This window comes from Kribbella sancticallisti (assembly GCF_039530625.1).
GTDB classification, from domain to species: domain Bacteria; phylum Actinomycetota; class Actinomycetes; order Propionibacteriales; family Kribbellaceae; genus Kribbella; species Kribbella sancticallisti.
The window spans coordinates 1-51056 of sequence record NZ_BAAAOS010000027.1 but is presented as its reverse complement, the minus strand read 5'-3'; the positions used below and the strand labels follow the sequence as shown (position 1 = coordinate 51056).

47 protein-coding genes and 2 pseudogenes are annotated in these 51056 nt (G+C 68.8%); 23 read left to right on the top strand and 26 right to left on the bottom strand.

From position 1 onward, the window contains the following. Positions 1–149: 149 nt before the first annotated feature. The 4 genes from ABD255_RS20875 to ABD255_RS20860 all read left to right on the top strand — a co-directional run bounded on the left by ABD255_RS20875 (position 150) and on the right by ABD255_RS20860 (position 5249). Positions 150–809, top strand: coding sequence for a nucleotidyltransferase family protein (locus ABD255_RS20875; protein WP_344216420.1), 660 nt, complete (start codon positions 150–152; stop codon positions 807–809). Between the two features lie 190 nt (positions 810–999). Further along, the gene (locus ABD255_RS20870) at positions 1000–1776 is read left to right on the top strand and encodes a beta-phosphoglucomutase family hydrolase (protein WP_344216418.1); all 777 of its coding nucleotides are present in this window, start codon (positions 1000–1002) and stop codon (positions 1774–1776) included. Then, the gene (locus tag ABD255_RS20865; RefSeq protein ID WP_344216416.1) at positions 1776–4145 is read left to right on the top strand and encodes a glycoside hydrolase family 65 protein; all 2370 of its coding nucleotides are present in this window, start codon (positions 1776–1778) and stop codon (positions 4143–4145) included. The genes ABD255_RS20870 and ABD255_RS20865 overlap by 1 nt, the downstream gene beginning before the upstream one ends. A gap of 81 nt (positions 4146–4226) precedes the next feature. Further along, positions 4227–5249, top strand: coding sequence for a DMT family transporter (locus ABD255_RS20860; protein WP_344216414.1), 1023 nt, complete (start codon positions 4227–4229; stop codon positions 5247–5249). Here ABD255_RS20860 and ABD255_RS20855 read toward each other — a convergent pair. Both ABD255_RS20855 and ABD255_RS20850 read right to left on the bottom strand, forming a co-directional pair. Further along, positions 5187–5405, bottom strand: a pseudogene (locus ABD255_RS20855) (DMT family transporter); the annotation flags it as partial. The gene ABD255_RS20860 and the pseudogene ABD255_RS20855 overlap by 63 nt on opposite strands. Then, on the bottom strand, positions 5405–6055 hold the full coding sequence (locus ABD255_RS20850; protein WP_344216412.1) for a flavodoxin family protein: 651 nt from the start codon (positions 6053–6055) through the stop codon (positions 5405–5407). The pseudogene ABD255_RS20855 and the gene ABD255_RS20850, both read right to left, overlap by 1 nt. A gap of 42 nt (positions 6056–6097) precedes the next feature. Between ABD255_RS20850 and ABD255_RS20845 the strand changes: the two genes are divergently transcribed. From ABD255_RS20845 to ABD255_RS20825, 5 genes are all read left to right on the top strand, one after another. Next, positions 6098–6733: a TetR/AcrR family transcriptional regulator gene (locus tag ABD255_RS20845; protein ID WP_344216410.1), complete on the top strand. Its 636-nt coding sequence runs from the start codon at positions 6098–6100 to the stop codon at positions 6731–6733. 63 nt (positions 6734–6796) lie between these two features. Then, positions 6797–8197 (top strand): ABC transporter substrate-binding protein, encoded by a 1401-nt coding sequence (locus ABD255_RS20840; protein ID WP_344216408.1) that lies wholly within the window; start codon positions 6797–6799, stop codon positions 8195–8197. A gap of 42 nt (positions 8198–8239) precedes the next feature. Beyond that, positions 8240–9280, top strand: coding sequence for an ABC transporter ATP-binding protein (locus ABD255_RS20835; protein ID WP_425554483.1), 1041 nt, complete (start codon positions 8240–8242; stop codon positions 9278–9280). After that, positions 9277–10251: a carbohydrate ABC transporter permease gene (locus tag ABD255_RS20830; RefSeq protein WP_344216404.1), complete on the top strand. Its 975-nt coding sequence runs from the start codon at positions 9277–9279 to the stop codon at positions 10249–10251. The genes ABD255_RS20835 and ABD255_RS20830 overlap by 4 nt, the downstream gene beginning before the upstream one ends. Further along, positions 10248–11126 (top strand): carbohydrate ABC transporter permease, encoded by an 879-nt coding sequence (locus ABD255_RS20825; RefSeq protein WP_344216402.1) that lies wholly within the window; start codon positions 10248–10250, stop codon positions 11124–11126. The genes ABD255_RS20830 and ABD255_RS20825 overlap by 4 nt, the downstream gene beginning before the upstream one ends. A gap of 19 nt (positions 11127–11145) precedes the next feature. Here the strand turns inward: ABD255_RS20825 and ABD255_RS20820 are convergent, their stop codons facing one another. The 3 genes from ABD255_RS20820 to ABD255_RS20810 all read right to left on the bottom strand — a co-directional run bounded on the left by ABD255_RS20820 (position 11146) and on the right by ABD255_RS20810 (position 15863). After that, positions 11146–11376, bottom strand: a complete 231-nt coding sequence (locus ABD255_RS20820) for an exodeoxyribonuclease VII small subunit (protein WP_344216400.1) — start codon at positions 11374–11376, stop codon at positions 11146–11148. Further along, positions 11373–12602, bottom strand: a complete 1230-nt coding sequence (gene xseA, locus ABD255_RS20815) for an exodeoxyribonuclease VII large subunit (RefSeq protein ID WP_344216398.1) — start codon at positions 12600–12602, stop codon at positions 11373–11375. Before xseA ends, ABD255_RS20820 begins: the two co-directional genes overlap by 4 nt. A gap of 177 nt (positions 12603–12779) precedes the next feature. Beyond that, complete coding sequence (locus tag ABD255_RS20810) at positions 12780–15863, bottom strand: M14 family metallopeptidase (protein ID WP_344216396.1); 3084 nt, start codon at positions 15861–15863, stop codon at positions 12780–12782. Positions 15864–15972: 109 nt separating this feature from the next. Between ABD255_RS20810 and ABD255_RS20805 the strand changes: the two genes are divergently transcribed. Continuing rightward, positions 15973–17004, top strand: a complete 1032-nt coding sequence (locus ABD255_RS20805) for a 4-hydroxy-3-methylbut-2-enyl diphosphate reductase (protein ID WP_344216394.1) — start codon at positions 15973–15975, stop codon at positions 17002–17004. A 192-nt stretch (positions 17005–17196) separates the two neighbouring features. On the opposite strand, the gene ABD255_RS20800 is transcribed toward ABD255_RS20805, so the two are convergent. From ABD255_RS20800 to ABD255_RS20775, 6 genes are all read right to left on the bottom strand, one after another. Further along, positions 17197–17640: an SRPBCC domain-containing protein gene (locus ABD255_RS20800; protein ID WP_344216392.1), complete on the bottom strand. Its 444-nt coding sequence runs from the start codon at positions 17638–17640 to the stop codon at positions 17197–17199. Beyond that, the gene (locus tag ABD255_RS20795) at positions 17637–17963 is read right to left on the bottom strand and encodes an ArsR/SmtB family transcription factor (protein ID WP_344216390.1); all 327 of its coding nucleotides are present in this window, start codon (positions 17961–17963) and stop codon (positions 17637–17639) included. The genes ABD255_RS20800 and ABD255_RS20795 overlap by 4 nt, the downstream gene beginning before the upstream one ends. A 104-nt stretch (positions 17964–18067) precedes the next feature. Continuing rightward, complete coding sequence (locus tag ABD255_RS20790; RefSeq protein ID WP_344216388.1) at positions 18068–19258, bottom strand: glycoside hydrolase family 64 protein; 1191 nt, start codon at positions 19256–19258, stop codon at positions 18068–18070. Between the two features lie 359 nt (positions 19259–19617). Beyond that, a complete protein-coding gene (locus tag ABD255_RS20785) occupies positions 19618–20847 on the bottom strand; it encodes a DNA recombination protein RmuC (RefSeq protein ID WP_344216386.1) in 1230 nt (409 codons plus the stop codon). Between the two features lie 62 nt (positions 20848–20909). Then, complete coding sequence (locus tag ABD255_RS20780; RefSeq protein ID WP_344216384.1) at positions 20910–21119, bottom strand: hypothetical protein; 210 nt, start codon at positions 21117–21119, stop codon at positions 20910–20912. Between the two features lie 103 nt (positions 21120–21222). Next, the gene (locus tag ABD255_RS20775) at positions 21223–21384 is read right to left on the bottom strand and encodes a hypothetical protein (RefSeq protein WP_344216382.1); all 162 of its coding nucleotides are present in this window, start codon (positions 21382–21384) and stop codon (positions 21223–21225) included. Positions 21385–21658: 274 nt separating this feature from the next. On the opposite strand from ABD255_RS20775, the gene ABD255_RS20770 reads away from it, so the two are divergent. Beyond that, complete coding sequence (locus ABD255_RS20770; RefSeq protein WP_344216380.1) at positions 21659–22351, top strand: GAF and ANTAR domain-containing protein; 693 nt, start codon at positions 21659–21661, stop codon at positions 22349–22351. Beyond that, a complete protein-coding gene (locus ABD255_RS20765; RefSeq protein WP_344216378.1) occupies positions 22348–23082 on the top strand; it encodes an ANTAR domain-containing protein in 735 nt (244 codons plus the stop codon). The genes ABD255_RS20770 and ABD255_RS20765 overlap by 4 nt, the downstream gene beginning before the upstream one ends. 21 nt (positions 23083–23103) lie before the next feature. On the opposite strand, the gene ABD255_RS20760 is transcribed toward ABD255_RS20765, so the two are convergent. Together ABD255_RS20760 and ABD255_RS20755 are read right to left on the bottom strand one after the other, a co-directional pair. Beyond that, positions 23104–23871 carry a polysaccharide deacetylase family protein gene (locus ABD255_RS20760; protein WP_344216376.1) on the bottom strand — a complete coding sequence of 256 codons (768 nt, stop codon included), beginning with the start codon at positions 23869–23871 and terminating at the stop codon, positions 23104–23106. A gap of 60 nt (positions 23872–23931) precedes the next feature. Beyond that, the gene (locus ABD255_RS20755; protein ID WP_344216374.1) at positions 23932–24810 is read right to left on the bottom strand and encodes a DUF817 domain-containing protein; all 879 of its coding nucleotides are present in this window, start codon (positions 24808–24810) and stop codon (positions 23932–23934) included. A gap of 310 nt (positions 24811–25120) precedes the next feature. Between ABD255_RS20755 and ABD255_RS20750 the strand changes: the two genes are divergently transcribed. Next, complete coding sequence (locus ABD255_RS20750) at positions 25121–25444, top strand: GNAT family N-acetyltransferase (protein ID WP_344216422.1); 324 nt, start codon at positions 25121–25123, stop codon at positions 25442–25444. A 158-nt stretch (positions 25445–25602) separates the two neighbouring features. Continuing rightward, the gene (gene ychF / locus ABD255_RS20745) at positions 25603–26679 is read left to right on the top strand and encodes a redox-regulated ATPase YchF (RefSeq protein ID WP_344216372.1); all 1077 of its coding nucleotides are present in this window, start codon (positions 25603–25605) and stop codon (positions 26677–26679) included. Positions 26680–26743: 64 nt separating this feature from the next. Here the strand turns inward: ychF and ABD255_RS20740 are convergent, their stop codons facing one another. Then, on the bottom strand, positions 26744–27031 hold the full coding sequence (locus ABD255_RS20740; RefSeq protein ID WP_344216371.1) for a DUF1905 domain-containing protein: 288 nt from the start codon (positions 27029–27031) through the stop codon (positions 26744–26746). A 108-nt stretch (positions 27032–27139) separates the two neighbouring features. Here ABD255_RS20740 and ABD255_RS20735 point away from each other — a divergent pair, with 108 nt between their 5' ends. From ABD255_RS20735 to ABD255_RS20725, 3 genes are read left to right on the top strand one after another with little or no spacing between them, the layout of a single operon-like run. After that, on the top strand, positions 27140–27940 hold the full coding sequence (locus tag ABD255_RS20735; RefSeq protein ID WP_344216370.1) for an oxidoreductase: 801 nt from the start codon (positions 27140–27142) through the stop codon (positions 27938–27940). After that, entirely contained in the window at positions 27937–28938 is a 1002-nt protein-coding gene (locus ABD255_RS20730; protein ID WP_344216369.1) for an AraC family transcriptional regulator, read from the top strand. Before ABD255_RS20735 ends, ABD255_RS20730 begins: the two co-directional genes overlap by 4 nt. A 50-nt stretch (positions 28939–28988) precedes the next feature. Then, positions 28989–29714 (top strand): class I SAM-dependent DNA methyltransferase, encoded by a 726-nt coding sequence (locus ABD255_RS20725; RefSeq protein WP_344216367.1) that lies wholly within the window; start codon positions 28989–28991, stop codon positions 29712–29714. Between the two features lie 372 nt (positions 29715–30086). Here the strand turns inward: ABD255_RS20725 and ABD255_RS20720 are convergent, their stop codons facing one another. Next, positions 30087–30737, bottom strand: coding sequence for a LysE family translocator (locus ABD255_RS20720; RefSeq protein WP_344216365.1), 651 nt, complete (start codon positions 30735–30737; stop codon positions 30087–30089). Between the two features lie 186 nt (positions 30738–30923). Between ABD255_RS20720 and ABD255_RS20715 the strand changes: the two genes are divergently transcribed. Further along, a complete protein-coding gene (locus ABD255_RS20715; RefSeq protein WP_344216363.1) occupies positions 30924–31103 on the top strand; it encodes a DUF5302 domain-containing protein in 180 nt (59 codons plus the stop codon). A 143-nt stretch (positions 31104–31246) separates the two neighbouring features. On the opposite strand, the gene ABD255_RS20710 is transcribed toward ABD255_RS20715, so the two are convergent. From ABD255_RS20710 to ABD255_RS20700, 3 genes are read right to left on the bottom strand one after another with little or no spacing between them, the layout of a single operon-like run. Further along, positions 31247–31654, bottom strand: a complete 408-nt coding sequence (locus ABD255_RS20710; protein WP_344216361.1) for an SRPBCC family protein — start codon at positions 31652–31654, stop codon at positions 31247–31249. Positions 31655–31707: 53 nt separating this feature from the next. After that, complete coding sequence (locus ABD255_RS20705; RefSeq protein WP_344216359.1) at positions 31708–33834, bottom strand: alpha/beta fold hydrolase; 2127 nt, start codon at positions 33832–33834, stop codon at positions 31708–31710. A 37-nt stretch (positions 33835–33871) separates the two neighbouring features. Then, on the bottom strand, positions 33872–34933 hold the full coding sequence (locus ABD255_RS20700) for a class I SAM-dependent methyltransferase (RefSeq protein ID WP_344216357.1): 1062 nt from the start codon (positions 34931–34933) through the stop codon (positions 33872–33874). Positions 34934–35042: 109 nt separating this feature from the next. On the opposite strand from ABD255_RS20700, the gene ABD255_RS20695 reads away from it, so the two are divergent. The 3 genes from ABD255_RS20695 (at position 35043) to ABD255_RS20685 (ending at position 39484) form a co-directional block, all read left to right on the top strand. Then, positions 35043–37739: an AAA family ATPase gene (locus tag ABD255_RS20695; RefSeq protein ID WP_344216355.1), complete on the top strand. Its 2697-nt coding sequence runs from the start codon at positions 35043–35045 to the stop codon at positions 37737–37739. 80 nt (positions 37740–37819) lie between these two features. Further along, on the top strand, positions 37820–38791 hold the full coding sequence (locus ABD255_RS20690; protein ID WP_344216353.1) for a phosphotransferase: 972 nt from the start codon (positions 37820–37822) through the stop codon (positions 38789–38791). Between the two features lie 63 nt (positions 38792–38854). After that, on the top strand, positions 38855–39484 hold the full coding sequence (locus tag ABD255_RS20685; protein WP_344216351.1) for a DedA family protein: 630 nt from the start codon (positions 38855–38857) through the stop codon (positions 39482–39484). A 44-nt stretch (positions 39485–39528) separates the two neighbouring features. Here the strand turns inward: ABD255_RS20685 and ABD255_RS20680 are convergent, their stop codons facing one another. Both ABD255_RS20680 and ABD255_RS20675 read right to left on the bottom strand, forming a co-directional pair. Next, entirely contained in the window at positions 39529–40353 is an 825-nt protein-coding gene (locus ABD255_RS20680; RefSeq protein ID WP_344216349.1) for an acyltransferase domain-containing protein, read from the bottom strand. 44 nt (positions 40354–40397) lie between these two features. Further along, entirely contained in the window at positions 40398–41474 is a 1077-nt protein-coding gene (locus ABD255_RS20675) for a sialidase family protein (RefSeq protein WP_344216347.1), read from the bottom strand. 91 nt (positions 41475–41565) lie between these two features. Here ABD255_RS20675 and ABD255_RS20670 point away from each other — a divergent pair, with 91 nt between their 5' ends. Continuing rightward, on the top strand, positions 41566–42408 hold the full coding sequence (locus tag ABD255_RS20670) for a helix-turn-helix domain-containing protein (RefSeq protein ID WP_344216345.1): 843 nt from the start codon (positions 41566–41568) through the stop codon (positions 42406–42408). 29 nt (positions 42409–42437) lie between these two features. After that, the gene (locus ABD255_RS20665; protein ID WP_344216343.1) at positions 42438–42782 is read left to right on the top strand and encodes a VOC family protein; all 345 of its coding nucleotides are present in this window, start codon (positions 42438–42440) and stop codon (positions 42780–42782) included. 29 nt (positions 42783–42811) lie between these two features. On the opposite strand, the gene ABD255_RS20660 is transcribed toward ABD255_RS20665, so the two are convergent. The 6 genes and pseudogenes from ABD255_RS20660 to ABD255_RS20635 all read right to left on the bottom strand — a co-directional run bounded on the left by ABD255_RS20660 (position 42812) and on the right by ABD255_RS20635 (position 50803). Next, positions 42812–43099 carry a 4a-hydroxytetrahydrobiopterin dehydratase gene (locus tag ABD255_RS20660; RefSeq protein ID WP_344216341.1) on the bottom strand — a complete coding sequence of 96 codons (288 nt, stop codon included), beginning with the start codon at positions 43097–43099 and terminating at the stop codon, positions 42812–42814. A gap of 187 nt (positions 43100–43286) precedes the next feature. Continuing rightward, positions 43287–44072, bottom strand: coding sequence for an SDR family oxidoreductase (locus ABD255_RS20655; RefSeq protein ID WP_344216339.1), 786 nt, complete (start codon positions 44070–44072; stop codon positions 43287–43289). 286 nt (positions 44073–44358) lie between these two features. Continuing rightward, positions 44359–44658, bottom strand: a pseudogene (locus tag ABD255_RS43805) (hypothetical protein); the annotation flags it as partial. Between the two features lie 86 nt (positions 44659–44744). Next, on the bottom strand, positions 44745–46142 hold the full coding sequence (locus tag ABD255_RS20645) for an MFS transporter (RefSeq protein ID WP_344216336.1): 1398 nt from the start codon (positions 46140–46142) through the stop codon (positions 44745–44747). Positions 46143–46176: 34 nt separating this feature from the next. Beyond that, positions 46177–48168, bottom strand: a complete 1992-nt coding sequence (locus ABD255_RS20640; protein ID WP_344216334.1) for an ABC1 kinase family protein — start codon at positions 48166–48168, stop codon at positions 46177–46179. Between the two features lie 1024 nt (positions 48169–49192). Then, positions 49193–50803 (bottom strand): HNH endonuclease signature motif containing protein, encoded by a 1611-nt coding sequence (locus ABD255_RS20635; RefSeq protein WP_344216332.1) that lies wholly within the window; start codon positions 50801–50803, stop codon positions 49193–49195. Positions 50804–51056 lie beyond the last annotated feature (253 nt).

Below are 51056 nucleotides of genomic sequence, written 5' to 3'. Positions count from 1 at the left end.
CGACAACCGACGCCCACTGGCGCTGCTCACGTCATGAAGCGCGACTTTGCCGAGGCCCTGCTGAGCCACCTCGGGGTTCCATCGTCGGATCGGCATCGACGAAGGAGCCTGGAATGGTTCGCGATTACCAGGTCGGGGGTTGATGCGGCGTGTTCGTCACCGGTCTGGTGCTGGCCGCCGAGGGGTCGCCGCGGCTGGGTGTGCCCCGGCAACTGCTCGCCTACCAGGGCGGCACGCTGCTCGGCGCGTCCTTGGAGACGGCCCGGGACTGCGGGTTCGACCAGTTGATCGTGACCCTGGGATCCGCCTCGGAGCAGGTCCGCGAACGGGTCGACCTGGACGGTGCCCGGGTGGTCGAGTCACCCCACGCCGACACCGGCAGTTCGTCGATCGTGCCCGCGCTCGACGTGGTCGACCGGCGTACGGACGGGATCGTGGTGATGCTCGGCGACCAGCCGGGCGTGACTTCGGCCACTGTCTGGTCGCTGGTCGCGGAGGTGGCCGGGCCGTCCACGCCGATCGGCGTCAGCCGGTACGACAACGGCCGGGGCAATCCCTGCTGGTTCGGCCGCGAACTGTTCGGCGAGTTGCGGCAGTTGCGCAGCGACCACGACGTCTGGGCCGTGATCCGGTCCGGCCGCCACCTGGTGACCGAGGTCGATGCCATCGGCAACGTTCCGCTCCGGGTCGAGAGCTGGGACGAGTACCAGTCCCTGGTCGCCCAGCCGGGCCGGCCCGATGCCGAGGCCCCGGTCGTCCCGCCGGCCGCGATCCCCACCCGCGCCCGCCGCTCCCGCCGCCGCGTCTAGACCACCCCCGCCGCCAAAACGTTCCACCGCGTGCAGAACGCCCCGCCGCGGACAGAACGCTCAGTCCCGGCCAGGACGTTCAACCGCGCATTCGAGCCTCCGGAAGACCCGTCTCGACGGGTGTCACTGTGGGTACCAGCTACTCTCGGCAACATCCGACCGGCGGACCTGGACCGATGGAAGGTGAACGATGCTCGGATTACCCGGACAGATACGGGCGTGTCTGTTCGACCTGGACGGCGTCCTGACCGACACCGCGGCGGTTCACGCCGCGGCGTGGAAAGAGATGTTCGACGCGTTCCTGCGCGACTGGGCCGAGCAGACCGGCGTTCCCTTCGTACCGTTCGACGACCACGCCGAGTACGCCGCCTACGTGGACGGCAAGCCGCGCGTCGACGGCGTCCGGGACTTCCTCGCCTCGCGGGGCATCAAGCTGCCGGAGGGCAGCCCGGACGACGAGCCCGCCGCCCTGACCGTGAACGGGCTCGGCAACCACAAGAACGTGGCGGTCCTGCGCCGCATCCGCACCGACGGAGTGCGGGTCTTCGAAGGCTCCCGCCGGTATCTGCAAGCCGCTGAGCAGGCGGGACTGCGGCGGGCGGTGGTGTCCTCGAGCGCGAACACCCGCGAGGTCCTGGACGTCACCGGTCTGGCGCAGTACATCGAGCTGCGGGTGGACGGGCTGACAGTCCGAAGCGAGGGCCTGCGCGGCAAGCCGGCGCCGGACACCTTCCTGGCCGCGGCGAAGCTGCTCGGCGTCTCCCCGGCCGAGGCTGTGGTGTTCGAGGACGCGCTGGCAGGAGTCGAGGCCGGCCGGGCCGGAGGATTCGGGTTCGTGGTCGGCGTCGATCGCCTCGGTCAGGCGGACCAGCTCCGGGTGCACGGGGCCGACGTCGTGGTGACGGAGTTGGACCAGTTGCTGGCAGCTGCCGGGCCTGGCGCCCGCAGTACGGGAGGAGAGAGCTGATGCCGGACCGCAAGCAGCACCCGATCGAGCCGTGGCGGCTGCGTGAGACCGAGCTGGACCTGGACAACCTCGCCCAGGCGGAGTCGCTGTTCGCCCTCTCGAACGGCCACATCGGCCTGCGCGGCAACCTCGACGAGGGCGAGCCGTACGCGATCCCCGGCACCTACCTGAACTCGTTCTACGAGAAGCGCCCCCTGCCGTACGCCGAAGCCGGGTACGGCTATCCCGAGTCCGGCCAGACGCTGGTCGACGTCACCAACGGCAAGCTGATCCGGCTGCTGGTGGACGACTCGCCCTTCGACATCCGGTACGGCGAACTGCACTCGCACGAACGGTCGCTCGACTTCCGCTCCGGCATCCTGCAGCGCGACGCCGACTGGACCTCGCCCGGCGGCAAGCGGATCCGGGTCCGGTCGCGCCGGCTGGTGTCGCTGACCCAGCGGGCGGTGGCCGCGATCGAGTACGTCGTCGAGGCGGTCGACCGGCCGGCCCGGTTCGTCGTCCAGTCCGAGCTGGTGGCCAACGAGACCCAGCCGCCGTTGTCCGACGATCCCCGGGTGGCGAGCGTGCTCGAGCAGCCACTGGAGCCGGTCTCGCACGACGCCAGCCCGAAGAGCTGCATCCTGATCCACCGCACCAAGCGCAGCGAGCAGTTGATGGCCGCCGGCATGACCCACCAGGTGGAGGCGCCGGACCGGGCCAGAGTGGACATCGACATCCGTGAGGACTGGGCGCGCACCACGGTCATCTGCGACCTGCAGCCCGGTGAGAGCCTGCGGGTGGTGAAGCTGCTCGCGTACGGGTGGTCGAGCCTGCGTTCTGAGACCGCCATCGGCGACCAGGTGGCCGCGGCACTGGCCAGCGCGGAGTTCTGCGGCTGGGAGGGACTCGTCGAGCTCCAGCAGGAGTACCTCGACGACTTCTGGGACGCCGCTGACGTCGAGGTGCAGGGCCATGCCGAGTTGCAGCAGGCTGTTCGATTCGCCCTGTTCCACGTCTTGCAGGCGGGTGCCAGGGCCGAGCGGCGAGCGATCCCGTCCAAGGGGCTGACTGGGGCCGGTTATGACGGCCACACCTTCTGGGACACCGAGGGGTTCGTCCTGCCGGTGCTGATCCACACGGTGCCCGACGCCGCGGCGGACGCGCTGAAATGGCGCCACTCGATCCTGGAACTGGCCAAGGACCGCGCCGCGGTGCTGGGCCTGCGCGGCGCGGCCTTTCCGTGGCGGACGATCCGCGGCCAGGAGTGTTCGGGGTACTGGCCGGCCGGTACGGCGGCGTTCCACATCAACGCCGACATCGCCGAAGCGGTCAGCCGGTACCACGCCGCGACCGGCGACGAGCAGTTCCTGGTCGACTACGGCCTCGAACTGCTGGTCGAGACCGCGCGACTGTGGATGTCGCTGGGGCACCACGACCGGCACGGCCGCTGGCATCTGCCGGGCGTCACCGGGCCGGACGAGTACAGCGCCGTCGCCGACGACAACGTCTTCACCAACCTGATGGCGGCCAAGAACCTCAAGGCGGCGGCCGAGGTCGCCGTCCGCCATCCGGCCAAGGCCCGGTCGCTCGGCGTCGACGCGGAGGAGGAAGCCGCCTGGCGCGATGCCGCGGCCGCGGTCCACATCCCGTACGACGAGGAACTGAAGGTGCATCCCCAGTCGGACGGGTTCACCGGGTACGCAGAGTGGGACTTCGAGGCGGCGCGCGGGAAGTACCCGCTGATGCTGCACGCGCCGTACTTCGAGCTGTACCGCAAGCAGGTCGTCAAGCAGGCCGACCTCACGTTGGCCATGTACTGGTGCGGGGACGCGTTCACTCCGGAACAGAAGGCCCGCAACTTCGACTACTACGAACGACTCACGGTGCGGGACTCGTCCCTGTCGGCGTGTGTCCAGGCCGTCATGGCGGCCGAGGTCGGCCACCTCGATCTGGCCTACGACTACGCCTACGAAGCGGCTCTGATCGACCTGCACAACCTGCATCACAACACCAGGGACGGCCTGCACATGGCCTCGCTGGCGGGAGCCTGGACCGCGTTGGTCGCCGGCTTCGGCGGGCTGCGCGATCGCGAGGGCTGCATTTGCTTCAACCCCGCGCTCCCGGCAGGGCTGACGGGACTGGCCTTCTCGATCCGCTGGCACGGAGTGCGGCTGCGCGTCGATATCCAGCCCGACGAGGTCACCTACGCGGTGCACGACGGCCCCGACGCTAGCCTCACCCTCAACCACGCGGGCGAGGAGATCACGGTGAAGGCCGGCGAGCCGGTGACTCGCGCCCTGACCAAGCGCGAGCCCCTGTTGCCCCGGCCGACCCAGCCACCCGGCCGCGAACCCATGTCAGCACTCGGGAACAACCGCACGGAGTGAGCTGACCAGCCTGTTTGGACCTGTCAGATCACTCGGTTTTGGACCTCTGCTCTAGACCGAAACCGCTCTAGCGTGAGCCGCATGCGAAAAGTTGTGGCAGCCGGGTACAGCGGCGCTGGAGCGGCCATGTTCCTCGTCGGCACGCTGGCGGCGGTGTCCGGCGTAGTGAACACCTATCCGCTGTTCGGCGGACAGGCCATCCGGTACGTGCTGTCCGCGGTGGTGCTGCTCGGGGTGGCGAGGATCTACGGCCTCGGTTTCCTGCGGCCCTCGGCGACCGAAGTGGTCCTGTTCTCCGCGCTGGCGGCGACAGGTCTGGTGCTGTTCAACGTGTTCGTTATCCATGCCACCCGGCATGCCGGCCCGGCCACCGTCGGCACGGTCATCGGCGCCGTGCCGATCGTGCTGGCGATCGCCGGCCCGGCGCTGAACAGGAGGCGCCTTTCGAGGCGGGTGCTGTTCGCGGCGATGATCGTGGTCGCCGGCACCGCACTGACCTCCGGGCTCGGCACCGCTGACGCCGCGGGCGTTCTCCTGTCCATCGGCGCGCTCGTCTGCGAAGCGTGCTTCACCCTGCTGGCCCTTCCGCTGCTGATCCGGTACGGCCCGATCCGGGTCTCCGCCTACACCGCGGCGCTGGCCGCACCGATGCTGCTGGCGCTCGGCGCCGTCACCGACCGCGGTGGCCTGCTGCGTACGCCGAGCGCAGCCGAGGCGGGCGGCTTCGTATATCTGGCCGTCGTCGTCGGCGCCGGCGCCTTCCTGCTCTGGTACGGCGCCCTGCCGCGACTGGGCGCGGACCGGGCCGGACTGTTCGCCGGGATGGTCCCGATCGGCGCGATCGTCACCGGTACTGCGCTCGGCCTGGGCGCCCCGAGCGGCGGCGAACTGCTGGGCGTACTAGTCGTCGTCGCCGGCCTCTTGATCGGTCTGGCGCCCTCACTCACTCCCCGCCAGGCGCAGACCCACGACACCGGCCACGATCAGGGCGATGCAGGCGAGGCGGGGGAGCGTGACGGGTTCGTCGAACAGGAGCACGCCGAGCGTGACGACACCGATCGAGCCCAGGCCGGTCCATACCGCGTATGCCGTGCCGACGGGTAGCCGGTCCAGGGTCTTCGCCAGCAGCACCACCGAGATGACGCCGAACACGAGCACCCCGGCGGTCGGCCAGAACCGGCTGAACCCGTCGCTCGGTTTCAGGCTGAGCGCGAACGCGATCTCGAAGGCCGCGGCGGCGAGCAGCACCAACCACGCCATCAGGCCGCCAGCGAGCCGCGCTGGTGCCGGAGGGTGACGGCTGCGACGCGGGCTCCGAGGGCGGCGGCGGTGCGCAGATCGGTCTCCGGCGGCGCCTTCTCCGCGGACAGGTCGGCGTCGGACTGCGCCATCGCGCCGAGCCAACTGCCGAGCCGGTTGAGGTCCTCGATGCTCGCCGTCGACTTGGCCCACCCCGGGAAGATGTCCAGGCCGACCCAGATCATCCCGTGCTGGGCGGCGAGCACGGCGAAGTCGACGAGGCTGTTCAGCTTGTCGCCGGACATCGCCTTGGAGTTGGTGAAGCCGGCCGCGATCTTGTCTCGCCAGCCGAGGTCGGCGGCCCAGACCTCGGCGCTGGCCTCGGCGAACGCCTTGAAGACGGCGCTCGGGCTGCCCATGTAGGTCGGCGCGCCGAAGATGATCGCGTCCGCGCCGGCGAGCCGGTCCCACAGCTCGTCGGTCAGCTCGTCGACCGGAACCAGTTCGGCGACCGCCCCCGGTACTGCGGCCGCACCGGCGGCGACCGCGTCGGCCTGCTTCGCGGTGTGGCCGTAGCCGGAGTGGTACGCGACGGCGATCCGGGCCTGACCGCCCGCTACGGCCGGCTGGGCGCCGCGCGGGGCCCCGAACTGCTCGGGTGGGTTGCTCATGGTGCTTCCTCTCGAGGTCTTGAGCGGACTACAGTCCGTCTTATGAACGACCTTAGCGGACCGCAGTCCGTTTCACAACGACAGCTTCCCGTGCTCGGGGAACCGCGCCCGGAACGCGCCGACGCACGCCGGAACCGGCTGAAGGTGCTGGAGGCCGCGGAGCGGCTGTTCGCCGAGCAGGGCGTGAAGAACGTGTCGCTGGACGCGATCGCGGCGGCCGCGGGGGTCGGCAAGGGCACGGTCTTCCGGCGCTTCGGCGATCGGGCCGGTCTGGCGGTGGCGCTGCTCGACGAGCGCGAGGTGGAACTGCAGGCCAAGATCCTGTCCGGCCCGCCGCCGCTGGGCCCCGGTGCTCCGGCGGCCGACCGGGTCGCCGCGTTCCTCGATGCCTACCTGGAACTCCTGGACCGCCATGTCGAACTCTTCGTCGACAGCGAGAACGCCTCCGACGGCGCCCGCTACCGCATCGGCTCGTACCGCCTGTGGCACCGCCACCTCGCGATGCTGGTGGAGCAGGCGCGGCCAGAACTGGATGCCGAGCACACCGCCCACGTGATCCTGGCGCCACTCGCCGCCGACCTGCACCTCGCTCTGCGTGACGAAGGTTTCGCTCTGGATCGCCTCAAAGCCGGTCTCCGCCGGCTCGCCGAAGCGATCCTGGCGCCGGTGAGGCACTGACTGGTCCACATTCGGCGAAACGGTCCTACTGTGGGTAGGAGAGTCTCGCTGTGGAGGTTGGCGATGAACGAGCCGACTCGCATATCGCGTCGTGACCTGTTGGTGTTGACTGCCGTGGCCGGAGCCGCCGCGGCCTGCGGTGACGGTGGGGACGATGCCGGGCCCCCCGAGGCGACGGTCCCGGCCCCGAGCCCGACCGTCAGAGATCCCGCCTCGGCGCTGTCCGGCGGTCTGAGCATCCTGTTGTGGAGCCACTTCGTGCCCAGTCACGACGTGTGGTTCGACCAGTTCGCCAAGGACTGGGGCCGTCAGGTCGGCGTCGAGGTCAGCATCGACCACATCAACAACACCGAGATCGTGGCCAGGACGGCGGCCGAGATCCAGGCCAGGCAGGGCCACGACCTGATCCAGTACATCGCGCCGCTGTCGCAGTTCGAGCCCAGCGTCGTCGACCTGAAGGACGTCGCCCAGGAGGCCCAGAAGCGGCACGGTGATCAACTGCCTCTTTGCGTGAAGTCGAGCCAGAACTCGACCACGGACAAGCACTACGCGTTCGCGCCGGCCTGGGCGCCCGACCCCGGCGACTACCGCAAGAGCCTGTGGGAGGGTGCCGGGCTCCCCAACGGCCCGGCCAGTTGGGACGACCTGCTCCGCGGCGGTGCCGAGATCAAGAAGGGCAAGCGCATCCAGATGGGCCTCGGCATGTCCCAGGAGATCGACTCCAACATGGTCGGCCGGGCGTTGCTGTGGTCCTACGGCGGGTCGATCCAGGACGAGAACGAGCAGGTCGTGATCAACTCGCCCGAAACGGTCGCCGCGGTGGAGTTCATGCAGCGGCTGTTCAAGGAGACGATGACGAACGAGGTGTTCTCCTGGAACCCGGCGTCGAACAACCAGGGTCTGATCGCCGGCCAGATGTCGTTCATCGTCAACTCGATCTCGGCCTGGCGCACCGCGCAGGAGGCCAACCCGGAGGTTGCCGACGACATCTACTTCGTGCCGGCGCTGAAGGGCCCGAAGGCCGCGCTGGCCGCACAGCACGTGATGTACAACTGGATCGTCCCGAACCACGCCAAGAACGTCGACGCGGCGAAGGAGTTCCTGCTCCATTACACCGACAACCTGGCGCCCGCGGCGTACCACTCCAAGCTGTACGACCTGCCGGCGTTCCCGAAGGTGGTTCCGCAGCTGAACAGCTGGCTGGACAATGATCCCTTCGGCGCCCGGCCGGCCAACAAGCTGGCGGTCTTGAAGAACGCCATCGAGTGGAGCACGAACGTCGGTCACCCGGGGCCCGCGAACACGGCGATCGGCGAGGTTTTCGCCACCTTCATCATCCCGAACATGTACGCGAAGGCGGCGCGCGGCGAGCTGACGGCCGAACAGGCGGTCGCCGATGCCGAGCGGCAGATCAAACCCATCTTCGACAAATGGCGGAGCCGCGGTCTGGTCGGCGGGGCGTAGGCGGGCCCCGTGGCTGTCGTCGAGGTCCGCGGCCTGCGGAAGGTGTTCGACGGCGGACGGGTCCGCCGTCGCGGTGCCCACGGCCGGGTGAACGCTGTGGACGGCGTGGATCTGGCCACGTCGGAGGGCGAGTATCTCGTCCTGCTGGGCCCGTCCGGGTGCGGCAAGACCACCCTGCTCCGCACCATTGCGGGCCTGGAGCAACCAACCGACGGTGAGATCCGGATCGGCGGGCAGGTCGTGAACGAACTGCCGCCGCGGGCCCGCCGGGTCGCCATGGTGTTCCAGAGCTACGCGCTGTATCCGCACAAGACGGTGCGTGCCAACATCGTCTTCCCGCTCAAGGCGCAGGGGATCGACAAGACGGACCGGGCGGAGAAGACCGAGTGGGCGGCCGAACTGCTCGGCCTGGGCCCACTGCTGGACCGTAAGCCGCGCCAGTTGTCCGGAGGTGAGCGGCAGCGGGTCGCGCTGGCCCGGGCGATCGTCCGGGAGCCGAGCGTCTTCCTGCTCGACGAGCCGCTGTCCAATCTCGACGCGAAACTGCGCGTAAGCGCCCGCGACGAGCTCAAGCGGTTCCAGCGCCGGGTCCGGACCACGACGATTTACGTCACCCACGACCAGGTGGAGGCGATGGGGCTCGGGGACCGGATCGCGGTCATGTACGAGGGCCGGCTCAAGCAGGTCGGTCCCCCGGTCGAGGTGTACGACGACCCGGTGGATACCTTCGTCGCCACGTTCCTCGGGTCGCCGCCGATGAACCTGGTCCCGCGCGACGGGGTCCTGGTCGGCTTCCGGCCTGAGCACCTGCTGCCGGCAACGCTCGTGCAGGGAGACGATCAACTGGTGGTGCCGTTCCAGGTCGACCGGGTGGAGTATCTGTCCGGTGACCGGCACCTGTACGGCACGGTGCGGGGTCTGGGCGCCGAGAGCAGGGTGATCGCCCGGCTGCCCGCGACCGTGACAGCGCCGGTCGAGCCCGGCGAGGAGCACCCGTTCGCCGTTCATGCCGACCGGCTCAGGTTCTTCGATGCGGGCAGCGGGGAGCGCACCGCGCCGGTGTCGGTGCGGACCGGGTCATGACCGAGCAGTCCGTGTCCCCGTCGCCCCACCCCGGTCAGGTGGCCGAGACGCCGCCGCAGGCCTCACCTCCGGTCGAGCAGCGCGAGCGACGCAGACTCGCCGACCGCGACGGTCTGCTCGCGTGGGTGTTCCTGCTGCCTTCGGTGATCTACATCGTCGCGCTGGTCGCGATCCCGTTCTTCCTCGCCATCGCGTTCAGTTTCAGCGATGTGACCGCCGGCGACGCGAGCTTCGACTGGGCCGGACTGCGCAACTACCAGCAGATCATCGACGACCCCGTCTTCTGGCAGTCGCTGCGGAACACGATCGTCTTCACCGTCGTGTCGATGCTGCTGATCGTGCTGCTCGGCAAGGTGCTGGCGAACATCCTGATCGCCGACTTCAGGGGCAAGTGGCTGGTCCGCTTCCTCGTCCTGTTGCCCTGGACGACGCCGGTGGCGCTGTCCACGATCGCGTGGCTGTGGCTGCTCGACTCGGTGTTCTCGCCGATCGACTGGGTACTGCGGGAGATCGGTGTCATCGACGCCAACATGTACTGGCTCGGCGAGCCGAACCTCGCGATCGGATCGGTCATCATGGTGCACGTCTGGCGGCTGGTCCCGCTCGCGGCGGTCATCATGATGGCCGGCCTGGTGGCCATCCCCAAGGACATCCAGGAGGCGGCCTCGGTCGACGGGGCCGGCTTCTGGCGGCGGATGTTCGAGATCACCATCCCGCTGACGATGCCGATCATCGCGGTCGCCGCGCTGTTCGGCGCGATCCTGACCTTCACCGACATGGCGGTCGTGTACGTACTGACCCGGGGCGGCCCGACCAACTCGACCCAGGTGCTCGCGAGCTGGGCGTTCTTCCGCGGCATCGAGGGCGGCGACGTGGGTCAGGGGGCCGCGATCGCGTTGTTCCTGTTCCCCCTGCTGCTGGCCGCGGCGATCGCGATCCTGCGGGCGGTACGCCGGATGGACGTCTCGTGAGCGCCACCGAGGCGGACCAGTTGCGCCGGCAGGCGCGCCGTCGTCACGTCGCGTCACGGGTCACGGTGTATGTCCTGGCCATCCTGGCCGCCCTCGGTGCGGCCGGTCCGTTCCTCTGGGCCGGGATCACGGCCTTCAAGGAGAATCAGGACCTCTACCGGCGCAGCAACAACCCGTTCCTCTTCAATATCTCGCCCACCACAGAGCATGTCGAGTATCTGTTCACCCAGACGGAGTTCCCGACCTTCGTCTGGAACACGTTGTGGGTGGGACTGCTGGTCACAGCGATCACGCTGGGGCTGGGTCTGCCCGCGGCGTACAGCCTGGCCAGGCTGGACCGGCCCTGGTCAGGTCCGATGGCGATCGCGATCTTCTTCGTCTACCTGGTGCCACCGACCCTGCTTTTCCTGTCCTTGTCGCGCGTGGTCGTCGCGGCCGGCCTGCAGGATCGCACCTGGGCGCTGGTGCTCGTCTACCCGACGATCACGATCCCGGTCTCGGTCTGGCTGCTGATGGGCTTCCTTCGCTCGATCCCGAAGGACATCGAGGAGCAGGCCATGGTGGACGGCTACAGCCGCCTCGGCGCGTTCATGCGGACCGTCCTGCCGCTGGTCTTTCCCGGCGTCGTCGCGGTGGTGGTGTTCGCCTTCACGCTCACCGCCAGCGAGTTCATCTACGCGCTGGCCTTCGTGTCACCATCGACCGAGAAACCGATCAGCACCGGCGTTCCGACCGCGCTGGTTCGGGGGGACGTCTTCTTCTGGCAGTCCCTGCAGGCAGCCACGGTGCTGGTGGCGGTGCCCATCGCGCTGGTGTTCAACCTGTTCCTGGAGCGGTTCATCGCCGGCTTCACGATGGGCGCGGTCAAGGGCTGACCCTCGACATCGGTCCTGGCTAGTCGGACTTCTCCTGGTGGGCGGCTTGGGCTTCGGCCAGGCGTTTGCGGGCGCCGTCCAGCCATTGCTGGCAGGTCGAAGCGAGCTCCTCGCCGCGCTCCCACAGGGCGAGGGACTCCTCCAGGGTGGTGCCGCCGGCCTCCAGCTTGCGGACCACCTCGACCAGTTCCTCGCGGGCCTGTTCGTAGGAGATCTCCGGACGGGCTGCCGATTCGGCGTTCTTGCTCACTTGCTCTCCTTCGCTGCCACGTCGGACACTGTCACGTCGAACCGGCCGTCGCTGACCCGGGCGTTCAGCACATCCCCAGCCGCCACCTGACCAACCTCCCGTACTGCGGTGCCGTCGGCCCGCTGGAGCACCGAGTACCCGCGGTCGAGGGTGGCCTTCGGGGACAGCGCCCGGACACTCGCCAGCCGATGCGCGAGATCGTCCCCGGCGCGGTCCAGGCGATGGGTCAGAGTCCTGCGGCTGCGATCGACCAGCGCGGCGACCTCGTCGGACCGCCGCTGCAGGTCCGTCGTCGGAGCGGCAAGCGACGGCCGGCTCCGGATCGCCGCCAGCGCGTGCGTCTCCCGATCCAGCCAGCCCAGGATCGCGCGCAGCCCGCGCTCGCGGAGCAGCCGGACCCCGTCCAACTCCTCGCGCACGTCCGGCACGATCCGCTTGGCGGCATCGGTGGGGGTGGAGGCGCGCAGATCGGCGACCAGGTCCAGCAGCGGGGAATCCGGCTCGTGCCCGATCGCGCTGACGATCGGAGTACGGGCCTGGGAGACGGCGCGGATCAGGCCCTCGTCGGAGAACGGCAGCAGGTCCTCGAGCGAACCGCCGCCGCGCGCGATCACGATCACCTCGACGGACTCGTCGGCGTCCAGCCGGCGCAGCGCGGTCATCACCTCGCCGGCGGCGGCGGGCCCCTGCACGGAGGCGTACTCGATCCGGAAGGCGACCGCGGGCCAGCGGCGCTTCGCGTTCTCCAGTACGTCGCGCTCGGCGGCGGAGTCGCGGCCGCAGATCAGCCCGATCGTGTGTGGCAGAAAGGGCAACGGCCGCTTCCGGTGCGCGGCGAACAGTCCTTCGGCCGCGAGCAACTGCTTCAGCCGCTCGATCCGCGCGAGCAGTTCGCCGATGCCGACGTGGCGGATCTCGCTCACCGCCAGGGCGAGCGTGCCGCGCCGGGCGAAGAAGTTCGGCTTGGCGTTCACCACCACCCGGGATCCGTCGGTGACGGGCGGATCGACCGCCTCGAAGACCCGGCGGTTGCAGGTGAAGCGCAACGAGATGTCGGCGTCGGTGTCGCGCAGGGTGCCGAACACGGTGGTCGTCCCGCGCCCGATCGAGACGTCCGTCAACTGCCCCTCGACCCAGACAGCGCCGAGCTGGTTGATCCAGCCGGCAATGCCGTTCGCGATCGTGCGAACGGCAGCAGGCGCATCCGGCGAGGTCTCCAAAGCCACCCCGCGACTCTACGGGCACCCACCGACAACCCGTCGCCCCGGCCCTGAAAAGCCTTTGCGGGAAAGGTGGCCGGGCCGCATTCTTGAGGCAGTGAACACCTCCTGAAGAGGAGCCGCCCCAACAGGGCGGGCGGCTCCTCAACTCCTTTCAATTGCTGGCGGCAACCAGGAGGTCGGTCACGGGCCGGCGATCGATGGGCCGAGCAGGTGCAGCATCGAGCGGCGGACCAGGTCGGTGCGCATCGCCTGGGTGGTGAGCCCCTCGGCGCCGAAGCCGACGAAGACCGTGTCCTGGGTGGTTACACCGGCTCCTTCCTCGAAGGCGGTCTGCGTGCGGATCCAGTCGTTCGGGTTGGCCGCGGAGCCCTCGGCCGGGCCGGAGACCGTCCAGCCGCCCAGGTCGGTTTCGAAGGACGTCTCGGTCGAGGTAGCGCCGCCGAGCGTGACCTTCGCGTCGTCCAGGAAGACCCCGAGACCCTGCGTGCTCCAGTCACTGACGTAGCTGATCGAGATTTCGACCTGCTTGCCGGCATAGGCCGTCAGATCGACGTTCCAGTCCTGCCAGCCGGAGCTGGTGCCGGTGGCGGCATGCCACGCTCCGCTGCTGCCGGTCGGCTCGCAGGCGGCGTTCTGGTAGTGCGCCAGGTGCGGATGCAACTGCGCCACCCAACCGGACGGACAGCTGTCGCCGGTGTCCTGGCCGGTATGCCCTTCCGTGTCCGGGAGCGTCGTCCAGTCGTCCTGGCCGACGGTGTGCGCCTCGACCATGAGGTAGTCCCAGTCGGCTTCGGTGTCGTACGACGCCTTGAAGGAGAGCGCCCCCGAGGTCATACCGGTCAGGTCGATCGTGCGGGTCAGCCGTTTGTAGCTCACGTCCGACCGTTGGCTGTAGACGTACCAGTCACCGGTGACCGGCTCGTACGGCGCTGCACCCGGCCGCTGCCACTTGAAGGGTGCCGAGCTCGCGAACTGCGGGAACTGCGCGGGTGGCAGGAAGCTGGAGGTCAGCAGGAACGCCGCCGTGTGGTCCTGGTTGTTCGCGGAGTCGCCACCGTTGAAGGTTCCGGCGAACCCGTCGAAGGCGCCGCTGACTCCGGCTACCGGGAACGGCCCGTTCTCGCCGGTGCCGCCGTCGTCGACGTAGTTGTAGGCCCCCAGCCAGTACTGCTGGAAGTCGTTCAGCAGTGGCAGGCAGGGGTAGTCCTCGGGAGTGGTGCACTCGCCCTGCGTTTCCTCGAACGGGTTGTACCAGTAGGACCCGTCCGCGCCGGTGGCGAGTCCGGCGTACTTGCCCGTGTAGAGAAGCTTGCCGCCCTCGTTGAGGTAGTCGCGGACACTCAACTCGAGGTCCAGCGCCAGTTCGGCCGCAGTGCCCGCCACTTGGCCGACCTCCCGGGTGATGATGTCGTCGCCGTGTTCCCAGACCACCGCCCGGTAGTGCGACAGCACGCCGAGGTGATGCGGTGCGGTCCGGTTGTTCGCGTCCACGTCGTACACGTCCGAAGTACGGCCGGCCCCGGTGAGCGCGGTGGCGTAGTCGTCGGCGTACTTGGCGGTGGTCACGCCCTGGGCAGGGCTGATCCCGGTGACGTCCTCGGCGGCCAGGATGAGCACGTCCCCGCCGATGTCGCCGGCGACCTGGTAGGAGAAGTGGTCACTCGCGACCGGGCCCTTGCCGGGTTTGACGCCGGTGAACCAGACCTCGACGGAGTCACCAGGCCCGGTACGGCGTACCGTGCCGCGGAACTCGGCGTAGTAGTCGTTGTGCGTGCCGCCGTACCGCTCGCCGCCGTCCCACTCCGCGACCCGGTCGCTGACGGTGCGGCCACCGTTGATCCGGTAGTTGATCCGCAGGTCCCGCAGCGCCCGCTTCGCGATGACCGCGACCGGCTGGGTGCTGCCGTGCGAGACCGCGAACGGGTCGATCACCAGATCGGCGGCCGTCAGGCCGACCACGGAGACCGGGTCGTCCGGGTCGTGGGTCGACTTCGCGACGGACAGCGCGAACGGGATGTTCTTCTCGAACTCGGCCTGGATCAACTCCTCGTCGTCGGGGAAGCTGAAGCCGCTGACACAGTTCTCGGGCAGCCACTCGTCGTCGGGGTCCGAGGCGGAGACGGTCTGGCAGGTCGTCATCTCCGGGGTGAACCCGAGGGTGCGGTACCTGACCGTGGCGTGCGTGTCGGTGTCGCCGTTGGTGGTGTAGAGCTCCGCGGAGATGTCGGGGTCGTAGCCGGGCACCGCCGGGTTCGCGTCGTCGCCGACCATCGCCTCGTAGATGACGTCGTCCGGCGAGGGCGTGCTGACCTGCGAGCCGATGCCGTACAGCAGCAGTTCCGCCGCCGAGTGGTAGTTGATCAGATGCTCGAAGCGGATGTTCCTGAACAGCCGGTCGAGCACCCTCGTCTCGGGCTCGGAGTTCGGGCCGGAGCCGCGGAAGGTCTCGCTGCTCGGATCGGGCGAGGACCCCTCGTTGTCATAGCCCCAGTTGACCGCGAAGTTGCGGTTGAGGTCGACGCCGTCCAAGTTGTCGATCACCCCGTCGCCGTTGTTGTCGCGCAGGTTCTTGCGCCACAGCCGGTTGTCCTCGGTGAAGGTGTAGTCGTAGCCGTCCGGGTTGAGCACCGGCACGAACCACAGTTCGGTGGTGTCGATCAGCTTGGTGACCTCGGCGTTGCTGCCGTAGCCGTCCAGGTAGAAGTGCATCAGCCGGCGCACCATCTCCGGCGTGATCCACTCGCGCGCGTGCTGGGCGCCGGCGTAGAGGACCGCCGGTCGCGTGCCGTCCGGGAGGTACCGGGCGCCTCTGGTCAGCTTGACCGCGAGGATGTCCTTGCCGTTGACGGACTTGCCGACGTTGACCAGCTTGGCCAGCCCGGGGTGGGCGCGGGCGGTCGCGATCAGCTCGTCGCGGATGCCGCCGGCCTCGCTGTACGAGCGGTAGACGGTGTGGCCGGCCCGAGCGATCCTGGCGGCCTCGTCGGAAGCATCCCGGCCTTTGACCTTCTTGACCTTCAGGTCGACGCCGTCGGAGCGCAGTTTGTCGGCCTGCAGGTCGGTGATGATCGCCTCGACGCTGACCTTGCCGTTCCCGGCGTCGCCGGTCGAGACGTCCTCGTGGTCCAGGCCGACTTCGGCCAGCTTCCGCAGTTGGTCAGGGGCCAGTTCGCCGACGTACACCTCCAGGCTGCCATCACCCCCCTGAGCCGGTACGGCGGTGGCCGACGGGCCTGCTACCAGCGCCCCTGCGGCAAGTGCCATGACTGCCAGGAAAACAGGTGATTTACGCATGTCGCCCTCCCCGGTCGACGGTGCATCTCAGTGCAGAGTCCAGCGGTCGAGGCTGGGAGTCAACAGCTCGGCCCGTACCATGGGGACCGTGACTGCCCAGCCTGAAACCACCGGTACGACCGCCGCGCTCGAGACCAAGCGGGTGCTGCTCGCGGCGCCCCGCGGGTACTGCGCCGGCGTGGACCGGGCCGTGGTGGCGGTCGAGAAGGCCCTCGACCTGTACGGCCCGCCGGTCTACGTGCGCAAGGAGATCGTGCACAACAAGCACGTCGTGCAGACCCTGCAGGCGCGTGGCGCGATCTTCGTCGACGAGACCGACGAGGTGCCCGAGGGCGAGACGGTGATCTTCTCCGCGCACGGCGTCGCCCCGGTGGTGCACCAGGAGGCGGCCGCGCGGCAGTTGAAGACGATCGACGCGACCTGCCCACTGGTCACCAAGGTGCACCACGAGGCGAAGCGGTTCGCCGCCGTCGACTACGACATCCTTCTGATCGGCCACGACGGGCACGAAGAGGTGATCGGCACCAGCGGCGAGGCGCCGGACCACGTCCACCTGGTGGACGGACCCGGCGACGTGCCCAACATCACCGTTCGCGACCCCGAGAAGGTCGTCTGGCTGTCCCAGACCACCCTCTCGGTGGACGAGACGATGGAGACCGTACGCCGGCTGCGCGAGCGGTTCCCGAGCCTGCAGGACCCGCCGAGCGACGACATCTGCTACGCCACCCAGAACCGCCAGATCGCGGTGAAGAAAATGGCCCCGGAGGTCGACCTGATGATCGTGGTCGGCTCCCGCAACTCGTCGAACTCGGTCCGGCTGGTCGAGGTCGCCGTCGAGCACGGCGCCAAGGCGGGCCACCTGGTCGACTTCGCCAGCGAGATCGACGAGGCGTGGCTGGAAGGCGTCGACACGGTCGGCGTCACCAGCGGCGCGAGCGTGCCGGAGATCCTGGTCCGGGACGTGCTCGCCTGGCTGGCCGAGCGCGGGTACGGCGAGGTGCAGGAGGTCACCACCGCGGAGGAGAGCCTGGTGTTCTCCCTGCCGCGCGAGCTCCGTACGGATCTGAAGGCCGCGGGGATGGCGACCACCGGCACCTCCGACCACGCCTGACGGACCACGATCCTCGCCGTCTGCCACTCACCGGTCAGCAGGTAGCCGAACCGTTGCAGCGCGGTGAACCGCCCGTCCACGAACTCGGCGAACTCGGCGTCCAGCCCTGGATCCATCTCTTGCTCCCACCCGGGTTGTCATCTCGGTCAGCAGTGTGATGACCGGACGAAAGCAAAAGGTTGAGTCGCGACATCAACTCGTACTGTGCCCTGCGTAGAAGTCGAGGACGTACTCCCAGCCGGAGTCGTAGGCCGTGCGGGCCTCGGCGCCGTCGGGGCGGCGGTCCCAGCCGGTATGGGTCAGGACTATCTCGGTGCCGTCGTCGACCTGCTTGAAGGAGACAGTGACGTGCCCCGCCTCCTTGGGGTCGGTGCCCGGATGCCAGGTGAAGCTCACCGTCTGCGGCGGATCCCAGTCCGACACAGTGCCCCAGTAGCCGACCGGACCACTGTCGTCGTACTCCACGATCCGCCCGCCGACAGCACCCTCGAGTTGGACGTCCTTGGCCTTCTCATGGGCGACCGAGTGCGTCGCGAGCGGCCACCAGGCGCCCATCTCCTTCGTGAACAACTCGAACGCCCGCTCCGGAGAGGCCGGCACCACCACCGACTTCACCAACGGCTCGTAACCACTCATTCCGAACTCCCTTCCGTACTCCGTACGTGCTCCGCGAACGCATCCAGCGCGTCATCCCAGAATTGGTCCAGCCAGTCCCGCACCTCGGCCAGTCCGCCGCGCTCGATCCGGTAGATGTTCCGGGTCCCCCGCGGCTCGTGATCCACCAGGCCGGCCAGCCCGAGCACCTTCAGATGCTGCGAGATCGCCGGCCGGCTGACCGGAACCCGCTCGGCCAGACCCGCCACCGAACTGGGCCCGCTCCGCCGCAGCGTCTCGAGAATCGCCCGCCGGGTCGGATCCCCCAACGCGTCGAGCACCGTTCCTGCTTGGTAAGTTCCCACGAACGGTAAGTTCTCACTAACCAAGCGGCGCGTCAAGAGCGCAGGGAAAACCCCGGGTCCCGCGCGGGCAGCTGCGGGGGACCCGGGGTGGTAGGGGTGGTCGATCAGTTGAAGGGGTCGAGGGTGATGTAGGCCTGCTGGGGGTTGCCGTCGTGGACGAGGGACTCGTGGGCGCCGACGTCGTCGAAGGCGAAGCCGTACGCCTTGCCGTCGACCATCTGCGCGTGGATCTTGCGGGAGTAGTGGTTCGTCACCACGTCCTTGTAGAAGTCCACATTGCTCGCGTCCGGCTGGTTCGGGTTGGTCAGCAGCGTCGAGCGGTTGAACCCGGCGCACAGGGTCCGCGAGATCGGGCCGCGGACCAGGTCGTTCGGTGCGTCCAGCAGGCCGGCGCAGCCGAAGATGCTGGCCGAGTTCGGCTTCTGGAACGACGTCACCACCGCGCCCGAGGTGTTGGTGAAGTTCATCGTGTTGCCGGACACGCGACCGAAGTACTTGATGTTCGGCTGGTCCTTGAACGGCGTCACCGTCAGCGTCTGCGAGCTGTACTTCGACCAGACCCGGTTCACGTAGTCGTCCATCACCGTGGCGGGCAACGCGCCGATCTCCACCCCGTACGTCGGGGCGAGCGCGCGCAGTACGGTGCCGTTCGGTGCTGTCTGGATCAGGTTCGCCCAGCCGCCGGGCTGGCCGCGGAGCGCGTTGAAGAACCCGTTGTAGCCGCCGGGCTTGAGCCGGCCCGTGCTCTTGGTGGACCCGTCCGGGAGTTTCACGCCGACGGCGTACGGGGCCGAGAACATGTCCACCTGGGTGCTGTTGATCCACAGGCCGGAGTCGTTCAGCGTGTACTCGGTCCAGTTGAACAAGATGTTGCGGTTGGGGTCGCTCGGGTTCTGGACCGCGGGCTGTACCAGGCCGCCGGTGGTCAGCTTGAAGACCAGTTTCTGGCCGTAGGAGAAGTAGACCCGGCCGGAGAACTTCGGCATCCGGATGGTGATGGACCCGCCGTTCGCCGGTCCGGCGATGGAGGCGTCGGGAGCCGGGGTCGGCGGGTTGCCGCCGGCGGGCCAGGCGTGGAAGGTGCCGTTCGCGTCCGCCCAGCCCTGCTGGCCGGTCGCGAGGTTGGTGCCGAGGTTGTAGATGTAGACCGGATCGGCCCGGCCGGAGCTGTTCGAGATCTTCAGCGGGATGGTGGCGGGAACCGCCTCGGCCGGGATCGCGACGGTCGCGATGAGTCCGGCGGAGATGGTCGCCGCGGCAGCGAGTACCGCGAGCAGTTGGTGTTTGACGCGCACTGATCCTCCTCAGTTTGTCCCATGCGAGAGAAGGCGGAGCACCGGTGGAGACGCTGCGCTTACCAGGTCGCAGCGGCTCCCGTGGGCCCGCGAAGGGCAGGCTTCGCGCGGCCGGGGCGGACCGGTGCCCACAGCTCGTCCGACGAGGGACGGTAAGTCACCGGACGAGTGAGAGCGCTCTCATACTTGAGCGACACCTGCCCGTTGTCAATGCCCGAACACTGGCGGCTTTCCGACGCTTGATATGCCGACCAGCCGACCAGCCGACCAGCCGACCAGCCGACCAGCCGACCAGCCGACATGCCGACCATCCGTCAACCGACTAGCAGTCAGCCGAGCAGCCGTCAGCCGAGCAGCCGTTAGCCGGCTTCGGTGTCCAGGCCGGGGAGGGCGGGGGGTTCGCGGCGGGTCTTGTCGACCAGGGGGCCGGGGAGCCAGCGGTGGGTGGAGTCTTCGGGGGTGTCGTCGAGGGCCAGGAACTCGGGGGCGGTGAGTGGGCGGGCGGAGGCCTCGATCGCTTCCATCGCGGTCAGTTCGGCCTCGGTGACGTGCAGGTCGCGGAGTTTGCGGGCGGTGGTGAAGACGCGGCGCTCGAACGAGCCGACGGTGCTGTTGTAGGCGTCGACGGCCGAGGTCAGGGAGCGGCCCACCCGGCCGAGGTGGTCGCCCATCGTGCCGAGCCGTTCGTACAGTTCGCGGCCGAGCTCGAAGACCTGCTGGGCGGACTCGGTCAGGGCCGACTGGTTCCAGGCGTAGGCGGCCGCGCGCAGCGTGGCGATCAGCGTGGTCGGCGTCGCCAGGATCACCCGGCGCTCGGCGGCGTACTCCAGCAGCACGGGCTCGATGTCCAGCGCGGCGGACAGGAACGACTCGCCGGGCACGAAGAGGATGACGAACTCGGGCGTCGAGGGGAGTCGCGACCAGTACGCCTTCGCGGACAACTGGTCCACGTGTGTGCGCAGATGCCGGGCGTGGGCCCGGAGCCGCTCTTCGCGGAAGTCCGGGTCGTCGCTCTCGGCCGCCTCCAGGAAGGCCGCGAGCGGCACCTTGGAGTCGACCACCAGATTCTTGCCCTCGGCAAGTCTGACCACCAGGTCCGGGCGGAGCAGGCCGTCGTCCGTGGTGGTCGTCGTCTGCTCGGTGAAGTCGCAGTGCGCGACCATCCCGGCCAGCTCGACCGTCCGGCGCAGATGCAGCTCACCCCAGCGTCCCCGCACCTGGGGCTTCCGCAACGCCGTCGACAACGACGCGGTCTCCCGCCGCAACGCCTCACCACTCATCCGTACTTCGTTCACCTGCTGGTGCAACTGGCTCTGCCAGGCGGCCCGGCCCTTCTCCAATTGGTTGAGCTGGGCATGCAATCGGTCGAGCGACTCCTTCACGACGGCCTGACCTGACATCTGCTGGCCCACGGACGTCCGCTCCTGGGTCAGCTCGACCACCCGGTCCTCGGCCGCATCCCGCTCCGCGGTGACCCGAGCCAGCTCCGCCCCGTCCTTCCCCCGCGCCCAGAGCACCCCGAACACCCCGCCGAGCAACACCCCGACGAGGAGGAACACCAGCAGCAGCAACACCGAAGTACCGGTCATGTCACAGACAGTGGCAGACCGCGCCGACAATTTCCCGCAGCCGTCGTGGCGAGCCGGGGTGGTCAGGGCAAGGTGCCCGCGGTGAGCAGCCAGCGGGCCGCCTCCACCAGCGGGATTCCGGCTCGCTGGGCTCTGTGGTCGAGCAGTGTCAGCGCGCCGTCGAGGTCGACGTGGAGTTGTTCAACGAGGACGCGTTGGGCGGTGGCGATCGAGTAGGTCGCCGCGAGGTCGACCGCTACGGGGTCGTTGGACGGTTGGTCGTCGATGCCCATGGGGCACGATCCTTCGCGGCCCGCGGTTGGGCGGGCCGATCGGTCCAGAGCCGTCGGCGACGGGCCTTGACTGGCTGGTCTGGGTGCCGACGGTGTTCCCACCCTACGCCTGCGGCCGGTCAGCGAGCCTTGCTGACGGCGTCGGCGATGATGCCGCCGGCGACATCATCGCAGTTTGACGGTCCAACGCCTCGTCGAGGTCGAGCGGCAGCCGCAGCGACGCCGCTACCTCGGTCACGACGACTATCAGGTCCTTCTGGTCCATGGTGGCCCCCTCCGAAGGGGCCAGCCAGTGCCGACCGATAGGCCCAATGTGCACCCTGCGGCCGCTCTGCGATCGGTGCTGAGTTGGTGAGTGGTATCAAACCTGTATGGGTACTGGTCTGGTGCCGTCGGTCGGTGTGAGCCGAACCCCTCCGGCACCGCCGGCCGGCGACCGACCCAGGGGCGCAAGTGGAGTAATCCACAGTGGCCGTGAGTAGGGTGGGCAGGAGGCGCCCAGACCTTCGCAACCGTTGCCGCAGGAGAGGTAAGGGGCAATGACGGACCGAACCGCGGTGCCGGCGAAGCTGGCCCGGCTGGCGGCCGCGAACGCCTCCCGGCGGCACCTGGCCGACCGGTTGTGTGAAGCCGGCCGGGTGATCCTGGGGGCGAACGGCGCCTGGATCACGGTCCAGGACGGCACGGCTCAACGGTTGCCGCTGAGTTTCACCGATCAGGTCGCCACGGGGCTGGAGGACCTGCAGGACGTTGTCGGGCAGGGGCCCTGCCATGACGCGTATCTCCACGGGAGGCCGATCGTCATGACGGTCGACGACCAGCCGGATCCACGCTGGCCGGAGTTCAGCAGGGCAGCCTGGCATGAAGTCGGCCGAGTGACCGTCCACGCGTTTCCGATGCGCCCCGGCGAGACCGTCCTCGGCGTGCTCGGCCTCTACTCCACCGGGACCGACCTGGCCGAATCCGACGCGACCGCGCAGTTCCTGGCCGACGCGATCGGCGCCGCGCTGCTCCGTGATCCGGTCCCCGGCCTCGGTTCCGGCGAGGACGGAATGTGGTCGGCGCGGGCCGAGGTGCACCAGGCCACCGGAATGGTGATCGCCCAGTTGCGGATCCCGGCGGACGACGCGCTGGCCATACTGCGGGCCCACGCCTATGCCCACGACACCACGCTGACCGAGATCGCCGGCCTGGTCATCGCCCGCCGCATCGACTTCCGAGGAGACTCATGACCGGCCACGACACCACCGGGGCAGGACTGCCGGAGCGGGCGGTGCGTGAACTGGCCGCGGCGACCGCGACGCTGGTCGCCGACCACGACGTGATCGGATCGATCACCAGCCTGCTGCACGGGTGCGCCGACTCCGTCGAGGCTGCCGCCGCCGGGATCATTGTCACGGCCCCCGGCCGCGGGTTGGAGTTCCTGGCCGGCACCGACCATCGCGCGGAGCACCTCGAGCTGTATCAGGTGCAGGTCGACGAGGGCCCTGGCGTCGATTGTGTGGCCGGCCGCCGACCTGTCACCGTGGTCGGGCTGGCGCAGGTCGCGGCCCGATGGCCCAGCCTGCTCGACGCCTTCCTCGCGGCCGGATTCGACGGTGTGCATGCCGCCCCGATGGCCTGGCGCGGCCAGATGCTGGGCGCGGTCAATCTGTTCTTCGACAGCAAGGAGCCCCGGGGTGAGACCGCCCTGGTCGCACAGGCCTTCGCTGACATCGCCAGCCTGGTCATCCTGCGGAACAGCCCACTGGCGGCAGCCGATATCGCTGCCCGGACCCAGGCCGCGTTGGCGGACCGGGTGATCATCGAACGCGCGAAGGGCGTCATCGCCTATATCGAAGACCTGTCGATGGATGCTGCCTTCGACCGGCTGGTCATGATGGCTCGCGAGCGACGACACCCTCTGACCGCTGTCGCGGCCTCCGTCGTCGACCAGGCCGCGGGGGAGTCCTCGCCCCGGTAGGACCTGCCAGGACCGACGCGGTCAGCAGGCCATGGCGGGGAAGGTGTAGCCCTGCTGCTTGAGGATGCGCAGGGACTTGTCCAGCGCAGCCACGGTCTGGGAACGGTCGCCGCCGCCGTCGTGCAGCAGGATGACGTTGCGGCGGTGGGCGTGTTGGAGGATGTTGCTGACGATCGCGCTCGTGCCGGGGCGGGCCCAGTCGCGCGGGTCGACGTCCCAGAGCACCTGGACCATGCCGGCCGCCTTGATCTCGGCACGCACCTTCGGGTTCGTCGCGCCGTAGGGCGGGCGGAAGCACTTCGACCGCGGGCCGTCGACGATCTCGTGGTGCCGTTTGGCCGGTGAGATCGCGGTCAGCTGCGGGTGCGTGATCGAGTGGCTGCCGATCGTGTTGCCTGCGGCAAGGATCTGGTCGCGCAGTCCGGGGTGCGCGGTCTGCATGCTGCCGAGCTGGAAGAAGGTCGCGTGCGCGCCGTACTTCGCCAGTACCTGCAGGACTTTCGGCGTCCAGAGCGGGTCCGGGCCATCTTCGAAGGTGAGGAAGAGCACCTTTTTGTTGCCTGCGGCAGCGGCTGCGGTGGGATCGGCCGGCGAGGTTCCCGTGGTACCGGTGGGTGCCTTCGTCGGCGTGCTGGCCGGGGTGTGAATCGGCGTGGTGAGCGGCGTGACGTTGGCGGCGACCGTCGGCCTCGAAGGGCTCGAATGTCCCAGCACCACAGCGATCAGGGCGCCGACGAGCAGCACGGCGGCGGTGCTCGTGGCGATGACGGCAGCAAGCTTTCGGGACATGGTGCTCCCTTGCGGATCGGGCGGATGTTCCCCAGTCGCTCCCCCTCAGGAGCCTCACACCTAGGAGACGCGCGGAGTCCTGACCTGGTTGGCGTCACTGTGTTGCGAGGAGATCTCAGTCGCCTTCGGAGTCGCCACCGTCGCGAGCGTGCCGCGGTGGTAAAGCCTGCCCTCCAAGGACTTCACGCTCGCCACCAGTACGAAGCTCATGCTGACCAGTAGCGCCCAGGCGCCGAACTTGGCCGGGCGGACGAGCCGCCACACGTCCACCTGGTCGGGGTAGTTCCACGCGTCCAGGAACGTCCCGCCGTTCTCCGCGATCCACAGGAAGAACCCGATCAGCCCGAACGACAGAGCCAGCGGCATCCGGTACCGCCGTACGCCGACGGTGTAGAAGACCCACGTGCGCCGCAGTACGACGAGTAGCGTGATGGCGATCGGAGCGCGCAGGTCCACGATCCAGTGGTGGGTGAAGAAGTTCGCATAGATCAGTACTGCGAACGCCGTCGTCAGGATCGGCCGGTAGCCGCTGACGCGCAGGTCGAACCGCCGCCACGCCTGGCAGATGTAACTGCCGACGGCGGCGTACATGAACCCCGCGAACAGCGGCACCCCGGCGAACTTCGTCACCGCGTCACCCGGGTACTGCCACGACCCGACCTGCACCTTGAACAGTTCCAGCGCGAGCCCGACGAGGTGGAACCCGAAGATCACCGCGATCTCGCGCCACGTCTCCAGCCGGACCACCCAGAACCCGAAGGTGAGGAACAGGCAGTAGACGAGCAGAGCGTCGTACCGAGGGATCGGGAGGTCGACGTACTTCGAGAGCGCGAGGCCGGCGAACAGCGCGGCGGGGAACAGGCACGACAGGAGTTGGATCCAGCCGAACCGCAGGAACTGCAGGCAGCCGAACACGATGCGTGACGATGCCCCCTCCATTCACGGATTTTAGCGGGCCTGCCGGTCACAGGTTGGCCGATTCGCTTGCGGTCGAGCGGTCGCGGTGGGTACATCTCGTGCTTCGGGCGATGGGAGGTCGCGCAATGGGTGCCAAGGTCATCTTCGAGACCGACCGGCTGCGGGTCCGCGACTGGGACGAGGCCGACGGCGACCGGGTGTTCGACATCTACCGCCGCTGGGAGGTGTCGCGCTGGCTCGGTGCCGCACCGCGGGTGATGGCCGACCGCGACTCCGCCTCCCGGGCGATCGAGCGCTGGAACTATCGCAACACTGACGCTCTGTACGGGGTCTGGGAGTCGAGGAGAAGTCGACGGGGGTGGTGGCGGGGACTGTGCTGCTCGTCCCGCTGCCTGAGCCAGCCGCTCCCGAGGAGAGCAAGGACGAGGTGGAGGTCGGCTGGCATTTCCACCCGGACTCGTGGGGGCGCGGGCTGGCCACGGAGTCTGCCCGCGGGGCGATCGCGCATGGCTTCAAGGCGGGACTCGGCGAGATCTACGCGGTGGTCCGGCCGGACAACGGCTCGTCGCTCGCGGTCTGCCGGCGGCTCGGAATGCGCCCGCTGGGGCTGACGAACCGCTGGTACGGCGCCGCGCTGGAGTCCTTCGTGATCTGAGCCGTACTCCGGGTCGGCCGGTGCTGGGGATCAGCCGGTTCGGTGGTACTGCGGGCCGGCGGGCGCGGGTGGTTCGCAGTACGGGGGCGGGTGGTTCGGAGTACGGGGGGATCGGTGGATTGGGGTGCGGCGGGTTCGGCCGCGTAGTCTTGCTGCCCGTGGCACTCACCATCGGAATCGTCGGGCTCCCCAACGCGGGCAAGTCCACGCTCTTCAACGCGCTGACCAAGAACAACGTGCTCGCGGCGAACTACCCGTTCGCGACGATCGAGCCCAACGTCGGAGTGGTCGGCGTACCGGACGCGCGGCTGGGCAAGCTCGCCGAGATCTTCGGCTCGGCCAAGCAACTGCCGGCCACCGTGCAGTTCGTCGACATCGCCGGCATCGTCCGCGGCGCGTCGGAGGGTGAGGGCCTGGGCAACAAGTTCCTGAGCCACATCCGCGAGTCCGACGCGATCTGCCAGGTCACCCGGGTCTTCCGCGACGACGACGTCACCCATGTCGACGGCAAGGTGTCACCCGCCGACGACATCTCCACGATCCAGACCGAGCTGATCCTGGCCGACCTGCAGACCGTCGAGAAGGCGATCCCGCGGTTGGAGAAGGAGTCCCGGCTGAAGAAGGAGAGCGTCGCCGTCCTGGAGGCGGTCCGCGAGGCGCAGAAGCACCTCGAGGCCGGCACCCCGATCATCGCCACGAACGTGGACCGCGACGCGATCCGCGAACTCATGCTGATGACCGCCAAGCCGTACCTGTTCGTCTTCAACTGCGACGCGGACGAGCTGGCCGACGAGTCGCTCAAGCAGCAGATGCGCGACCTGGTGGCACCGGCCGAGGCGATCTTCCTGGACGCCAAGTTCGAGGCCGAACTGGTCGAACTCGGCGACGAGGACGAGGCCCGCGAGATGCTCGCCGAGATGGGCGTCGACGAGCCCGGCCTGGACGTCCTGGCCCGCGTCGGCTTCGAGACCCTCGGCCTGCAGACCTACCTGACCGCAGGCCCGAAGGAATCCCGCGCCTGGACCATCAAGAAGGGCGCCACCGCCCCCGAGGCCGCCGGCGTCATCCACACCGACTTCCAGCGCGGCTTCATCAAGGCCGAGATCGTCTCCTTCGACGACCTGGTCGCCGCCGGCTCCATGACCGCCGCCAAGTCCGCCGGCAAGGTCCGCATGGAAGGCAAGGACTACATCATGTCCGACGGCGACGTCGTCGAGTTCCGCTTCAACGTCTGAGCAGAAAAAGCTTGGGGTTGGGGAGGGCGGCGACGTGGTCGAGTTCCGCTTTGAGGTCTGATGTTCAGAGGGCGACGGTCAGTTGGACTTTGATCGTGTCGCCTACCTCGAGGGATTCGGCTTTTCGGATGTTTGCCTTGATGGGGACTATGTAGAGGCCGTCCTTGGGGAACAGGGACGTGGTCCAGGTGGTGTCGCCGATCTGGGCGGTGACGGGGATCATGCCCCAGCCGTAGGTGACGTTGGCTGAGGTTGCTTCCAGGTCGGCGGAGGGTTCGTCGGGGACGGTGACGAAGTACCAGGGCGCCGGGCCTTTCCAGAACCAGATCTCGCCGGTGAACTCCAGATCCATGCGGGTCAGGATAGGCGGCATCGGGAAGTCCCGCGGCGTGATCGGCTAGTGGCAACTCGGTTCGCCTGGCCTAGCGTCGGTGGTGGGTCAACCACCGAGGAGGTACAGATGACGACCGTGCTGGTCACCGGGGCTTCGTCCGGGATGGGAAAGGCGACGGCGGTCCAGCTGTTGCGGGACGGATACACGGTGTACGCCGCGGCGCGGCGGGTCGAGCAGATGCGGGATCTCGAGGAGTTGGGTGCCACGGTGGTCGCCGTGGACGTCACCCGGGAGGACGATCTCGTCAGGCTGGTCGACGGGATCGGCGGCGGCGTCGACGTACTGGTGAACAACGCCGGGTTCGGCCTGTACGGGGCCGTCGAGGACACCACGATCGACGACGCCCGCTATCAGTTCGAGGTGAATCTCTTCGCGATGGCGCGGTTGACGCAACTGGTCCTGCCAGGGATGCGGACGCGTGGGGCAGGGAGGATCATCAACCTCTCCTCGATGGGCGGCAGGATCTACACCCCGCTCGGCGCCTGGTACCACGCGTCCAAGCACGCGGTGGAGGGATGGTCGGACTGCCTGCGGATCGAGGTCGCGCCCTTCGGCATCGACGTCGTCGTGATCGAGCCGGGCATCATCGCGACCGACTTCGGGGCGGTGCTGGTCGAGCCGATGACGAAACGATCGGGTGACGGCCCGTACGCCGGCCTCGCGCGCAAGGTCGCCGCCACCACGAGCGCGAGTTACGCCTCGGGTGGCACCCCGCCGGAGAGGATCGCGGCGATCATCGTCAAGGCGATCGCCGCCCGTCGGCCCCGCACGCGGTACGTCGCCGGCAAGTACGCACGGCCGCTCATCTCCACCCGCAAGTGGTTCGGTGACCGGGTCTACGACCGCGTCGTGATGAGCCGGCTGTGACCTCCGGCAACTACATGCTCGGCCCGTCGGCGCGAGCGCTGCTCGCCGATCTCGGGGTCTCGCTCGCCGACGTGCTGGACCGAGCGCGGCTCCCGCAGGGACTCCTCGCCGAGGGAACCGCCGAACTGACGCCGACGGAGTACTACGCACTCTGGCGGGCCTTGGCGGACGACTCGGCCGACGAGATCCTGCCCATCAGGATCGCGCGCTCGTTGTCTGCCGAAGCCTTCGACCCGCCGCTGTTCGCGGCGTTCTGCAGCCCTTCTCTCACGGTCGCCGCGACTCGGGTCGCCCACTACAAGAGGCTGATCGGCCCCCTGCGGCTCGCGGTCAACCCCGCGGCCGGCGCCACCACGATCGACCTCCGTTGGCCAGAGGATGAGCCGCCGCCAGACGTGTTCGGTCTCACCGAGTTGCTCTTCTGGGTGGCACTCGCGCGGATCGGAACCAGGGCCGACGTACGTCCGCTGCGGTTGAGCGCACCGGTCACCATTCCGGCGGCGGTCCGCGAGCAGTACACGGAGTACGTCGGAGTTCCGATCCGGCAGGCCGCCGGGTGGTCGATCACCTTCGCCGGCCGGGACGCGGACCGGCCGTTCCTCACCGCCAACGAGCACATGTGGGACGTCTTCGAACCCGAACTCCGCCGCCGGCTCGCCGATCTCGACCAGGGCACATCGACGACGGAACTCGTTCACGCCGCGCTGCTGAAGCTTCTCCCCGCCGGCGCCGCGACCGCGACGGCAGTCGCCAAGGAACTCGCGATGAGTGTCAGGACCCTTCAGCGGCGGTTGCAGTTGGAGTCCACGGGATTCCAGTTGATCCTGCGCGACACCCGCGAGGCGCTGGCCCGGCACTACCTGACCAGTTCGACGATGAGTGCGGGTGAGATCGCCTACCTGCTGGGCTACGACGACACCACGTCCTTCTATCGGGCCTTCCACCTGTGGACCGGTGAGACTCCCGAGGTCGTACGGGCGGGGGCGAGCGTCTCGTAGGCCGGGTATTTCGATCGCTCTGGTCGCGGTGGTCCGCCTAGGGTCGAAGGATGCCTGATGACTTGTTCGCGGTGCCTCGGTTGGCGGCGGTCTACGATCCGTTGGAGCTCGATCGGCCGGATCTCGACGTGTATGCGGCGATGGTCGCGGAGTTCGGGGCGTCGCGGGTGCTGGATGTGGGGTGCGGAACGGGGACCTTCGCGTGCTTGCTGGCGGAACGCGGGATAGAGGTTGTCGGGGTGGATCCGGCGTTGGCGTCGCTGGAGATCGCGCGGACGAAGCCCGGGGCAGAGCGGGTTCGCTGGGTTCACGGGGATGCGGGCGCGTTGCCGCCGGTGCAGATGGACCTGGCGGTGATGACGGGGAACGTGGCGCAGGTCTTCGTGGCGGACGAGGACTGGGCGACGACGCTGGTCGCGGTACGGCGTGCGCTGGTGCCGGGTGGGCGGTTTGTCTTCGAGGCAAGGGACCCGGCGCGGAAGGCTTGGCTCGGGTGGACTCGGGAGGAAACCTACGACCGGGTCGAACTGCCGGAGGTCGGGGTGGTGGAGCACTGGACTGATCTCCTCGAGGTCACGTCGACCACGGTGACGTTCCGGGGGACCTATGTGTTCGCGTCGGACGGGAAGCGGTTGACCTCGGAGTCCACGCTGCGGTTCCGGACCCGTGCCGAACTCGAGGAATCACTCCGGCAAGCAGGGTTCGCGGTCGACGAAGTACGGGATGCGCCGGACCGGCCGGGCCTCGAGTTCGTGTTCGTCGCGTCGGCTCGATGAATCGGGCCGGGGTGGAACGGTCAGAGTGCCGGGCAGGGGGAGTGAAGCTCACCCGGCACCCTGACCTGTCAGGGACCGCGGGACGGCGGTGGGGTTGTCGCGCCGGACGGTGGTGCGGGTGGCTGACTGGGCGACTGCCGCTCTCGAGTGGGGTTGTCGCGCCTGGTGCCGTGGTCGTCCGGGGTCTTGAGAATCAATGTACTCGTGAGTACCAAACGCGTGAACGGGCGCCGAGAGCTGGACGAGGTGGCCTCAAACGCTTGAAATACAAGGGATTCGGCGCTTGTGAGCGCGAAGCGTGCTGCAGTGGCAGCGGTAGGTGAGTTGAGGGCGTCCGGTGCACTCACGCGGTAACCCGCGGTGGTCTGGTGGTTACGGAGCGGCGACGGGCTGAGTACGGTCTGTGGCGAGCTTCACGGCGAAGACGGCGAGAGCGGTGCCGGTGACATAGCGGTGGATCTTGGACCACAGGGGCTTGCGGCTGAAGAAGATGGCGACCGAGCCGGCGGTGATGACGAAGATCGCGTTCACCAGTACGCCGACGGCCAGTTGGGTGAGACCGAGGAGCAGGCTCTGGGTGCCGACGTGGCCGCGGGACGGGTCCACGAACTGGGGGAGCAGGGAGATGTAGAGGATCGCGATCTTCGGGTTCAGCAGGCAGGTCAGCAGGCCCATCCCGAACAGCTTGCGCGGACGGTCAGGTGCGAGCGCGTTCGGGGTGAAGGCGGAACTGCCGCCGGGGCGGAGAGCGCCCCAGGCGAGCCAGAGCAGGTACGCCGCGCCGGCGAGCTTCAGGGTCAGGTAGATCTCCGGCACCAGCGCGAACAATGTCGCCAGCCCTGCGGTCGCCGCCAGGAGGTAAACGAGGAAGCCGACGCCTACTCCCGCGAGCGAGGTCAGCCCGGCGCGACGGCCCTGGGCGACGGAACGGGAGACGAGGTAGATCATGTTCGGCCCGGGGATGACCACCAGGCCCAGTTCGACGAGTGCGATCCCGATCAGTGCCTCGGTGCTGACCACCACTTCGCATCTCCGTTGCCGTCGCCGCTCCTCGGAAACTAACATCCGCGGCGCGCGGGTCCGGGGAATTTTCTTACCGTGAGATGCCGGGTGGGGGCTGGACGGGGCCCCGCCGATATTGGCTGGCGCTGGAGCGGTCACAATTGGTTGGCTAGAGCCCGTACGCCGACGGTTTGTTAAGGAGACGGTATGAGCGACAAGCCCAGCAAGCCGGCGCAGGACGATCTGCAGAAGAAGTTCCGCGAGGCGCTCGCCAAGAAGAACCAGCACCACGAGTCGCACCCCGGGAGTGGGCCGCGGCACGAAGGTGTCGGCGAGGCGCACAACGACAAGCAGACGCGCCAGTTCCGGCGCAAGTCCGGCAGCTGATTCCGCCGCCCATCCATCCACCTCGAGCCCCGGGTTGCCGCCCGGGGCTCTAGCTTTTCCACAGACCTTCAGAAGCTGAGTGATGGGTGGGGCTGGGGGGAACTTCTTTTTACTTAACCTCGTAAAACCCCAAGACCTGACATTTACGCATCGCTGAGTACTCCGGCCAGCCGATCCAGCTCGAGCTCCCAGCCCTCAAGGAGACCGGGGGCGTCTTCCGGAAGCTGGGTCGTGTGGGTGAGCAGCACCCGAGTGCCGGCCTCCACCTCGCTGAGCTCGACCCGCACGTGGGACCGATCGTCCTCGTGGTCCCACTGCCAGGTGAACCCGAGCAGCTTCGGCGGCTCCACCTCGGTGTAGCGGCCGCGGACGACGTACCCGCCCATCGTGACGACATAGTCGCCGCCGACCTTTACGTCCGCCTCCACCTCGGGATTCACCGACGGGTTCGGGCAGTACCACTTCGTCAGCACACCCGGTTGGGTCCAGGCGTCGTAGACCCGCCCGATCGTTGCCTTCAGCACCCGTTCGATCCGGACGTCGACGCTCATCGTGGCTCCCTCGCAAAGGTCCTCTGATCGCTCCAGAGTGCACCAACGGGGAGTCAGAGGAGATCTGCCAGCAAGGCGGCGGCGCGGCCGGCGCCGGTGGAGGAGACAGTGCGGTAGTCGATGGGCTGGCCGAGTTCCTTCGTGATCGCGTCGGCGAGCGTCTGCGGGTCGCAGGCCTCGGCGTAGCTGAGGTGGCGGCCCGCGTTGTAGCGGTCGAGGCGGGCGCGGACGTGGAAGTTCTGCTCGAAGTGGTGTTCCAGCGGGACGTAGATGAACGGGACGCGTTGGGCGGTGAGCTCCATGCAGGTGGTCAGGCCGCCCTGGGTGATCGCCAGGTCGGCGGCGGCGAGGTGCTGGTGCAGGTCCGACAAGTAGCCGTGGATCGTCGTGCCTTCGCGGGCCGGGAGCGATGCCGGGTCGATCCGGGGACCGCACACAACGGCGAACCGGAGCTCGGGCAGATCGCGCCGGGCCAACGGGATCGCGTCGAGAACCCTGCGCAGCAAAGGAGAACCGACGCCGGAACCACCGACCGTGACGACACACAGCAGCGCGTCGCGCGGGTAGCCGAGCCGGTCGCGTAGGGCGTCCCGGTCAGCGGTCTCGGCGGGATCGAAGCCGGTCACATACCCGGCGAAGTCGTAGTTCTCGACGGTCCAGTCGCGGATCGACGGCAGCCCCGGACCGAAGGTCGCGTCGACGATGTCCTCCGGGTCGCCGACGAAGATCGACCGGTCCCGCAGCCGGCCGAACCGGGCCCGTTGCTCGACCATCTCCGCGTTGTAGTCCGCGGTCAGCATCGCTTCGTGGGAGCCGCCGTCCGGCATCGGCAACCACCCGACGAAGTCCGTCAGCCAGGCGAACGCGTACCTCTTCAGTTCCGGGTTCTCGTGCAGGAAGTAGTCCACCTCCCAGGCCTCGTCACCGATCACCAGGTCGTACGGCCGCTCGTCGACCACGTCGGCGAAGGTGAGGAAGTTGGCGACCAGGTGCTCGTCCATCCGCCGGATCGCCTGGAACGCGTGCAGGTCGTGCTCGCCGGACTCGAACTCGATGTGCGCCGACTCGTTGAACAACCAGGCGGACGCGGGATGCACGGTCTCGCCCGCGTCCTCGAGTACGCGCGTGACCGGGTGCTGCGCGAGCCAGTCGATCTCCAGGTCCGGGTGGTGCACCCGCAGTTCCCGGGCGATCGCGACATCCCGCTTGGCATGGCCGAGCCCGATCGGCGACGACAGGTAGAGCGCCCGCTTCGGCCGGTTCGCCCCGCGCACCCAGGTACGCCGTACTGGTCGTGGCGCGACGCCGTCCACGAAGTCCTTGATCAGGTGGTTCACCTTCACCGGGTCACGGGCGTGCGGCGCATGGCCGCCGCCTTCGATGGTGACGAGTGAACCGCCGGTCAACTCCGCCAACTGGACCCCTTCCGCATGCGGGCGGACGAAGTCGTCGGAGCCGTGGATGACCAGGACCGGACACTGCAACCCCGGCAGCTTCTGGCCGAGCTCAGGGGTACGACAGGCCTGCCGGGCGGCCTCGGTGTCGACAAGTCGTTCCGGCCCGATCTGGCGGCCCCACTCGACACAGTCCTCGATCTGCTTGGTCGAGTGGGGTTCCGGCAGCATTTTGGTGAAGAAGTACTGCAGGAAGTCCTCGTAGCCGCCTTCGAGCCAGTGGTGCCGGTTGTACTTGGCCCAGTCCTCGGTGGTGTCGTGCCGCTCGTTCCAGGCCCACCGGGTCCGCTCCTCCCGAGCCGGGATGAGTCCGGTCGCCGGGCCGATACAGGTCACCCCGAGGACCAGGTCCGGCCGGTCCAGGGCGATCTGCAGAGCCCACGGTGCCCCGCAGGAGAAGGACACCAGCACACAGGACGTCGTACCGGTGGCCTCCAGTACTGCGAACGTGTCCGCGATGAACTCGGCGTCGGCGTACGCGGCTGGTCCGATCGGTTTGGTCGAGGCCCCCGAGCCCCGGCCGTCGAAGGTGACCACCCGGAAGTGCCGGGCGAGGTAGGGGACCTGGGCTTTCCAGCACCGTGACGACACGATCGACCAGGTCGGCATCAGGACCACGGTCGGCGCGGCGGCAGGGCCGTCGTACACGCTGTAGCAGATCGTCACTCCGTCGCGCTCGACCGTCCCGACCAGGTCGGCCGGGCGCGCGGGTCGCTCGTCGGTCATTCCAGATCCCCTCGAATCCCCCCTTGATCCGACTGTCTCAGGGCCGGACTTCGAAGACCAGGTTGAACGGGGTCTCGGCCGCGACCCGGAACCGGGTGAAGCCGGCCGCTGTGGTGACGTCGCGGATCCGGGCCGGCCCGGCCTGGGTCCCGAGAGCCAGGCCGACGTCCTGGGACAGGGAGCCCGGCGTACAGAGCAGGGTGGAGAAGCCGTAGTACGCGCGGCCGACCGGGTTGAGGTTGTCCTCGACCTTGTCGCCGGCCATCGGCTCGACGACCATCCAGGTGCCGTCCGGCGCCAGCGACTCGCGGACCCGCTTGGCGGCGCCGACCGGGTCGCCCATGTCGTGCAGCGCGTCGAACGTGGTCACCAGATCGAAGTCCGACCCCTTGTACTCCGTCGCCGCCGAGACCTGGAACTCGATCTCGACACCGGCCTCGGCCGCCCGTGACCGGGCCGTCTCGATGGACTCCGGGTGGTAGTCCGAGCCGATGAAGGTGGAGTTCGGGAAGGCCTCGGCCATCAGGATCGTCGAGGAGCCGTGACCGCAGCCGATGTCGGCGACCCGGGCGCCGCGTTCGAGCTTCTGGACCACGCCGTCGAGGGATGGCAGCCAACTCGGCAGCAGGTTCGCGTTGTAGCTGGGCCGGAAGAACCGCTCGCAGCCGATGTGGACGTCGGAGTCGTGCTCGTGCCAGCCGATCCCGGCGCCGCTGCGGGCCGCCTCGATCAGGCGGTTGGTGTCCTGCACGGTGCCGAGCGCGATCTGGAAGAAGCCGGGCAGGAAGGCCGGGCTGTTCTCGTCCGTGAGCGCGACGGTCTGCTCGGGCGGCAGCAGGTAGGTGCCGGTGCCCGGGTCGTACTCGACGAAGCCGCCGGCGGCCTGGGCGTTCAGCCATTCGCGGGCGTAGTGCTCGCTGGTGTTCGTCCGCTCCGCCAACTCGGCGGGCGTGCTCGGGCCGCTGTCGGCGAGCGTGCGGTAGTAGCCGAGCCGGTCTCCCATCACGACCAGCGCCGCGTTCAGGGTGGCGCCGACCTCCCCCACGGCCTGGTACACGAGCCCCATCAGCTTGTCGCCGTCGATCTCCACAGTCGTCATTTCGGATCCCCTCCGTTGGTGTTGCTCTTCTGCTCGGTGACGCTAGGAGCCGGCCGGTCGTGGTCGCATCAGGTGACCCACCTAGTCCTCAGGTGGTGTACTGCCAGACATGCTGATCGGGCGGGAGACCGAACGGCGGGCGATCGAACGACTGGTCGCGGGGGCCCGGGTAGGAACCAGCGGGGTACTCCTGATCACCGGCGAACCCGGCATCGGGAAGACGGCCCTTGTCGACGAGGCGACGACGCTCGCCACGGGTCTGCATGTCCTGCGGGCGCGCGGTACCGTGCCCGAGCGGGAGCTTCCGTTCGGTGCTCTTCATCAGCTCCTCCGGCCGGCTCTTGGCGAGCTCTCGCGTATCCCGGCTCCCCAGCGGGAGGCCCTGGCCGCCGCCCTGGCCCTCAGTTCCGGTACTGCGTTGAGTGCGGGAGAGCGGTTCGCTGTGGGGGCTGCGACGTTGAGTTTGGTGTGCCGGTTGGCGGAGTCGGCACCGGTGGCTGTGATCGTGGACGACGCGCATCTGCTGGACCTGCCGTCGGCAGAGGCGTTGCTGTTCGCGGCCCGGCGGTTGGTGGCGGACCCGATCGTGCTGTTGATCGCAGCGCGGGCCGGAGAGCGGCATCCGCTGGCGGAGGCGGACCTGCCGGAGTTGCGGTTGAGTGGCGTCGGGCTGGAGGCCGCACAGCAGCTGGTAGGTGGGTTGCCGGTGGATCTGGTGGCGCGCCTGCACCGGACCGTGGCCGGGAATCCATTGGCGCTGCTGGAGCTGGCTAGTGATCCAGAGCAGCTGCAACGAGTTCCACCGGGTGTACCTGTACCAGTGCCTGCTCTGCTCGCGGAAGCCTTTGCAGCAAGGGTGAAGAGACTCAGCCCGGCTGCTCAGCAGGCCCTCCTCGTCGCGTCGGTGGAAGACGGCGAGCTGGGCGTAGTAGTAAGAGCATGTGCCGAGCTGAAAGTGGACGTCGCAGTACTGGCTGAAGGCGAGCACGCCTCGCTGGTGACGATCAAGGACGGCCGGGTCGAGTTCCGGCATCCACTGGTCCGGTCAGCGATCTACGCGAGCGCCGAGCCGGCTGAGCGGCGTACGGTGCATCGGGCCGTGGCTGCAGCCGTGCAAGACGCCGACCGGCGGGCCTGGCACTTGTCGGAGGCCGTGCTCGGCACCGACGACGACGTAGCCGCCGCACTGGAGGCGGCAGGCAACCACGCGGTCGAACGCGGAGCACACGCAGTGGCAGCGACAGCCTTCGAACGAGCCGCCCGCCTGACCGGTACTGCGGAGGCCCGCGCTCTGCGGCTGGTGGCAGCCGGCCAAGCAGCCTGGTTCGCCGGACTACCGGAGCGAGCCGACACCCTGCTCGCCGAGGTAGTAGATCCAGCCCAGCGGACCCGGGTCGACGAGTTGCGCGCGGACATCGCGGTGAAGTGTGGATCGCCCGCCCAGGCTCGCGACATCCTCGTCGCCGCCGCGGCAGCGACCACCGATCCGGAACTCGCAATCGGCCTGCTCGCGGACCTGGTGAACGCCTGCTTCCGGCTCGGCGACGCAGCCACGGCGCTCAAGGCCTCGGAGGGCCTTCGAAGCCTGCTGCCGCAGGTTCAGCGGCCAGGGGTTCGCATCATCGGCCTGCTCGCGAGCGGAGTCGCCAGGATCCTGGCCGGCCACGGCGGAACCGACGAGATCCGCGAGGCGGTCGAACTGGCTCCCTCCGCCGAGCTGGACCGGGACCGGCGCCGGCAGATCTGGATGATGCTCGCGCCGATGTTCCTGCGGGAGGCGGGCACGGGCCGAGCACTGATCGAGGAGGCCATGCGCGAGCGGCGCGACCAGGTCGCTGTCGGCGTCCTGCCGGTCGTGCTGTTCCAGTTGGCCCGCGACGACGCGACCACCGACCGCTGGGCGGACGCGGCGGCGTCGTACGACGAGGGCGTCAGGCTGTCCCGGGAGACCGGCCAGACGACGGAGTTGGCGATCAACCTGGCCGGGCAGGCGTGGTTGTCGGCCCACCAAGGCCGTGAAGCCGAGTGCCGGCGAGCCGCGGCCGAGGCGATCGGGATCTGTGCCGAGCGGCAGATCCACCTGGGCCTGGTCTGGTCGTTGTTCGCGCTCGGCGACTTGGAGCTCGGGCGGGGGAATCCGGAGCACGCGCTGCCGCAGTACGAGCGGTTGGCTGCGGTGCTGGAGGAGTTGGGTGTGCTGGACCCGGACCTGTCGCCCGCACCGGAGTTGGCGGAGGTCTACCTGCGGTTGGGGCGGGTTGAAGAGGCGGTCGGGGTGGCGCGGGCGTTCGCAGTACGGGCTGGTGCGAAGGGGCAGCCGTGGGCGCTCGCGAGAGCTGCTCGCGCACTGGGCATGGTGGAGGAAAACGAGCAGCGCTTCGAGGAGGCGTTGGAGTTGCATGCCGGCACGCTGGATCTCTTCGAGACGGCCCGGACCCGCCTGGCGTACGGCGGCTGGCTCCGGCGGTCTCGGCGACGCGTGGACGCCAGAGCGCAACTACGACTGGCTGTAGCCGCATTCGACCAGCTCGGAGCTCCAGGCTGGGCTGACCTGGCTGCTGCCGAGCTCAAGGCGACAGGGGAGACAGCTAGACGCCGAGAGCCCAGTACTGCGGACGACCTGACTCCCCAGGAGCGCCAGATCGCGCTGTTGCTCGCGGACGGCCAGAGCATCCGCAGCGTCGCCGCGAGGTTGTTCCTCAGCCCCAAGACCGTCGAGTACCACCTCCGCAAGGTCTACACGAAGCTGGGCATCCACTCCCGCCCCGAACTCTTGGACCAGCTTCGAAAGGTCGACCCTGCCTGAACCCGACCTCCGGCTCGCCGAGCTCGCTGTCCGGCTGCAAATCGCGCGCTCGCCCAGGCCGTTCGTGGGATGGTCCGTGGGTGGACGCAGCGACCTGGACTTCTGTGGAGTGGCTGGCCGAGGCACGGGCCTGGGTGGACGAGCAACTGGCGGCCGCGGGTGTGGAGCGCACCGGCGAACTGACCCAGCCGCGCGTCCGGGCGTGGGGGACCGTACTCCGGGCTGACACCACCAGGGGCCCGGTCTGGCTCAAAGCACCTGGGCCGGAAACCGCCTTCGAAGTACCGCTCTATCGCCTGCTTGCCACTGTTGTACCGAGCTGGGTGCTGGACCCGATCGGGGTGGATGCCGCCCGCGGCTGGGTCCTGCTGCCGGATGGTGGCCCGACTCTGCGTGAGTTGGTGGGCGAGCAGGGGTTGTCCGAGGCGCTGGTGACGGTGCTGCCGCAGTACGCAGAATTGCAGGTCGGTTTGATGCCTCATGCGGAGGACCTCTTGGCGGCCGGGGTCGTGGACATGCGGCCCGCGGTGATGCCTCAGCGGCTCGACCAAGCACTTGAAGCGACCGGCCGGTACGTCGCGTCGAGCCGTGACGCGGAGGCTCGCGAACTCCACGCGTGGGTCGAGAGCCGGCGGGAAGAATTCGCGGCTCGGTGCCGGGAGTTGCCCGACCGGGTCAGCCTGGACCACAACGACCTGCACTCGAACAACATCCTCGGCGCTCCGCCGGGCCCGGTCCGCTTCTACGACTGGGGCGACAGCGTGCTCGCCCACCCGTTCTCGAGCATGCTCGTCACTCTCGCTTCGCTGGCCGGTCACCTCGCGGTCGGACCGGAGCATCCGCTGGTCCGGCGGCCGCGGGATGCGTACTTGGAGGTGTTCGGCGATCCGGTTGAGCTGCTCGCCGAGCTGGAACTGGCCTGCTGGATCGGCAAGGTCGCCCGGACACTGGTGTGGGAGCGGGCGTTGCACAGCGACCCCGGAGAGTTCGCCCGGGCGCCGCTGGAAACACTCGGGTCCCTGCGGATGAATTCCTGGCTGAGCCCCGCCTGAGCCCCCGCCTGGGCAGCGGTCGCCGATGGGTCCGCCTTGACAGCGGATGGCATGCTGGCACGGATGACTGATCTGATGGAGGCGGCCCGGCACATCCTCGGGATCGCGATGGCTTCGCACTGGCTGCTGCTGGTGCTTTTTCTTGTCGCCGCCATCGACGCGGTCTTTCCGGTGGTGCCGAGCGAGGGCCTGATCGTCACCGCGGGCATGGCCGCCGCGGCGGGTCATCAGAACCTGCTGCTGGTGATCGTGGTCGCGATGGTCGGCTCGGTGATCGGCGAGTCCGTCTGCTACTTCCTCGGCCGCGGCTCGGGTCCGGCGCTGCACCGCTGGATGAAACGCCGGGACGCGCGGCAGGCGATGTTCGAGAAGGTCTCCCACGCCCTCCATTCGCGTGGCGGCCTGATCCTGATGACCGTCCGCTACATCCCGGGCGCCCGGATGGTGGCCACGCTGACGGCGGGCGCCACGGCGTACTCGTTCCGCAAGTTCCTGGTCTTCACCATCGCCGGCGTGACGGTCGCCTACACCTACGTGGCGCTGCTCGGGTACCTCGGCGGTGACGCGTTCGCGCACGACTCGCTGAAGGCGCTCGGCTTCAGCCTGAGCCTGGCGTTCGTGATCGGTCTCGTGATCGAGACCTCACGCCGGATCATGATGCGCCGCAAGGCCGTCAAAGTCACCGCCGGCTGACCGCTCACCACGCTGCGCCCGCGCCTTCAAAGCCGCAGCAACCTTCAGAGCCGCAGGTAGCCGAAGGCGTTCTGCCAGGTGCCGCCTTCCTTGATCCGGCGGACCACCAGGCGTTGCAGCCTGGTGTCCTGGGGCAACTCGTCGAGGCGGTCGAGCCCGTGGGTGCGGAAGGTGAAGAAGATGGCGCTGTCCTGGCTGTCCTCCGGTACGCCGTACGGCGTGAAGCGGCGGCCGAAGCGGACCGTGTTCGAGTCCTGCGGGAGGTTGTCGAGCAGGTACGGATCGAGCAGCCAGGACCCGAGCGTCGCCGTCTTCACCGGGTACTCCGGGAACACCCGCGGGAAGAACTCCCGGGCCTGGGCGAAGCTGTCGTCCACGGCCTCGGGGGTGAGCGGACCCGTCTCGGGGATGTGGACGCCGATGACCCACTCGCCGGGCTCTGTCCCCGGCACCGGGCTGCCCGCCGGCACCTGGTGCAGCAGGAACTGCAGCCGGCCGAGCGCGTAGATCGCCCCGGCCCAGTGGATCGTCATCCACCAGTGCGTCTCCAGGCCGTACTCCCCGTGGGTCCGGCGGTGCACGTCCAACTGCTGGCCCAGGTCCGCGAGAGTCGCCCAGCTGACCTCGTCGCTGACTCCGCGCTGCTGGTGGTAGCGCCGGATCTCGGGCAGCAGCTTCAGGAACGTCGCGACCGAGACGCGCGGATCGTCCGGCATGTCGAGCTCGTCCTCGCCCGCGAAGGCGCCGAGCAACGGCCGGAGTTGCGCCGCGAGCTTCTCCACCGCGGCCGGGTCCGCCTCGTACGCCTCGGCGGCCTCACGGTCCGCCTCGGTGAACCCGAGCAGACGATATTCCTCAGCAGTTGTCACGTCCCCCACCGTATCCGTAAGAAACTTACGGGCCCTGGTCGGCGTCAGCGCTCCTCGGCCAGTCCGAGGTACAGGATCGTGGGGTCGGCGGGATTGAAGGCGAGCGACGGGATGCCGTCGTGGTTGTTGTGCTGCTTGGTCAGTTCGTCCGTCGACAGCCGGAAGCGGTACAGATCCGCGCCGTAGTTGGCGAACGAGGTGCCGTAGGAGAAGTAGAGCAGGTCCGGATCGACCGGGCTGGCCCACATCCTGTTGCCGTTGTAGAGCGTCGCGCGGGAGGCGTCGACCACCGGGCGGAACTTGAGCCCGCCGTCGTCGGACCGCCAGATGTAGCGGGCCGCCTCGTCGCGGTCGTAGCCCTCCATCCAGACGACCCGCGGATCAGCCGGGGAGATCGCGAGGCTGAACGCGTTCACCCGGGTGACCGGCTCCGAGTGGTGCCAGGTCCGGCCGCTGTCGAAGGTGGTGTAGACGCCGTCCGACATCACTCCGACGACGATGTGGCCGGGGTCGCGGGGGTCGATCACCGCCTGGTAGACGAAGAGGTCCCGGGCCGCCGGTACGCCGGTCCGTCGCCAGGTCGAGCCGTCGTCGGGGGAGTCGTAGATCTGCCCGTCGCCCGCGACCACTCGGAGCATCCCGGGCACCGCGGCGAACGCGGACAACCCGCTCCCCGCGACCGGGCCGGCGACGGTGCTGACCCGGTTGCCTCTCACCCGGTGGATCGGCTGGTCGTTGACGCTGTAGATGTACGCCGAATCGCCCGCGCCCGGTACGACGTCGTACGTCGCGAGGTCGTCCGGCGATTTGTCGATCTGTTGCCAACTGCAACCAGCGTCGCTGGAGCGCTGGATGGACTGGCGGCCGATCGCGATCAGGGTGTTCGGTTCGTCGAGCGCGGCCACCTTCGCGTAGGTGACGGGTTGCAGCTCGCCCTTGGTGGGCGCGAGCTCCGCACCGTCGGACTTGGTGATGGTGACCGATCCGTCGCCGTACACGGTGTCGCACTGCGGCGGGTTCCAGAACCAGCCGGGCCCGGCCGCGCCGGCTGGTGAAGCGAGCGTGGCGGTCAGGGCGGAGGCGAGTAGGGCGATGCCGATGCGGAGACGAGGTGAGGTCATGTCCCCTGTGTAGATGGCCGGTCCGGCGCGCCACCACCACTCACCGTGGCCGACCCCCGCCATGACGTATACCGGCCATATTGTGGCTCCTGTGGTCGCCTACCAGCGCTTTCCGCCGCCGGTCGCCCAGCGCGATGCGGTCGAGCACTACTGGATGGTTGAAGCACCGGGGTCGCCGGCGGAGGTCAAGCGGGAGATCCTGATCCCCAACGGCCGGCCGGGTCTCGCCGTGGCGCTGGCCGAGCCGGGGACCCGACAGGATCCGCTGACGGGCGATCGCTGGACCAACGACGCCGCGCTGTTCGGCATCATGACGCGCCCGCACGTGCTCACCCAGACAGGCATGTCGAGCTACGTCGGCGCCGAGCTCAAACCGTGGGGAATCGCCGCCCTCGGCCTGCCGGACCGCCTGGTCGACGGCGTCCTGCCCCTCGCCGCCTGGACAGACCCCCGTACTACGGAACGCCTGGCGCGCGAGCTCGCCGGGCTCAAGTTCGGGCAGCCGCGGGCGGACAGGCTCGCGGAGTTCGTCGGCCGGCGACTGCAGGTGGTCCGGCAGGTCGACCTGGTGGATCGTGCCGTCCGGGTGATCGAGGAGGCCCGTGGATCGCTACCGGTCGCCGAGGTGGCTAGCGCCGTCGGCGTTTCGTACAGCACGTTGTACCGCGTGTTCGCCGGGGCGATCGGGCTCGGCCCGAAGCAGTACGGCGAGATCATCCGCTACTTCCATTTCGTCGGCGGCCTGCTCGGTGGACCCGCCGACGCCCAGGCCACCCTTGCGGCGCTGCACGGCTACTACGACCAAGCCCACGCGGCGCGGGACTTCAAGCGGTACACGGGAGTGAGCGCCACCTCGTTCCGGGCGGTGCAGAAGGGCATCGCCGAATTGATGCACGGAAGATCCGTCCAAGACGGCGGTCAGTCGCTCAGGTGATGCTGTCGGTCCCAACCAGAGGAGGAACCGTGGGACGCATCATCCATGTCGAACTCACCGCGGCGGATCCGGAGAAGGCCGCCGTGTTCTACGCCGAGGCGTTCGGCTGGAAGGCCGAGCCTTCGCCGTTCATCGGCGGCTACCTGGTCGCGGAGACAGGCACCGGCGACGGGATCGACGGCGCGATCATGAGCCGGGACTACCAGGAGCAACCGGCGATCGCCTGGCTCCAGGTCGACGACCTGGACGCCACGCTGAGCGCTGTCGTAGCAGCCGGCGGCACCACGGCGGGCGAAGTACAGGAGATCCCTGGTGTCGGACGCGTCACCTACGTGCATGACCCCGAAGGGACCCTGCTGGGCCTCCGCCAGTGAGTCAACGCGAGTGAGTCAGTGCGAGTGAGTCAGCCGGCGGCGGTGTCGATGTGGCGGGCCAGCACCAGGTCGTCGTCGGTGATGCCGCCGGCGTCGTGGCTGCTGACGTGAAAGGTGATGGTCCGGTAGCGGATGTCGATGTCGGGGTGGTGGTTCATCGACTCGGCCAGTTGGGCGACGGTGGCGACGAGGCGGATGCCGTCCATGAAGGTCGGCTTCTCCACGCTGCGGACCAGCGCGTTGTCCACGACCTTCCAGGCCGGCAGGTGGTCGCGCAACGCGGTGTCGATCTGGTCATCGGTCAGCAGCTCAGCCATGGCCACACTCTAGTGGTCACCCCGCGCCGACCGAGCAGCCGTCAGGCAACGATCCGCTACCGGCCTGCTGCGGTTCGCGGTACGGCCTGCTGCGGTTCGCGGTACGGGCCGCTGCGGTTCGCGGTACCGGCCGCTGTGGTTCGCGGTACGGGCCGCGGCGGTTCGCGCTGCCGGGCGGCGGCGGAGGTCAGGGGCGGCGCCAGTCGTCGGAGGTCAGGTGGCTGCCTGCCATCGGTCCCATGTTGAGCATCCCGCCGTCCGCGGCGATGCTCGCGCCGGTCACGTAGGCCGCTCCCGGCGAAGCCAGGAAGGCGATCACGGCGGCGATCTCGCGCGCGTCGCCGGGCCGTCCGAGCGGAACCCCGGGACGGTTCTTGCCGCGCGGATCCTCGTCCTCCTGGCCGGTCATCGGCGTGGCGATCTCGCCGGGCGCCACCGCGTTGGCGGTGATCCCATACTCACCGAGCTCCAGAGCCAGCGTCTTGATCAGCAACCCGAGCCCGCCCTTGGCCGCGTCGTACGGCGCCGAGCCGACCCGCGGCTGGTGCTCGTGCACGCTGGTCACCGCGATCAGCCGACCACCCCGGCCCTGCTGGATCATCCGGCGCGCGGCTCGCTGCAAGCACAGGAACGCTCCGTCGAGGTCGACCGAGATGACCTTTCGCCAGTCCTCGAAGTCGAGGTCCACGGCCAGCTCACTGGTGCCCGTCCCACTGTTGGCGACCAGGACATCGACGCCGCCCAGCGTCTCCGCGAGGTTGTCGATGACGTCGGCCGCGGCCGGCAGGTCGGTGAGGTCCAGTTGCCGGACCTCCGCCCGCCGTCCGTGCGACTCGACCTCCTTCGCGGTCTCCGCCGCGCCGTCCTGGTCGCTGTGCCAGGTGATGCCGACGTCGAAACCGTCCTGGGCCAGCGCGACCGCGGTCGCCTTGCCGATTCCACTGTCCGATCCGGTGACTATCGCTGTAGGCATGGGCCGCCGGTACCCCGCGTTCGCTTCGGCTAACTGAGCGATCGCCAGAAAGCCAGCCGGTGTTCCCGCTCGTAGTCCACGGGCGCGATTGTGTCCGGCGCCAGGGACTGGACCGTGTCGGGAGTACTGAACTGCTTCCACTCCGGCAGCCCGTCGCTGTTCGGGTTGCCGTGGTGGGCGAAGTTCGTCCAGTAGCTGATCCTCGAGTCCGACAGGAACCCGCCAGCTCCCGGGAGAACGCCACGAACGTCGTGTGCTCGTCCCGCGTCGTCCCGGACAACACCGGTACTTCGGTGAAGTCGCCATCCGCGAGCGCCTTCCTCGGATCGGCCGGTAGTTCGTCGTTGCCCAGGGCATACGGCTGGAAGATGTTCATCACCTGCGGTCCGGCGAGCAGCTTCGGCACCGGCACCTTCCGCAGGCACCCGAGCGCCGTCGCCGGATCCTTGCAGCCGAACTGGTTCGCGACCACCTGCCCCTGCGTCTGGGTGTCCTTGGTGGTGGTCCAGCCGTACCACGGCAGCGCGGGGATGCCCGGATACGTCATGCCGGCAGGCATGTCCACCAGCGTGAACCCGCTCTGCATGATCACCTTGTGGAACAACCCGCGCGACTTGTCCGACATCAGGTGCCGCGATGTCCTCCGCGGTCACGCCGTCCCGACTACTTCGGTTAGATGGTCGTCGCAGGGCCGCGCACCCGACCGGCGGTGAGTAGGCCGGCCAGCGCCAGCCCGGCGCTGGTGGTGATGATCGCGCCGAACACCCAGCGACCGGGATCGTCCGCGTTCAGGGCGAGCAGGGTGCCACTGACGGCGAGGGCGGTTGCGATGCTCATCGTTCCCGCCATCTGGCCGGCGCTGCTGTTGCGGCCGGAGTTCTTCGCGTCGGACAGATCGAGAGTGAGCACGGATAGGCTCGACGAGCTGAGACCCATCCCGATCCCGGCGATGGTCCAGCCGACGAATCCGGCCCACGGGCTCCAGTCCGTCCAGGCGAGCAACGAGGTGACGGTGAGGCCGATGGTCATCAACGCCAGCCCGGTACGCAGTACGGTCGGGCGGGGGAGGCCGTGGTCGCGGCCCTGCAGCCAGGACCCGAACGCCCAGCTCACTCCGGTGATCGACAGCGTGACGCCTGCCTTCGACGGGCCGAAGTCGTGTTGCAGCGTGAGCAACAAGGGAAGGTAGGCACCTGACCCCGCGAAGGCCGCGCCGCCGAGTCCGCGCACGGCGACGACCGCGGGGAAGCCGCGCCGGGCCGTGAACGTACCGCGCGGCATCACCCGTACCGCAGCCGCGCCGAGCACCACCAGACTCACCCCGATCGCCAGCCCGCCGATCAGCGGATATGTCTCGAGGTGATCCCCGGCCAACGTCATCGAGAAGAGTGCCGCCGAAGCCCCGAAGGCCCACGGGAGCGCCGCCCGCCACGCGACCAACTCAGCCGCATCCTCCGTACTACGCTCCGGCGCCGGCGTCCGTGCCGACTGCCGCATCGCCGGCTGCAGCAGGAGCCAACTCGGCACCAGCAGTACCAAAGCGCCGAGGAACACCCAGCGCCAGCCGAACTGCTCGGTCACCAGACCGGTCAGGACCGGGCCGACCACCGAAGGCAAGATCCACATCGCCGCGAACAGCGAGAACATCCGCGGTCGCAGTACGGCGGGGAGCGCCCTGGCCACCAAAACCATCAGCGCGACGTCCAGCAGGCCCTCCGCGAAACCGCTCAGCAGCCGGCCGGCGACCACCATCGGCATCGCCTGAGCGGTGCCGACCAGGAGTTGCGCGATCGCGAAGGTGATCGCGCCCGCCCGCAGCGCCGGGATCGGTCCGCGCCGGTCGGCCCACAGCCCGGCGATGGCCAGCGAGACCAGGTAGCTGGCGTTCGGTGCCGCGTTGGCGAGACCGAAGGCGCCCAGCGCGTCGAACTCGCGAACCATCGTGGGCAGCGCCGTACCGACCGCCCGGTTCTCGAACGCGCCCAGCGTGACGAGCGAGATGACGCCGAGTACGAGCGGAACGTGCGGGCCGCTGAACAGCCGGGGAGAGGAGACCTCGGTGGTGGACATGCCGGCCATCCTCGAAGTTCAAGCCCGGTTCAAGTCAACTCCCGCCGGCAGTGCTGCGGTGCGGCCCGTCTGGTAGCCGGAAGACGAGGATCAGAACGCGGAGTACGAGGACGGCGCAGATCACCAGCAGGTTGTAGGCGAACAGTTGGTAGAGGCTGATGGACTCGGTGACCTGCGGGCCGCCCGGAGTACCGAGCAGGAATACTGCCATCAGGCCCGCCGTGGCGCCGAGGATCGCCAGGAGCGTCTGGTGCAGCAGGCCGGTGATGTGCCGGCGATCGCGTTCGTCGGCGAACAACCGGACGTTGAGGCCGAGCCGTCCACTCTCGGCGGCCGCGGCGATCCGGTCGATCCGGCGAGGCAACCGCCTCAGCATCGGCAGCAGCGTGGCGAGCTCCTCGGTCGCAGTACGGCGGAGTGCGTCGGGGGCGAGGCGGTCGGTGACGTGGGCGGCGGCGAACTGCCTCGACGCGGCGACCAGGTCGAAGCCGGGGAAGATCCGCGCGATCGTCCCCTCCACCGTCGCGAGCGCTCGGAACACGGCGGCGACCTCGGGCGGAACACCCAACTCGTGCGAGGTGATGATCTTGAACAGGTCGTTGAACATCGCCGGGCCGAGAGCCGCTCCGGCACCGAGGTGACGGGCCATGAACTGCCCGACCGCGCGCTCCAGGCTCTGCTCGTCGATGACGTCGGGGCGGTAGACGATCTCCAGCAGCGCGTCGGTCGCGGCCACCGGATCGCCATGGTCCACCGCGAGCAGAAACCGCTGCAGCGCCTCCCGGGTGGACGGATCGAGCCGCCCGACCGAGCCCAGATCCAGCATCCCGATCCGGCCGTCGGCCAGCAGCATGAAGTTGCCCGGGTGCGGGTCCGCGTGGAACACCCCGTCGATCGCGACCTGCCCGAGCAGGCACTCGAAGAGCACCCGGGCCAGCCGTGCGGCGTCCAGGCCGCGCTCCGCGATCGAGGCGGCCGCGGTGCCGAGCCCGATACCGTCGAGCCGCTGCATCGTCAGCACCCGGCGGCTGCAGAGCTGCGCATACAGCTCCGGTACGACGATGTCGTGGTTGTCCGTCACCGCCTGGCCTGCCGCGACGCTGGCCATGTTCCCCGCCTCGACGGTGAAGTCAAGCTCCTCGCGCATCGCCTCGGCAAACCCCTCCGCCAGCGAGCGAACCCCCATCGAACGCCCCCAGTCGGTGTTCCGCTCGATCATCCGAGCCAGCCGCTGAACGATGTCGAGATCCCGCTCCACCACCGACGCGATCCCGGGCCGCTGCACCTTGACGACCACCTGTACTCCGTCGAGCCGCGCGGCGTACACCTGGGCGACGGAAGCGGCGGCGAGCGGTTCGGTGTCGAAGTCGGCGTACACCTGGTTCGGCGGTGCGCCGAGTTCCTCGGTCAGTACGGCCTCGATCTGCGGCCAGGGCGCGGGGGAAACCTGGTCCTGAAGACGGCTGAGCTCTTGCGCGACCGATGCCGGGATCACGTCGCTCCGGGTGGACAGGACTTGCCCGAGCTTGACGAAGGTGACGCCTGCTTCGTCGAGTGCCAGCCGCAGCGAGCGAGCTAGGTCTGCCTGCCCGGCGGCGTTCTCACGCCCGGGCCGGCGACGGCCGCGTAGGTACGGCCCGAGCCCGTGCCGCACGGCGATCCGGAGGATCTGAAGATACCTGCGCGTCCGCGCGATCCGCCCGCTCAGGTCTCGCCGCAGATCACGGGCCCTGGGCAACGACCCCGTCGGCACCAGCGCCTCGGACAGCACCAGGAAGATGAGCCCGGCAAGCATCGAGCACACCGCCGCCAACGCCAGAAACGAAGCCGCCGCGCCGTTGGATCCCGTCCACGGCAACGGCCCCGCCAGCGCGCTCATCAACGGACTGAACACGGCAAGCGTCAACGCCGCCCCCACCGCCAACCGCCCCAGCCCGAACCGCACCCCCAACAACCGCTGCGAAAACGGCACGAACAACACCATGAAGATCCCGACATTGACCAGCCCGACCAACACCACATCCATACGCCAGACCCTAGGACGTTCCTTGCCTCGGCCAGCTCACCCACGCGGGGGACTTACCTCCCCCACCAGAACAGGACGAGGAACAAGTACGGCCAACGCCCAAAGACAGAACAGAAAGAGAGCGGACCCAGAGTGCTGCCGCAGGCTCATCCGCGGCCTCCCGTAGGCGCGCGCAAGGCCGACAATGGCCAGAGAGGACAGCAGCAAAAGACAGAAGGCCAGAAACTGCGGCGGGTTCACATGCGACCTCAGGCGGGCGAGCACCGGACATGCGAGGGCAGCCTCGACCTCAGGCAGGCACCAGCACAGAACACCACAACAAGACCAGAAGAGTCAGATAGCTGACGCAAGCCGGCATGCGGCCCCAGGCAGCCGAGCGCTGAGCCCCTGGGCGCTGTACTTCAGCGGCTGGTACGAGGTGACGCCGCAGTCGACCGTGGCGCGCCGGTGACGCTTGCCCTGCGCATGCTTCTAGGCAGCCCCGCGGTTGGTTGTCGGGCACGAAAGCAGGCTTGCAGAATCGGCCGGGATCATACGGAGGGCCGGTCGCCGATCGTTGTAGACCGGTCAGTCGAGGGACCAGCCCCGTGCAGTCGCGCTTGAACTGCCTGAGCTTCCACAATCTCGCCGCGTCGGACCACGGACCAAGGCTTCTCCTGAGCGACTCAGCGAAACCCTAAACTCAAGAACGAGCGGACCCGGCCCGCGCTGGGTGAGCATGTCGTCACCGATGTCATGCGGGATGGCGTGTGAACTGTTCGCCGATCGCCCTCCTCCGACATTAGTCCACTTCTTGGCTGCTAGGTGCATGTCCTGCGCACTGCGCACTGCGCACTGCGCGCTGCGGGCTGTGGAAGTGCGACGCGGGCAGATGGAGGGCGCGCCTCGGGTCGCAGATGCTCCGTTCGTCCAACAGGTGAAGGAGTTGGGGCCGGGGCGGGAACGAAGTGGCTGTGGGCATAGAGCAGGGACCGCCGACTGTTGGGATCGCGGTTGGCCTGGGCAGGGGCGTGCCCCTTGTGGTTTAGCCGCTGTCGGCCAGGGCCGGTTCGGTGGATCGCCCGCCCCAGGGATCCAGGCGGTCGGCGGTTGTGGTGGTGAGCCAGGGGAGTTCGGCGGAGCGGATTGGTGTTGGGGTGGGTGGTTGGCCGGCTCTTACTGGGTTGAGCGGCTCACGGGTTGCATCGGGACGTGTTTGGGTGCCGGCCTTGATGCCCGAGGGGGAGCTGAGGTGGCTTGGCGTGGGCGGCTCTGTCTGAAGCTGTTCGGGCCGGAGTTGAGGTCGAGGGTGCCGGGTGGGGGTGGGGTCGGCCCAGGTGGGGCGGGTGACGTGGACTGCGCCGTTGGTGATGGTGACGGTGTAGTGGCCGTGGTGGATGGCGGTGTGGTGGGAGCCGCAGAACAGGGCGAGGTTGTCGATGCTTGTCGGGCCACCGTCGGCCCAGTGGATGATGTGGTGGGCGTGGCATTGGGGTGGTGGGGCTTGGCAGATGATGCAGCCCTTGTCGCGTTTGTTCAGAGCCTTACGCATTGCGCCGGTGACGAAGCGTTGTTCGGTGCCCACATCCAGGGGTTGGGACTTCGAACCCAGCACGATGGGGAGTACCGCGGCGTCGCAGGCCAGCCGTCGGACGGCGGCCGCGGACAGGTTGTCGCCGTGCACCAGTTCGCCGGCGGCTTGGCTGGTGGCGGTTTTCAGGTCGGTGTAGTCGATGGTGACGGTGAGGTGGGGGACGCCGGGGCCGGTGCTGGCGGTGGTGGCGGTGTCGAGGATGGTGACGAGGGCGTCGGCTTGGCGTTTGTCGCGGGGGCGTGGGTCGGGTTCGCCGTCGAGGGTTTTGTGGGGTTTGGCGAGGGCGTGGATCGCGGTTTTGAGTAGTTCGGCGTTTTCGTTGGCGAGGTAGCCGCCGAATTTGAGGCCGTGGTCGGCGGGGCGTAGCCAGAGTGCTTCGCGGTGGTAGGCGTCGTTTTCGGCGGGTTCGGTGCCGTCGGTGTCGAGGGTGTCGACGACGCGTTTGCCGAGGGTGCGTAGGTCGGCCGGGGACAGGTATCTGGCGGCTTCGACCATTTGGTTCTCGGCGACCAGGAGGTCCTCGACCGGGACCGTGGCCGGGACCTTCTCCAGGGCGGTGACGATCGCGTGGGCTTGGCCGGGATGCAGCCGGACCGGCGCCGGCGCCCCGGCCGCGAGGTCGGCGGAGTCGGAGTCGGTGGTGTCGGGAGAGTCGAGGTCCGTGGCGCCCGAGGTGAGTTCGCCGTCGCCGTCGCTGTCGCCGTCGTTGTCGCCGTCGGCGACGGGCTCGCGGTCGGGGTCGCGGTCGCCGTCTGGGTCGGCGGGGGTGCTTGCGGTCTGAGGGTCCGGGAGTGCGGCGGTGACGGTTTCGTACTTGGGGAGGGCGAGGGCGAGTTTGAGGTCGCGGCGGACGTCGGTGGGGTTGAGGCGGTGGCGCATCGAGAGGAGTTCGGTGGTGTCGCGGGCGCCGAGGTCTTTGGCGTGGCCGATTTCGTCGAGGCGGGCGAGGAGGTGGAGGCGGTAGGTGTCGCGGAGGGCGGCCTCGGTGTGCAGGGCGTCGAGGGTGGTCAGCAGGTCGCTGCCACTCATCATGTACGCCGGGTGCATCTCTGCGAGGTCCATGCTGATGACTCTAGCGACGGGCGCCGACAGTTTCCGGGCCGGAAAGGCCTTGTTTTGAAGGGATTGTGGGATTGGCAGGTTGTTGTCAGGTTGTCCACAGGCACGCGCGGGAGGGTGGCGTGGGATGGCATGTTGAGGACAGGTCTGTTCACAGGGAGAAGAGCCGTTCCAAGCACTCTCCGGTACTCCGGCTGCCGCGGCCAGGCGGTACGACAAGGCCACCATCGGCTTGCCGAAGCAGACCAGCGGAAGC

Coding starts and splice junctions, on each gene's coding strand:
- ABD255_RS20865 (WP_344216416.1), top strand. CDS start 1,776: ATGCCGGACCGCAAGCAGCACCCGATCGAGCCGTGGCGGCTGCGTGAG.
- ABD255_RS20655 (WP_344216339.1), bottom strand. CDS start 44,072: ATGCCTACAGCGATAGTCACCGGATCGGACAGTGGAATCGGCAAGGCG.
- ABD255_RS20765 (WP_344216378.1), top strand. CDS start 22,348: ATGACCGGCCACGACACCACCGGGGCAGGACTGCCGGAGCGGGCGGTG.
- ABD255_RS20725 (WP_344216367.1), top strand. CDS start 28,989: ATGCCTGATGACTTGTTCGCGGTGCCTCGGTTGGCGGCGGTCTACGAT.
- ABD255_RS20845 (WP_344216410.1), top strand. CDS start 6,098: ATGAACGACCTTAGCGGACCGCAGTCCGTTTCACAACGACAGCTTCCC.
- ABD255_RS20695 (WP_344216355.1), top strand. CDS start 35,043: ATGCTGATCGGGCGGGAGACCGAACGGCGGGCGATCGAACGACTGGTC.
- ABD255_RS20785 (WP_344216386.1), bottom strand. CDS start 20,847: ATGACCGGTACTTCGGTGTTGCTGCTGCTGGTGTTCCTCCTCGTCGGG.
- ABD255_RS20860 (WP_344216414.1), top strand. CDS start 4,227: ATGCGAAAAGTTGTGGCAGCCGGGTACAGCGGCGCTGGAGCGGCCATG.
- ABD255_RS20755 (WP_344216374.1), bottom strand. CDS start 24,810: ATGGAGGGGGCATCGTCACGCATCGTGTTCGGCTGCCTGCAGTTCCTG.
- ABD255_RS20780 (WP_344216384.1), bottom strand. CDS start 21,119: ATGGGCATCGACGACCAACCGTCCAACGACCCCGTAGCGGTCGACCTC.
- ABD255_RS20715 (WP_344216363.1), top strand. CDS start 30,924: ATGAGCGACAAGCCCAGCAAGCCGGCGCAGGACGATCTGCAGAAGAAG.
- ABD255_RS20645 (WP_344216336.1), bottom strand. CDS start 46,142: ATGTCCACCACCGAGGTCTCCTCTCCCCGGCTGTTCAGCGGCCCGCAC.
- ABD255_RS20770 (WP_344216380.1), top strand. CDS start 21,659: ATGACGGACCGAACCGCGGTGCCGGCGAAGCTGGCCCGGCTGGCGGCC.
- ABD255_RS20710 (WP_344216361.1), bottom strand. CDS start 31,654: ATGAGCGTCGACGTCCGGATCGAACGGGTGCTGAAGGCAACGATCGGG.
- ABD255_RS20635 (WP_344216332.1), bottom strand. CDS start 50,803: ATGGACCTCGCAGAGATGCACCCGGCGTACATGATGAGTGGCAGCGAC.
- ABD255_RS20850 (WP_344216412.1), bottom strand. CDS start 6,055: ATGAGCAACCCACCCGAGCAGTTCGGGGCCCCGCGCGGCGCCCAGCCG.
- ABD255_RS20740 (WP_344216371.1), bottom strand. CDS start 27,031: ATGGATCTGGAGTTCACCGGCGAGATCTGGTTCTGGAAAGGCCCGGCG.
- ABD255_RS20660 (WP_344216341.1), bottom strand. CDS start 43,099: ATGGCTGAGCTGCTGACCGATGACCAGATCGACACCGCGTTGCGCGAC.
- ABD255_RS20800 (WP_344216392.1), bottom strand. CDS start 17,640: ATGAGTGGTTACGAGCCGTTGGTGAAGTCGGTGGTGGTGCCGGCCTCT.
- ABD255_RS20830 (WP_344216404.1), top strand. CDS start 9,277: ATGACCGAGCAGTCCGTGTCCCCGTCGCCCCACCCCGGTCAGGTGGCC.
- ABD255_RS20775 (WP_344216382.1), bottom strand. CDS start 21,384: ATGGACCAGAAGGACCTGATAGTCGTCGTGACCGAGGTAGCGGCGTCG.
- ABD255_RS20805 (WP_344216394.1), top strand. CDS start 15,973: ATGGGGACCGTGACTGCCCAGCCTGAAACCACCGGTACGACCGCCGCG.
- ABD255_RS20685 (WP_344216351.1), top strand. CDS start 38,855: ATGACTGATCTGATGGAGGCGGCCCGGCACATCCTCGGGATCGCGATG.
- ABD255_RS20735 (WP_344216370.1), top strand. CDS start 27,140: ATGACGACCGTGCTGGTCACCGGGGCTTCGTCCGGGATGGGAAAGGCG.
- ABD255_RS20640 (WP_344216334.1), bottom strand. CDS start 48,168: ATGGATGTGGTGTTGGTCGGGCTGGTCAATGTCGGGATCTTCATGGTG.
- ABD255_RS20840 (WP_344216408.1), top strand. CDS start 6,797: ATGAACGAGCCGACTCGCATATCGCGTCGTGACCTGTTGGTGTTGACT.
- ABD255_RS20760 (WP_344216376.1), bottom strand. CDS start 23,871: ATGTCCCGAAAGCTTGCTGCCGTCATCGCCACGAGCACCGCCGCCGTG.
- ABD255_RS20810 (WP_344216396.1), bottom strand. CDS start 15,863: ATGGCACTTGCCGCAGGGGCGCTGGTAGCAGGCCCGTCGGCCACCGCC.
- ABD255_RS20675 (WP_344216347.1), bottom strand. CDS start 41,474: ATGACCTCACCTCGTCTCCGCATCGGCATCGCCCTACTCGCCTCCGCC.
- ABD255_RS20705 (WP_344216359.1), bottom strand. CDS start 33,834: ATGACCGACGAGCGACCCGCGCGCCCGGCCGACCTGGTCGGGACGGTC.
- ABD255_RS20700 (WP_344216357.1), bottom strand. CDS start 34,933: ATGACGACTGTGGAGATCGACGGCGACAAGCTGATGGGGCTCGTGTAC.
- ABD255_RS20870 (WP_344216418.1), top strand. CDS start 1,000: ATGCTCGGATTACCCGGACAGATACGGGCGTGTCTGTTCGACCTGGAC.